This is a genomic window from Chimaeribacter sp. YP20170169, from assembly GCF_056739715.1.
In genome coordinates this window covers 1-56118 of record NZ_CP176825.1, presented here as the reverse complement: position 1 = coordinate 56118, position 56118 = coordinate 1, and the positions used below count along the sequence as shown (strand labels likewise).

Annotated in this window: 53 protein-coding genes and 3 pseudogenes (1 of these 56 only partly in view); 26 read left to right on the top strand and 30 right to left on the bottom strand. The window is 62.7% G+C overall.

Annotated features, from left to right (window positions below; all coding sequences use genetic code 11):
* The 8 genes in view from hpaA to ACK3SD_RS18050 are tightly spaced (at most 27 nt apart) and all read right to left on the bottom strand, a layout consistent with a single transcriptional unit that may run on beyond the window.
* Positions 1-293 carry the 5' end (the start) of a 4-hydroxyphenylacetate catabolism regulatory protein HpaA gene (gene hpaA / locus ACK3SD_RS18085; protein ID WP_137765389.1) on the bottom strand. It extends 586 nt beyond the left edge of the window, so the window shows 293 of its 879 coding nt (coding positions 1-293); the start codon lies at positions 291-293; its stop codon lies off the left edge, out of view.
* Positions 294-302: 9 nt separating this feature from the next.
* Positions 303-1655 (bottom strand): 4-hydroxyphenylacetate permease, encoded by a 1353-nt coding sequence (gene hpaX, locus ACK3SD_RS18080; protein ID WP_481127757.1) that lies wholly within the window; start codon positions 1653-1655, stop codon positions 303-305.
* Positions 1656-1672: 17 nt separating this feature from the next.
* Positions 1673-2473: a 4-hydroxy-2-oxoheptanedioate aldolase gene (hpaI, locus tag ACK3SD_RS18075; RefSeq protein WP_481127756.1), complete on the bottom strand. Its 801-nt coding sequence runs from the start codon at positions 2471-2473 to the stop codon at positions 1673-1675.
* Between the two features lie 9 nt (positions 2474-2482).
* Entirely contained in the window at positions 2483-3286 is an 804-nt protein-coding gene (gene hpaH / locus ACK3SD_RS18070) for a 2-oxo-hept-4-ene-1,7-dioate hydratase (RefSeq protein WP_481127755.1), read from the bottom strand.
* 27 nt (positions 3287-3313) lie between these two features.
* Positions 3314-3694 carry a 5-carboxymethyl-2-hydroxymuconate Delta-isomerase gene (locus tag ACK3SD_RS18065; RefSeq protein ID WP_481127754.1) on the bottom strand — a complete coding sequence of 127 codons (381 nt, stop codon included), beginning with the start codon at positions 3692-3694 and terminating at the stop codon, positions 3314-3316.
* A gap of 13 nt (positions 3695-3707) precedes the next feature.
* Positions 3708-4559: a 3,4-dihydroxyphenylacetate 2,3-dioxygenase gene (hpaD, locus tag ACK3SD_RS18060; protein ID WP_481127753.1), complete on the bottom strand. Its 852-nt coding sequence runs from the start codon at positions 4557-4559 to the stop codon at positions 3708-3710.
* Positions 4560-4568: 9 nt separating this feature from the next.
* Complete coding sequence (gene hpaE, locus ACK3SD_RS18055) at positions 4569-6023, bottom strand: 5-carboxymethyl-2-hydroxymuconate semialdehyde dehydrogenase (protein ID WP_481127752.1); 1455 nt, start codon at positions 6021-6023, stop codon at positions 4569-4571.
* Positions 6010-7302: a fumarylacetoacetate hydrolase family protein gene (locus tag ACK3SD_RS18050; RefSeq protein WP_481127751.1), complete on the bottom strand. Its 1293-nt coding sequence runs from the start codon at positions 7300-7302 to the stop codon at positions 6010-6012. Before ACK3SD_RS18050 ends, hpaE begins: the two co-directional genes overlap by 14 nt.
* A gap of 350 nt (positions 7303-7652) precedes the next feature.
* Between ACK3SD_RS18050 and hpaR the strand changes: the two genes are divergently transcribed.
* Both hpaR and ACK3SD_RS18040 read left to right on the top strand, forming a co-directional pair.
* The gene (gene hpaR, locus ACK3SD_RS18045; RefSeq protein ID WP_481127750.1) at positions 7653-8117 is read left to right on the top strand and encodes a homoprotocatechuate degradation operon regulator HpaR; all 465 of its coding nucleotides are present in this window, start codon (positions 7653-7655) and stop codon (positions 8115-8117) included.
* Positions 8118-8136: 19 nt separating this feature from the next.
* Positions 8137-8799 carry a helix-turn-helix transcriptional regulator gene (locus ACK3SD_RS18040; protein WP_481127749.1) on the top strand — a complete coding sequence of 221 codons (663 nt, stop codon included), beginning with the start codon at positions 8137-8139 and terminating at the stop codon, positions 8797-8799.
* Between the two features lie 23 nt (positions 8800-8822).
* Here ACK3SD_RS18040 and ACK3SD_RS18035 read toward each other — a convergent pair whose 3' ends face one another.
* The 9 genes from ACK3SD_RS18035 to ACK3SD_RS17995 all read right to left on the bottom strand — a co-directional run bounded on the left by ACK3SD_RS18035 (position 8823) and on the right by ACK3SD_RS17995 (position 17766).
* Positions 8823-10307: an aldehyde dehydrogenase family protein gene (locus ACK3SD_RS18035; protein WP_481127748.1), complete on the bottom strand. Its 1485-nt coding sequence runs from the start codon at positions 10305-10307 to the stop codon at positions 8823-8825.
* Positions 10308-10439: 132 nt separating this feature from the next.
* Positions 10440-11516: a two-component system sensor histidine kinase PmrB gene (pmrB, locus tag ACK3SD_RS18030; protein ID WP_481127838.1), complete on the bottom strand. Its 1077-nt coding sequence runs from the start codon at positions 11514-11516 to the stop codon at positions 10440-10442.
* Positions 11516-12193, bottom strand: a complete 678-nt coding sequence (gene pmrA, locus ACK3SD_RS18025) for a two-component system response regulator PmrA (RefSeq protein WP_481127747.1) — start codon at positions 12191-12193, stop codon at positions 11516-11518. The genes pmrB and pmrA overlap by 1 nt, the downstream gene beginning before the upstream one ends.
* On the bottom strand, positions 12190-13824 hold the full coding sequence (gene eptA / locus ACK3SD_RS18020; RefSeq protein ID WP_481127837.1) for a phosphoethanolamine transferase EptA: 1635 nt from the start codon (positions 13822-13824) through the stop codon (positions 12190-12192). Before eptA ends, pmrA begins: the two co-directional genes overlap by 4 nt.
* Before the next feature lie 74 nt (positions 13825-13898).
* Positions 13899-14603, bottom strand: a complete 705-nt coding sequence (locus ACK3SD_RS18015) for an ArsR/SmtB family transcription factor (protein ID WP_481127746.1) — start codon at positions 14601-14603, stop codon at positions 13899-13901.
* 17 nt (positions 14604-14620) lie between these two features.
* Positions 14621-14992 (bottom strand): amino acid-binding protein, encoded by a 372-nt coding sequence (locus ACK3SD_RS18010; protein ID WP_481127745.1) that lies wholly within the window; start codon positions 14990-14992, stop codon positions 14621-14623.
* Positions 14985-15308 carry an antibiotic biosynthesis monooxygenase family protein gene (locus ACK3SD_RS18005; RefSeq protein ID WP_481127744.1) on the bottom strand — a complete coding sequence of 108 codons (324 nt, stop codon included), beginning with the start codon at positions 15306-15308 and terminating at the stop codon, positions 14985-14987. Before ACK3SD_RS18005 ends, ACK3SD_RS18010 begins: the two co-directional genes overlap by 8 nt.
* 88 nt (positions 15309-15396) lie before the next feature.
* Complete coding sequence (locus tag ACK3SD_RS18000) at positions 15397-16098, bottom strand: TetR/AcrR family transcriptional regulator (protein WP_481127743.1); 702 nt, start codon at positions 16096-16098, stop codon at positions 15397-15399.
* 204 nt (positions 16099-16302) lie between these two features.
* The gene (locus tag ACK3SD_RS17995; RefSeq protein WP_481127742.1) at positions 16303-17766 is read right to left on the bottom strand and encodes an MFS transporter; all 1464 of its coding nucleotides are present in this window, start codon (positions 17764-17766) and stop codon (positions 16303-16305) included.
* 90 nt (positions 17767-17856) lie between these two features.
* On the opposite strand from ACK3SD_RS17995, the gene ACK3SD_RS17990 reads away from it, so the two are divergent.
* From ACK3SD_RS17990 to ACK3SD_RS17965, 6 genes and pseudogenes are all read left to right on the top strand, one after another.
* Positions 17857-18660, top strand: coding sequence for a helix-turn-helix transcriptional regulator (locus ACK3SD_RS17990; RefSeq protein WP_481127741.1), 804 nt, complete (start codon positions 17857-17859; stop codon positions 18658-18660).
* A gap of 102 nt (positions 18661-18762) precedes the next feature.
* Positions 18763-18978, top strand: coding sequence for a tautomerase family protein (locus tag ACK3SD_RS17985; RefSeq protein ID WP_481127740.1), 216 nt, complete (start codon positions 18763-18765; stop codon positions 18976-18978).
* Between the two features lie 179 nt (positions 18979-19157).
* A pseudogene (locus tag ACK3SD_RS17980) lies at positions 19158-19292 on the top strand (AraC family ligand binding domain-containing protein); the annotation flags it as partial.
* Between the two features lie 105 nt (positions 19293-19397).
* Positions 19398-19666: pseudogene (locus ACK3SD_RS17975) on the top strand (DJ-1/PfpI family protein); the annotation flags it as partial.
* Positions 19667-19852: 186 nt separating this feature from the next.
* Positions 19853-20056: a hypothetical protein gene (locus tag ACK3SD_RS17970; RefSeq protein ID WP_481127739.1), complete on the top strand. Its 204-nt coding sequence runs from the start codon at positions 19853-19855 to the stop codon at positions 20054-20056.
* A gap of 287 nt (positions 20057-20343) precedes the next feature.
* The gene (locus ACK3SD_RS17965; protein WP_481127738.1) at positions 20344-22284 is read left to right on the top strand and encodes a TonB-dependent receptor domain-containing protein; all 1941 of its coding nucleotides are present in this window, start codon (positions 20344-20346) and stop codon (positions 22282-22284) included.
* Here ACK3SD_RS17965 and ACK3SD_RS17960 read toward each other — a convergent pair.
* Both ACK3SD_RS17960 and ACK3SD_RS17955 read right to left on the bottom strand, forming a co-directional pair.
* The gene (locus tag ACK3SD_RS17960) at positions 22274-23620 is read right to left on the bottom strand and encodes an ATP-binding protein (RefSeq protein ID WP_481127836.1); all 1347 of its coding nucleotides are present in this window, start codon (positions 23618-23620) and stop codon (positions 22274-22276) included. The two genes, ACK3SD_RS17965 and ACK3SD_RS17960, sit on opposite strands and share 11 nt — an antisense overlap.
* 32 nt (positions 23621-23652) lie before the next feature.
* Positions 23653-24387 carry a response regulator transcription factor gene (locus ACK3SD_RS17955; protein ID WP_481127737.1) on the bottom strand — a complete coding sequence of 245 codons (735 nt, stop codon included), beginning with the start codon at positions 24385-24387 and terminating at the stop codon, positions 23653-23655.
* Positions 24388-24577: 190 nt separating this feature from the next.
* Here ACK3SD_RS17955 and ACK3SD_RS17950 point away from each other — a divergent pair, with 190 nt between their 5' ends.
* Positions 24578-24967, top strand: a complete 390-nt coding sequence (locus ACK3SD_RS17950; RefSeq protein WP_481127736.1) for a YebF family protein — start codon at positions 24578-24580, stop codon at positions 24965-24967.
* Here the strand turns inward: ACK3SD_RS17950 and ACK3SD_RS17945 are convergent.
* The 4 genes from ACK3SD_RS17945 to ACK3SD_RS17930 are packed head-to-tail and all read right to left on the bottom strand — an operon-like array spanning position 24964 to position 29287.
* Positions 24964-26208 (bottom strand): NAD(P)/FAD-dependent oxidoreductase, encoded by a 1245-nt coding sequence (locus tag ACK3SD_RS17945; protein WP_481127735.1) that lies wholly within the window; start codon positions 26206-26208, stop codon positions 24964-24966. The genes ACK3SD_RS17950 and ACK3SD_RS17945 overlap by 4 nt on opposite strands.
* A 9-nt stretch (positions 26209-26217) precedes the next feature.
* Positions 26218-26556, bottom strand: coding sequence for a RidA family protein (locus tag ACK3SD_RS17940; protein ID WP_481127734.1), 339 nt, complete (start codon positions 26554-26556; stop codon positions 26218-26220).
* A gap of 10 nt (positions 26557-26566) precedes the next feature.
* Positions 26567-28066, bottom strand: coding sequence for an amidase (locus ACK3SD_RS17935; protein WP_481127733.1), 1500 nt, complete (start codon positions 28064-28066; stop codon positions 26567-26569).
* 9 nt (positions 28067-28075) lie between these two features.
* The gene (locus ACK3SD_RS17930; protein WP_481127732.1) at positions 28076-29287 is read right to left on the bottom strand and encodes an MFS transporter; all 1212 of its coding nucleotides are present in this window, start codon (positions 29285-29287) and stop codon (positions 28076-28078) included.
* A 145-nt stretch (positions 29288-29432) separates the two neighbouring features.
* On the opposite strand from ACK3SD_RS17930, the gene ACK3SD_RS17925 reads away from it, so the two are divergent.
* Together ACK3SD_RS17925 and ACK3SD_RS17920 are read left to right on the top strand one after the other, a co-directional pair.
* Positions 29433-30353, top strand: a complete 921-nt coding sequence (locus tag ACK3SD_RS17925; protein ID WP_137765347.1) for a LysR family transcriptional regulator — start codon at positions 29433-29435, stop codon at positions 30351-30353.
* 132 nt (positions 30354-30485) lie between these two features.
* The gene (locus ACK3SD_RS17920) at positions 30486-31811 is read left to right on the top strand and encodes a D-serine ammonia-lyase (RefSeq protein WP_481127731.1); all 1326 of its coding nucleotides are present in this window, start codon (positions 30486-30488) and stop codon (positions 31809-31811) included.
* Here the strand turns inward: ACK3SD_RS17920 and ACK3SD_RS17915 are convergent.
* A complete protein-coding gene (locus ACK3SD_RS17915) occupies positions 31808-32368 on the bottom strand; it encodes an RBBP9/YdeN family alpha/beta hydrolase (RefSeq protein ID WP_481127730.1) in 561 nt (186 codons plus the stop codon). The two genes, ACK3SD_RS17920 and ACK3SD_RS17915, sit on opposite strands and share 4 nt — an antisense overlap.
* A 179-nt stretch (positions 32369-32547) precedes the next feature.
* Here ACK3SD_RS17915 and ACK3SD_RS17910 point away from each other — a divergent pair, with 179 nt between their 5' ends.
* On the top strand, positions 32548-33591 hold the full coding sequence (locus ACK3SD_RS17910; RefSeq protein WP_481127729.1) for a type II asparaginase: 1044 nt from the start codon (positions 32548-32550) through the stop codon (positions 33589-33591).
* Between the two features lie 112 nt (positions 33592-33703).
* Here ACK3SD_RS17910 and ACK3SD_RS17905 read toward each other — a convergent pair whose 3' ends face one another.
* On the bottom strand, positions 33704-33946 hold the full coding sequence (locus ACK3SD_RS17905; protein ID WP_481127728.1) for a hypothetical protein: 243 nt from the start codon (positions 33944-33946) through the stop codon (positions 33704-33706).
* Between the two features lie 484 nt (positions 33947-34430).
* Here ACK3SD_RS17905 and ACK3SD_RS17900 point away from each other — a divergent pair.
* A pseudogene (locus ACK3SD_RS17900) lies at positions 34431-34712 on the top strand (porin); the annotation flags it as partial.
* Positions 34713-34723: 11 nt separating this feature from the next.
* Here ACK3SD_RS17900 and ACK3SD_RS17895 read toward each other — a convergent pair.
* Positions 34724-35815 (bottom strand): RNA-guided endonuclease InsQ/TnpB family protein, encoded by a 1092-nt coding sequence (locus ACK3SD_RS17895; RefSeq protein WP_481127727.1) that lies wholly within the window; start codon positions 35813-35815, stop codon positions 34724-34726.
* 46 nt (positions 35816-35861) lie between these two features.
* Between ACK3SD_RS17895 and tnpA the strand changes: the two genes are divergently transcribed.
* Positions 35862-36272 carry an IS200/IS605 family transposase gene (gene tnpA / locus ACK3SD_RS17890; RefSeq protein WP_481127726.1) on the top strand — a complete coding sequence of 137 codons (411 nt, stop codon included), beginning with the start codon at positions 35862-35864 and terminating at the stop codon, positions 36270-36272.
* A gap of 455 nt (positions 36273-36727) precedes the next feature.
* On the opposite strand, the gene ACK3SD_RS17885 is transcribed toward tnpA, so the two are convergent.
* Entirely contained in the window at positions 36728-37372 is a 645-nt protein-coding gene (locus tag ACK3SD_RS17885) for a TetR/AcrR family transcriptional regulator (protein WP_481127725.1), read from the bottom strand.
* A 224-nt stretch (positions 37373-37596) separates the two neighbouring features.
* On the opposite strand from ACK3SD_RS17885, the gene ACK3SD_RS17880 reads away from it, so the two are divergent.
* The 9 genes from ACK3SD_RS17880 to ACK3SD_RS17840 all read left to right on the top strand — a co-directional run bounded on the left by ACK3SD_RS17880 (position 37597) and on the right by ACK3SD_RS17840 (position 49347).
* A complete protein-coding gene (locus ACK3SD_RS17880; RefSeq protein WP_481127724.1) occupies positions 37597-38748 on the top strand; it encodes a Gfo/Idh/MocA family protein in 1152 nt (383 codons plus the stop codon).
* A 10-nt stretch (positions 38749-38758) separates the two neighbouring features.
* Complete coding sequence (locus ACK3SD_RS17875; protein WP_481127723.1) at positions 38759-39592, top strand: sugar phosphate isomerase/epimerase family protein; 834 nt, start codon at positions 38759-38761, stop codon at positions 39590-39592.
* Between the two features lie 65 nt (positions 39593-39657).
* Positions 39658-40899 (top strand): MFS transporter, encoded by a 1242-nt coding sequence (locus tag ACK3SD_RS17870; RefSeq protein ID WP_481127722.1) that lies wholly within the window; start codon positions 39658-39660, stop codon positions 40897-40899.
* A gap of 26 nt (positions 40900-40925) precedes the next feature.
* Positions 40926-42095 carry a dihydrodipicolinate synthase family protein gene (locus ACK3SD_RS17865; RefSeq protein ID WP_481127721.1) on the top strand — a complete coding sequence of 390 codons (1170 nt, stop codon included), beginning with the start codon at positions 40926-40928 and terminating at the stop codon, positions 42093-42095.
* A gap of 174 nt (positions 42096-42269) precedes the next feature.
* A complete protein-coding gene (locus ACK3SD_RS17860; RefSeq protein WP_481127720.1) occupies positions 42270-42809 on the top strand; it encodes a sugar dehydrogenase complex small subunit in 540 nt (179 codons plus the stop codon).
* A 22-nt stretch (positions 42810-42831) separates the two neighbouring features.
* On the top strand, positions 42832-44460 hold the full coding sequence (locus ACK3SD_RS17855; protein WP_481127719.1) for a GMC family oxidoreductase: 1629 nt from the start codon (positions 42832-42834) through the stop codon (positions 44458-44460).
* The gene (locus tag ACK3SD_RS17850; RefSeq protein WP_481127718.1) at positions 44457-46412 is read left to right on the top strand and encodes a sugar dehydrogenase complex small subunit; all 1956 of its coding nucleotides are present in this window, start codon (positions 44457-44459) and stop codon (positions 46410-46412) included. Before ACK3SD_RS17855 ends, ACK3SD_RS17850 begins: the two co-directional genes overlap by 4 nt.
* Positions 46413-46430: 18 nt before the next feature.
* Complete coding sequence (locus tag ACK3SD_RS17845; RefSeq protein WP_481127717.1) at positions 46431-48035, top strand: GMC family oxidoreductase; 1605 nt, start codon at positions 46431-46433, stop codon at positions 48033-48035.
* The gene (locus ACK3SD_RS17840; protein ID WP_481127716.1) at positions 48028-49347 is read left to right on the top strand and encodes a cytochrome c; all 1320 of its coding nucleotides are present in this window, start codon (positions 48028-48030) and stop codon (positions 49345-49347) included. Before ACK3SD_RS17845 ends, ACK3SD_RS17840 begins: the two co-directional genes overlap by 8 nt.
* 150 nt (positions 49348-49497) lie before the next feature.
* Here the strand turns inward: ACK3SD_RS17840 and ACK3SD_RS17835 are convergent, their stop codons facing one another.
* Positions 49498-49707, bottom strand: coding sequence for a YegP family protein (locus ACK3SD_RS17835; protein WP_481127715.1), 210 nt, complete (start codon positions 49705-49707; stop codon positions 49498-49500).
* Positions 49708-50029: 322 nt separating this feature from the next.
* On the opposite strand from ACK3SD_RS17835, the gene ACK3SD_RS17830 reads away from it, so the two are divergent.
* Positions 50030-50836 (top strand): MBL fold metallo-hydrolase, encoded by an 807-nt coding sequence (locus ACK3SD_RS17830; protein WP_481127714.1) that lies wholly within the window; start codon positions 50030-50032, stop codon positions 50834-50836.
* A 280-nt stretch (positions 50837-51116) separates the two neighbouring features.
* On the opposite strand, the gene oxlT is transcribed toward ACK3SD_RS17830, so the two are convergent.
* A complete protein-coding gene (oxlT, locus tag ACK3SD_RS17825; RefSeq protein WP_481127713.1) occupies positions 51117-52406 on the bottom strand; it encodes an oxalate/formate MFS antiporter in 1290 nt (429 codons plus the stop codon).
* 299 nt (positions 52407-52705) lie between these two features.
* On the opposite strand from oxlT, the gene ACK3SD_RS17820 reads away from it, so the two are divergent.
* Together ACK3SD_RS17820 and ACK3SD_RS17815 are read left to right on the top strand one after the other, a co-directional pair.
* Positions 52706-54208, top strand: a complete 1503-nt coding sequence (locus ACK3SD_RS17820) for a cation:proton antiporter (protein ID WP_481127712.1) — start codon at positions 52706-52708, stop codon at positions 54206-54208.
* Positions 54209-54280: 72 nt separating this feature from the next.
* Positions 54281-55120 (top strand): PhzF family phenazine biosynthesis protein, encoded by an 840-nt coding sequence (locus tag ACK3SD_RS17815; protein WP_481127711.1) that lies wholly within the window; start codon positions 54281-54283, stop codon positions 55118-55120.
* Here the strand turns inward: ACK3SD_RS17815 and ACK3SD_RS17810 are convergent.
* Positions 55117-56058 carry a LysR family transcriptional regulator gene (locus tag ACK3SD_RS17810; protein WP_481127710.1) on the bottom strand — a complete coding sequence of 314 codons (942 nt, stop codon included), beginning with the start codon at positions 56056-56058 and terminating at the stop codon, positions 55117-55119. The two genes, ACK3SD_RS17815 and ACK3SD_RS17810, sit on opposite strands and share 4 nt — an antisense overlap.
* Positions 56059-56118: the final 60 nt, after the last annotated feature.

Genomic DNA, 56118 nt, shown 5'->3' with positions numbered 1-56118 from the left:
AGCACATGGCCGTCGCTCTCCGGCCCGGTGATGAAGGCGTGTGGCACCGACGGCGGCGTCAGGATGAACAGCGGTGCCTGCACCGAGTAGTAGTGGTCATCCAGATGCAGTGTCACCTTGCCGGTGGCGAGGTAGTGGAGCTGGAAGTAGCGGTCATGCCAGTGTGGGCGCATGTCGCGGCCAAAAAAGGCCGCCAGCCGGGCAAAGGTCTCATAGTGCACGTCGTCATTGGCGTAACGCGCGTCATACTCCTTGCTGATGTCGATATTCTCGAAGGTCGCCGCCTGATCCATGCGCGCCCCCTACTGGCTTTTCTGCTGGAGGGCGCTGGCTGGCGTCGCCGTTCGCCCCTCGCCCGCCATCGGGATGCGCGTCAGCACCAGCGCGCCCAGTACCAGCAACCCCGCGACAAACCACAGCCCCGCGTTGAAGCTGCCGGTGGCGTCGCGCAGGATGCCGATCATCAGCGGGCTGACCGCCGAACCGACGTTGCCGATGGCGTTGATTACCGCCAGCGCCACCGCACGGGCGGTAAAGCTGATCACCTGATCGGGCGTGGTCCAAAAGATCGCCATCGCGGTGAACGCCCCGGCGGAAGCCATCACAATCCCCAGCAGTTGCACCAGCGGGTGGGCGGTGGCGGAGGCCAGCAGCCAGCCGGCGGCGGCAAACAGGTAGGGCAACAGCGTGTGCTGCTTGCGCTCCCGCAAGCGGTCAGAGCGGCGGCTCCACCACACCATCGCCAAAATGGTGCAGAACTGCGGGATGGCGGCCAGCAAGCCAATCATGATGTCGCTGCTACCGGCGTTGAAGCTTTTGAGGATCTGTGGCGTCCAGATGTTGATGGCGCTCAGGGTGTTGGTCAGGCAGAAGTAGGCCAGCGTGTAGAGCAGCACCACCGGCGTCAGCACCTGCCGCCACAGCGGGCGCGTGGTGGCCGCTGGCGGCGCGGCGGCGCGCTCGCGCTCAAGCATTCTCTGCAACGCCCCCTTCTCCTCTGCTGACAGCCAGCGCGCCTGCGCCGGTTTGTCATCGAGGAAGAACCAGGTCATTACGCCGAGGAGCACCGAGGGCAGCCCCTCCAGCAGGAACAGCCACTGCCACCCCTTCAGGTTCAGCAGGCCATCCATCGCCAAAATGTAGCCGGAGAGCAGCGAGCCGACCATCATGGTGACCGGCATGGCGATCATGAACAGCGCGTTGGCGCGGGCGCGGTAGTGGGCCGGGAACCACCAGGTGAGGTAGAGCAGCACGCCGGGCAGGAAACCGGCCTCGGCGATGCCCACCAGCATCCGCAGCGCATAGAGGGTCTGCGGGCTGGTGGCGAACAGGGTACAGGTGGAGGCGATGCCCCACAGCACCATGATGCTGGCGATCCAGCGCCGCGCGCCAACAATCCCCAACATGATGTTGCTGGGGATGCCGCAGATCACATAGGTGACGTAGAACAGCGTTGCCGCCAGCCCAAACATGGTAGAGGTCAGCCCCAGATCCTTGCCCATTGTCAGGCCCGCGAAACCGATATTGATGCGATCGAGGAAGGAGAAAACAAACAGGACGAACAGGAAAGTGATCAACCGCCTAAAAAGCTTTTTGATCACCTGCTGCTCAATTCCGGACAACTTGTTCTCATGGTGTGGCGTTGCCGCTGTCATGGTCTTCTCCCCCGATCTTAATAGACCGATTTGTCTGCGTGGATGGCAGGTGTCGGCAGGGTGGTGAAACGCGCCGCCAATGCCTCGGCCGCCCGCGCCAGCAGGGTGGTATCGACGCCCACCGCCACAAACAGCGCCCCCAACGCCAGGTAGCGCTGCGCCAGCGCTTCATTCGCCATCAGGATGCCGGGTGCCTTGCCCGCCGCCAAAATCTGGCTGATGCAGTGCTCAATCGCCGCCTGCACCGTGGGGTGGGTCGGGTTGCCCGCGAAGCCCATGTCGGCGCTGAGGTCAGCCGGGCCGATAAAGACGCCGTCCACCCCCTCCACCGCCAGAATCGCGTCCAAATTGTCGAGGCCCAGCCGGGTCTCTATCTGCACCAGCACGCAGATCTGCTCATCAGCGCGCAGCAGGTAGTCGGCCACCCGGTTCCAGCGCGAGGCGCGGGCCAGCGCGCTGCCGACGCCGCGGGTGCCATTTGGCGGGTAGCGGCAGGCCTTCACCGCCCGCTCCGCCTCTTCCGCCGTCTGCACCATTGGGATCAGCAGGGTCTGCGCGCCGACATCCAGCAGTTGCTTGATCATCACGCCATCATTCCACGGCGGCCGTACCACCGGGTGGCTGGCGTAGGGGGCGATTGCCTGCAACTGGCCGAGCACCGAGCGCACATCATTAGGCGCGTGCTCGCCATCAATCAGCAGCCACTGGAAGCCCGCGCCCGCCAGCAGTTCGGCGCTGTAGCCGTTCGCCAGCCCCAGCCAGAGGCCAATCTGCGGCTGCCGCTGTTGCAGCGCCTGTTTAAAGGTGTTGATGAACATAGGGTCTCCTTAAATGAACCGGCAACTGATGGCGCCCATTGCGCCGTAGTCAACGTGGAAGGTGTCGCCCTGACGCGCCGCCACCGGGCGGGTGAAGGAGCCGCCGAGAATCACCTGCCCAGCCTCCAGCTGCACGTCGTGGGCCGCCAGTTTGTTCGCCAGCCAGGCAACACCGTTGGCCGGGTGGTTCAGCACCGCCGCCGCCACGCCCGACTCCTCAATCACGCCGTTGCGATACATCAGCGCCGAGATCCAGCGCAGGTCGAGGGCATCCGGCTTAATCGGCCGCCCGCCCAGCACCACGCCAGCGTTGGCGGCGTTGTCGGAGATGGTGTCGAACACCTTGCGTGGCCGTTGGCTCTGCGGGTCGATGCCGTGGCAGCGGGCGTCAATGATCTCCAGCGCCGGGATCACGTAGTCGGTGGCGTTGTAGACATCAAACAGCGTGCAGTGGGGGCCGCGCAGCGGTTTCGCCAGCACAAACGCCAGCTCCACCTCGACGCGCGGCACAATGAAGCGCTCAGTGGGAATGTCGCTGCCGTCGTCGAAAAACATGTCATCCAGCAGCGCGCCGTAGTCGGGTTCGCTGATTTGTGAACTGGCCTGCATCGCCTTGGAGGTGAGGCCAATCTTGTGGCCTTTCAGCACCCGCCCGCCGGCGATCTTCTCCGCCACCCACGCCCGCTGGATGGCGTAGGCATCCTCCAGCGTGATCTCCGGGTGGCGCAGCGACAGCTGGCGGATCTGCTCGCGGCTCTCTTCAGCCTGATGCAGCTCGCGGGCGAGGCGGCCAATGGTCTGGGGGTCCAGCATGGTATTACTCCTTTAGCGAAATGGCGTTCAGCGGAATAGCGCGTGCACGTTGTTCTGTTTGAAGTTGAGCAGCGGGTGCAGCTCCTCCACCGCCAGCGACAGCGCCAGATAGCGCGACGCCATCAGCCCGGCGAAGTGCTCGGTGATGCAGTCAAACAGCGCCGCCATCACCGGTTGCAGCTCCTCCTGCGAGCGGCCGTGGCCAATCTTCAGCGTCATATGCACGAAGGCATAGTCGTGCTGGCCGTCGGCCATCTGCCAGGTCTCCAGCCAGTGGGCGCGGCTACGGATACCGCCCAGCGGGAACAGGCCGCTCTCCGCCAGTCGCGCGTTGACCTGCGCGAACAGCGCTGGCAGGCGCGCCTCTTCACGGATATTCTCGGTACATTCAGCAATGAAATGGGGCATCTCGCCCTCCTTGTCAGGCGTCCAGTGGGAAGATGGCGTTGACCTGCCCGGTGCCGGAACTGGGGAAGAGATCGGTGACAAACTCCACCTTGCCGCGGTAGGTGTCCCAGCCCATCAGCCCCATCAGCATCACCGTGTCGTGCATGTTGCCCTCGCCGTAGCAGTAGTCGGCGTACTCCGGCAACATGCGGCAGAACTCGGCGAACATCCCCTCGCGCCATAGCTTCACCACGCGCTTGTCCATCTGCTCGTCAAACTCGCGTGTCCAGGCGTTCATTCCCTCCTCCGCCCGCTGGTCATCAATGAAGCGGTGGGAGAGCGAGCCGCTGGCGAGCACCGCCACGGTGCCGTCATACTTCTCCACCGCCCGCCGCACCGCCTCGCCCATCCGCCGGCTGTCGGCGAAGTCATGCACCGTGCAGAATGCGGAGATCGAGACCACCTTGAAGTGGCGGTCGCTGTTCATGTAGCGCATCGGCACCAGCGTGCCGTACTCCAGGCTCAGGCTCTCAATGGCGTGCCCACGCGCGCGCACCCCCTGGCTGACCGCCTCCTCGGCGATCAGAAAACCCAGCTCCGGGTTGCCGTCATACTCATAGCTCATGTCGCGGATAAAGTGCGGCAGCTCATGGCTGGTGTAGATGCCCTCAAAGTGGCGGTTGCAGTTGATGTGGTAGGCGCTGTTGACCAGCCAGTGGGTGTCGAACACCACCAGCGTGTCCACCCCCAGCTCACGGCAGCGCCGGCTGATCTCGCGGTGGCCGTCGATGGCCGCCTGACGGCAGCCGTGGTGCTTGCCCGGCAGTTCCGACAGGTACATCGACGGAACGTGGGTGATTTTTGCCGCTAACGCTAACTTGCCCATAGGTGCCCCTTACACGCCCCATTTCGGGATGGTGTGATCGCCAAAGGAGATGCAGACGTTTTTGGTTTCGGCAAACACTTCAAAGCTGTACTCGCCCCCCTCGCGGCCGGTGCCGGAGGCCTTGATGCCGCCGAACGGCTGGCGCAGGTCGCGCACGTTCTGGGTGTTGACGAACACCATGCCCGCCTCGATGCCGCGCGACAGGCGCAGCACCTTGCTGACATCCTGCGTCCAGAGATAGGAGGCGAGGCCATACTCCACGTCATTCGCCAGCCGCAATCCCTCGGCCTCATCCTTGAACGGCAGCAGGCAGGCCACCGGGCCAAAGATCTCCTCCTGAGCGACGCGCATCCGGTTATCGACATCCGCCAGCACCGTGGGGCGCAGGAAGTGGCCGTGGCCCAGCCCCTCGGGCTTGTCCGGCCCGCCGGCCAGCACCTTCGCGCCCTCCTCTATCCCCAGCCGGATGTAGCCGGAAACCTTCTCCCAGTGCTGCTGGCTGATCAGCGCGCCCACCTGGGTATTGGGATCGGTGGGATCGCCCACCCGCAGGCGGTTGGCGCGTTCGGCAAAGCGCTTGACGAACTCTGGGTAGATGCTCTGCTGGATGAAGATGCGTGAGCCAGCGGTGCAGCGCTCGCCGTTGAGGGAGAAGATGGTGAACAGCGCGGCGTCCAAGGCGCGATCGATGTCTGCGTCCTCAAAGATCAGCACCGGCGACTTGCCGCCCAGCTCCATCGAGAACTTCTTCAGCCCGGCGTTCTGCACGATTTTGCGGCCGGTGGCGGTGCCGCCGGTGAAGGAGATGGCGCGCACCTCCGGGTGGCGCACCAGTGCATCGCCCGCCGTCGCGCCGTAGCCCTGCACCACGTTCAACACGCCGCGCGGAATGCCCGCCTCCAGCGCCAGCTCGCCCAGCCGGTCGGCGCTCAGTGGCGACAGCTCGGACATCTTCAGCACCGCCGTGTTGCCCAGCGCCAGGCAGGGCGCGGTTTTCCAGGTGGCGGTCATGAACGGCACGTTCCACGGCGAGACCAGCGCGCAGACGCCAACCGGCTGCAACAGCGTGTAGTTGAGCATCTGGTCATCGACCGGGTAGGTGCGGCCGTTCATCTGCTGGCAGATCTCAGCGAAGAAGTTGAAGTTGTGCGAGGCGCGCGGGATAAGCACGTTTTTGGTCTGGTGGATCGGCAGCCCGGTGTCGGCGGTCTCCAGTTCGGCGATGGCTGGCACGTTCTGGTCAATCAGCTCGCCAAGGCGGCGCATCAGGCGCGCACGCTCCTTCATTGGCGTGTTAGCCCATTTCGGGAAGGCATTTTTCGCCGCCTCCACCGCCTGATTAATCTCCTTCTCACCACCAGCGGCCACCTCGGCCAGCACCTCGCCAGTGGCTGGGTTGTGGGTGGTAAAGTAGTCGGCGCTGGCGACGCGCTTGCCGTCGATCCAGTGGTCAATCTTGCTCATGCAGGCTCTCCTCAAATTGTTGTTCACTGACAATATGGTTGGTCAGGCGGCCAATCCCCTCGATCTCCACCACCACCTCGTCGCCGGGCCGGACATCCGCCAGCCCCTTTGGCGTGCCGGTGGCGATCAGGTCGCCGGGTTGCAGCGTCATGAATTCACTCAGGTACGAGACCAAAAACGGCACGTCGAACACCATGTCGCGGGTGTTGCCCGACTGGCGCAGCTCGCCGTTGACAAAGGTTTTGAGTTGCAGGTTCTGGGCGTCCGGGATGGAGGCGCGCGGCGTTACCTGCGGCAGCAGCGGCGTCAGGGTGTCGCGGCTCTTTACCCGCAGGTTGGGCCGGTAGTAGTTCTCCAGGTAGTCGCGCACCGCGTAGTCGTTGCACACCGTGTAGCCCTGCACATACTCCAGCGCCTGTTCACGGCTGACGTTGCGGGCGGTCTTGCCAATCACCACCACCAGCTCCGCCTCGTAGTGCATGTACTCCAAATTGTCTGGCCGCACGCTGACGGCGTGATCGCCGGTCAGGGTGTTGGGTGCCTTGATGAACACCAGCGGCTCCTCTGGCGCCTTGAAATCCAGCTCAGTGGCGTGGTCGGCGTAGTTCAGCCCCAGCGCGAACAGCGTCGGGTGCCCCTCTTCGGCCGGGTGCGCTGCCTCGGGGCGATCGGTGAAGCGGTTGGTCAGCGACGGCAGACCGGCGGCGCGCAGCGTGACCTCATCGCCCGGCGACAGCGGCACCCGCTGCTGGGGCGTACCGAGCAAAATCACGTCACCGGCTTGCAGGGTGGCGAAATCACTCAGCGCGGCGATCAGCGTCGCCGCGTCACGGTGCAGATCCGCCGTGCTCCAGCGCTGGCGCTCCTTGCCGTTGACTTCGGTGATGATCTCCAGCGCACTGGCGTCGGCCAGCGGAGCCAGCTCGCCCATCGGGCAGAAGCCGTCACGGCATTTGGCCTTGATCGCCGGACGGTAGAAGCTCTCCTCCGCCAGACTCAATTCGTTGGCAAGCGCGTAACCGGCGATGTACTCCCCAGCCTCGGCCGCCGCCACCTTGCGGGCGGTGCGGCCAATCACCACCGCCAGTGTGCCGCCGCTGTAGGTCTGCTCCGCTGGCAGGCTGATAGTATCGCCGTCGCGGCGGTGGGTGTTGCGTGGCTTGATGAACCAGACCGGCGTTTTTGGCGCGGCCTGATAGGGCGGCTGCCCGAAGGCCTCCTGCCAGTGCGCCGTCTGGGCGCGGTGGTTTAACGCAACGGCAAATACGGTCCTTTTCATGCTCTCTCCTCGCTAGGGATGTGGCGCGCACATCAATCATTAACATCTTAATGAAATAGTATTAGATCGGATCATTGCCGCGAATCAAGAGGATGTTATTGAATTGTGACGCAGGCAACAGAGCGAAACATCCAACATTTCTCTTTAAAAACAGTAGATTGATATTTTCACCCTTCAGTAGGTTAAATATTTGTTATCAGAATTGTGAAGCTTATCACTTTATTAACCTATTAATATTCCCAGAATTAATGGGTCTGTTATTCTGCTGTTACTAGGCATCGTCCACGGCGGAAAATATACTGGGATCAGCAATGCACCCTCAGTCACCACCCCACAACACTGGAATGCTTATGCATGAATCCCTGACGATTGCGCTGTTACAGGCGCGTGAAACGGCGATGGGCTTTTTTCGTCCCATCCTGAACCGCCATAACCTGACCGAGCAGCAGTGGCGCATCATCCGCATCCTGGCGGCGCACCGCTCGCTCGATTTCCATGCGCTGGCGCGTGAAGCCTGCGTGCTGCGCCCCAGCCTGACTGGCATCCTGACCCGGCTGGAGCGCGACGGGCTGGTGTTTCGCCTGAAGCCGCTGAATGACCAGCGCAAGCTGTTCGCCTCGCTGACGCCGCAGGGCGTGGCGCTCTACCAGCAGGCGTGCAACGAGGTGGACGCCGGTTACCAGCAGATTGAGCAACAGTTTGGCCAGCAGAAGATGGCGCAATTGAAGCTGTTGCTGGAGGAGTTCAACACCCTGCAAGCGCCGGACGCCCCCGCCACGGTGGAGGCGGAGGGGCGGCGCTCCGGCCACGGTTAACCCAAGAGGAGTGTGCGTGATGGCAACCTTACAGATTCCCGCGGATGCCTTTATCCATAGCTGTCTGGAGAATGTGACCCGGCTGATCCCCGGCTCGCTGGGCGTCTACTACCGGGTGGACGAGCAGCTTGTACCGCAGCACTATGTGCTGGCGGGCATCCCGGCGCAGACGCACCGCGCCTATCTGGAGCACTTCTGCCCGCAAGACCCGTTCCACCCGCGCCGCTATGACCCGCTACCGGTGTCGTTTGCCTTCCCAGACGCCCAGTTGCGCCACACCCCCTACTACCGCCACTTCATGCAGCCGAACAACATGGCGGACATGGCAGAAATTTTCGTGCGCAAGAACCGCCACATCGTGGCGGGCCTGTCGCTGATGCGCGATACCCCCTTCACCCCACAGGAGCGGATGCGGCTGCGCGCCATGCTGCCGCTGGTGGAGTTGGCGACGGAGGAGTTGCTGCCAGTGCCGGGCGACCAGCGCCTGACGCCCAAGGAGCAGGTGATTGTCGATCTGATCCGCGAGGGTGCCTGCAACAAGCGCATCGCCCACCACCTCAACATTTCGCTCTCCACCGTGAAGACCCACCTGCGCAACATCTTTACCAAGGCTGAGGTGAGCAACCGCACCGAGCTGCTGCGCAACGTCGGTGCCAGCTGGTACGCCGGGCCAGCCAGCTAGGGCGGGCACGGCCCGCCCCCCGCTCAATAGCGCACCATCACCGATTTCAGTTCGGTATAGTCATCGATAAAGGCGCTGCCAAACTCCCGGCCAATGCCCGACCCCTTGACGCCGCCAAACGGCACCGCCGGATCGAGGAAGGTGTGCATGTTGATCCAGACGATGCCAGCCTCCAGCCGTTCGCTGATGCGCAGTGCGTGGCTGAGGTTGTGTGACCAGACGCTGGCCGCCAGCCCGTAGGGTGAGTCGTTGATGGTCGCCAGCGCCTGCTCGGCGTCCTGATAGGCGATGAAGCTGCCCACCGGGCCGAAGGTCTCCTCGCGCATCAGGGTGCTGTCCACGGAGGCGACGCGGATGGCGGTGGGCTGGACGAAGAAGCCCTTGCCGCCCCGCGCTTGACCGCCGCAGACAATCTCATCCCCCTCCGCGCGCGCCTGCTCAATCAGGCCCAGCACCTTGTCGAATTGCGCCCGGTTCGCCAGCGGCCCCACCACTGTGGCCTCATCCAGCGGTGAGCCGATCGGCATCGCCGCCAGCCGCTCGCTGAGCAGCGCCAGCACCGCCTCCATCTTCTGCTCCGGTAGCCAGAAACACTCGGCGGCGGCGCAGATCTGCCCTTGGTTGAGGTAACCGGCCTCGAGGATGCCGTTGACCATCTCCTCCGGCGAGAGATCGTCGAGGAACAGTGCGGCGTTCTTGCCGCCCAATTCGAGGGTGACGCGCTTGCCCTGCTCGGTCGCCAGACGGTTGACGGCGTTGCCGGTGGCAACCGAACCGGTGAAGCTGACCTTGGCACAGGCCGGGTGACCAATCAGCAGCGGCCCCAGCAGCGCGCCGCTGCCGTTGACCACGTTGATCACCCCCGGCGGGAAGCCGCAGGCCGTTGCCAGCTCCGCGACCCGCAGCAGGGTCAGCGGCGTGTACTCGCTTGGCTTGAGCACCACCGTGCAGCCACACACTAGCGCCGCCGCCAGCTTCCACACCGCGATCATGATGGAGAAGTTCCACGGCACGATGCCCACCACCGCGCCTACCGGCTGGCGGCGGGTGAAGGCGGTATATTTTTCACCGGTAAAGGAGGGGAGCGACACATCCAGCGTCTCGCCATTGATCTTGCCCGCCCAGCCGGCGAAGTAGCGCAGGAAGGCCACCGACTGGTCAATCTCCAGCATCCGCGCCAACTGAATGGTCTTGCCGGAGCAGAGGCTCTCCAGTTGCGCCAACGCCTCACGCTCCTCTGCCAGCGCGTCGGCCAGCTTCAGCAGCAGCGCGCCACGTTGCAGGGTCGGCAGATCACGCCACGGGGCGAAGGCCGCCTGTGCCGCCTGCATCGCCGCGTGGGCCTGCGCCTCATCCGCGCCCTTCAGGGTCAGCAGGGTGTCGCCGGTGGCGGGGTTGGTCACGCTGAATGCCGCGCCCTGGCCCTCTTGCGCCTCACCGTAGATAAAGTGCCCCTGCCGACGGCCAAGGAAGGCCGTCACCTGGGGAAGTAACGCCACATCGCTCATAGGCACTCCAGATTGTGTGATAGCAAAGCGCGCGCCGGGGCGCGCGCAGGTCATCGCTATCTAACACTGGCTGGCGGGTGGCGGCCATCGGCCAAAAGGATGAGAAAGGGAATTCAGTGAAGGCAGAGCGGCTCAGGGGTGCGCCGCGAATTTGACCCACGCGCGGCAGCCGGGCTGCGGCTGGCGGTTTTCGAGGAAGAACTGACCACGGTGCAGTTGCACGATGCGGGTGACGATGCTCAGCCCCAGCCCGATGCCGCCGTAGCGGCGATCCATGCGCACAAAGGCCTTGCTCAACTCGCCGCTTTTCGCCTCGTCGATGCCCGGCCCCTCATCCTCCACCATCAGCACCGGTTGCGGCGCGCGCTCCACGCGAACGGTGATGGTGGTGCCCTCCGGGCTGTAGCGGTGGGCGTTCTCCACCAGATTGCGCAACAGCACCTTGAGCAGCGTGGCATCACCGCGCGTCTGCGCCTCGGCGGGCAGCACCAGCTGCAACTGCTGGCCGCGCTGCGACAGCATCATCCGTAGCTCATCCTCCATCGGCTGCACTACATCGGCCACCAGCGCCACCTGCTGGTAGTTGCCCGAGGTGAAGGATTGCCCAACGCGCGCCAGTTGCAGCAGCTGCGACACGCTGTTGGTCATCTGATCCAGCCGCTGGAGCAGCGGCCGGACATTGACGCCGTGCGCCTTCTCTATCAACTCCAGATGCAGCCGCAACCCGGCCAGCGGCGTGCGCAGCTCGTGGGCGACATCGGCGGTGAACAGCCGCTCGCGATCCAGGCTGCTTGCCAGCCGCGACACCAGCTGGTTGATGGCCTGCGTCACGGCATCAATTTCCGCCACCGAACTGTGGTAGCCAATCGGCTCCAGATCCTCTTCGCTGCGCTGCTCCAGGTGGGTCTGCAACTCCAACAGTGGCCGGGTGATCCACTTCACCGCCTGGAGGCACAGCCCCAGCGCCAGCGCAATCATGATCAGACTCGGCACCGCCAGACTGGCAATCGCCTCATGGATCTCCTGCCGCACGTGGCGCTGCTGGTTATGGTTGTGCAGCGCGGCGTCCACCAGCAGCTGGATCTGCTCCTTGCTCTCATGCCATAGCCAGATGACGCTGATGATTTGGCAGAACAGCAGAATCACACCAATCACCAGCAGCAGGCGAAAACGCAGCGTGCTGCTGCGTCGGGGGGCGGGACGCGGCATCATGCGGGATCGCCCCCCTCATCTTTCATCAGCGCATAGCCAAAGCCGCGCACCGTGCGGATGGCCGACTTGCCAATCTTGTCGCGCAGGTTATGGATATGTACCTCCAGCGTGTTGGTGGATGGCTCGGTTTCCCAGCTGTAGATGTCGTTGTAGAGCACCTCGCGGTGCACCGGGTGCCCAGCCTTGAGCATCAGCCGTGAGAGGATGGCGTACTCCTTGGGGGTCAGATCCAGCAGCACGCCAGCCAGCTGGATCTGGCGGTGGGTCATGTCCAGCGTCAGGCGGCCAACGGTCAGCGTGCTGTCGCCTTGGTTGACGTGGCGGCGGATCAGCGCCCGGATGCGCGCCAGCAGTTCATCCAGCGCGAACGGCTTGACCAGATAGTCATCCGCGCCCGCATCCAGCCCGGCGATGCGCTCGCTGACCGTGTCACGCGCAGTGAGGATCAGTACCGGCTGCATCACCTTTTTACGCCGCAGCCGCGCCAACAGGCGCAGCCCATCCTCATCCGGCAGGCCGAGATCGAGCACCAGCAGGCTGTACAGCCCAGAGGCGAGGCTCGCCTCGGCGTCGCGCACCGTGGTGACACCGTCACAGACGTAGCCCGCGCCGGTCAGCGCCAGTTGCAGGCCCTGCAACAGCAGGGCGTCATCCTCAATGATTAAGATTTTCATCCATTATTGCTCCGGCATGTCGCCAGCAGGTCATCCGCTGGCACATATTCATGCGTCAGAGTGCCCGTCATTCCCAGCAGGGTGGAGAAGAAATTGTCCTGCGAGGCATCTTGCGTCGCCCGCTGGTTTAGGCACTTCATGTCAACAGCATAGCGCGTCTGGTAGTCCGGGGATAACCACAGCAGCATCGGCACATGTTTCTGCACCTCCGGCGCAATGGCGTAGGGCATCCCGTGCAGGTAGGTGCTGGCTTCGCCCAATGACTCGCCGTGGTCAGAGAGGTAGACCAGACTGGTGGTGAAGCGATCCTGATGCGCCTTCAGCAGGGTGATCGCCTTATCGACGATATAGTCCACATAGAGCAGCGTATTGTCATAGGTGTTGACCAGCTGCTCACGCGTGCAGGTCTGGATCTCATTGGTGTCACAGGTCGGCGTGAAGCGCTGGAACTGCGGCGGGTAGCGGTGGGAGTAGGTCGGCCCGTGGCTGCCGATGGTGTGCAGCACGATCACACCGTTGCCCTGCAACCGGTCAATCTCCTGCTCCAGCCCGTGGAACAGCACCTCGTCATAGCACTCGCCCTTGATGCACATGCCCGGCAGGTCAAGGCTGGTCACATCCTGATGCGGCACCCGGTCACAGACCCCTTTGCAGCCGCCATCATTCTCCCGCCAGCTGACCTGGATACCGGCACGCTGGAGGATGTCCAGCAGCCCCTCCTGGTGGGCGGCCAGCGTCTCGTCATAGTGGGCGCGCGGCATGTTGGAGAACATGCAGGGCACCGAGACGGCGGTAGAGGTGCCGCACGAGACGGTATGCGGGAAGTAAGTCACCCCATCCTGCGCCAGCTGCGGGTTGGTGAGGCGCGGGTAGCCCGACAGTGAGAAGTCATCAGCGCGCGAGGTTTCGCCCAGCACGATGATGGTCAGGTTCTTTTTCGGCCCGGCCAGCTGCGCCGGGTTTTGGCGCGCGTCCAGCCCGATGCGCACCAGCGGCAGGTTGTCCAGCCGATGGTGACTGTAATAAGACCAGAGGGCGGCGATGCTGTTGGAGGGACTGAGGGATTTCACCAGCTCCTTGTTGTTGCGGAACAGCGAGGCGTAATCCTTATAGAACAGCAGCGCCACCAGCACAATCAGCGCGCCGGAGCCAAGGATGCTGGCGACGCGCGCCATCGCGCCACGCCAGAGTGGCCGGGGCCGACGAATGCGCAGCCAGCAGGCCAGCAGCGCCACCGCCACGCCGGACAGCCCCACCGACAGCACCATGTGCGGCGTCAGCAGCGCCCAGCTCTCAGAGGCGGTGGTGTCCACGATATTCAGGATCATCGACCGGTCAAGGATGATGCCATAGTGGATGATGAAGTATTGCGCGGTGGCGGAGACCAGCACGAACAGCGCGACCGCCAGCTTCTCCAGCCAGAGGAAGGAGCAGAGCGTCACCACGATGTTGATTACGCTAAAGGCCACCAGCGGCATGGAGAGGAACATCGCCCAGTCATGCAGGGAGTGGAGCGGCAAAATGCCCAGCACCTGGCGGTAGTACGCCAGGTTAAGGCCAAAGGCAATATAGGCGGAGAACAACAGCAAAAAGGGGAGCCGCCCCAGCGTGGGCCTTCTTAATTTCAACAGCGACATAGTAGCGTCCTGATAACTAACAAAGGGCTACAGGGTGGCAGATGAAAATTAGGAAAACCTTAAGCGGCTTAAGGTAGGGCCAGCGTGAGGCCAAACAGCCGACGCAGGGCGGCCCGCCCGGTGCCGGTCACGGTCACTTCGCGGTAGCCGGGCGTCCGGGTCAGCCACCCTTTTGCCTCCAGCAGCACCAGCAGCGCGGCACCCGCCTCGCCGCCCAGATGGTGGCGGCGTTCGCTCCAGTCCAGACAGGGGCAGCAGGCTTTGCGCTTGGGTTTGGCGCTCAGCACCGCCCCCATGCTCTCCAGCTGTTCGCGGCCAAGCGGGGTCAGCGCCAACCCATCAGGGGCCAGCCAGCCCTTGTGCTGCATGGCGGCGTAGAGACTGACCGCCACTTCCCCGGCCAGATGGTCATAGCAGGTGCGCGCATGGCGCAGCTGCGGCGGGGTACGCGGCGTCACACTGTGCTGAGGGCGCATGGAGAGCCCCATCAGGTTCTCCAGCAGCCTGGCCACCTCATGGCCCGCCAAACTGTAGTAGCGGTGGCGGCCCTGCGTCAGGCACTGGATCAGCCCATTGCTGAGCAGCCGCATCAGGTGGCCGCTGGTGGTCGAGGCTGCCACCCCGGCCACCGCGCTCAGTTCGGTGGCCGTCCATGCCCGGCCATCCATCAATGCGCAGAGGATGGCGGCACGCGAGGGATCAGCGATGGCAGCCGCAAGGGCGGAGACCGCGCCCTCAAGTGAGGGCGCAGGCTCCCTACGTGGAAGACTCATTCAGGTGCGGTGTCCCATTATCTGGTGGCTTCACCGGCGCGGAGATCATCGTCCGTCAGCAGGATCAGCCGATTGCGGTGATCGCTGTACTGTACCTGAATTGTCACGCGGCTGCGGGCAATCGCCTCCGCTATTTCGCCCAGCTCGCCAGGGCGTAGCTGCGGCAGCTTGCGGATCAGCGGCCGGCGCACGCCCTGCACGTTGAAACCGGCGGCCAGCAGTACCTCGCGCGCCCGCTCCCCCTCCTCGACCAGAAAATGGGCGTGTCCGCCCTCTGGCGTGGCGAAGAGACCGCCGCCCTCCAGCCCGATCCCACTCTTCCCCAACAACGTGCCTAATGCCGCCAGCGCGCCCGGTGCCGTGCTGAGCACCACATGGATGTCATACATGTTGTTCCCTCCCTTGTTCAGAGCTGTACTCCCGCACCACCTCGGCCACGCGTATCCTGTAGAAGGCGAAGATCGACTCCCGCCCCTCCTGCTGCGCTACCCGGTGCAGCTGTTGCTGCTTCCACTGCCTGACGGACGCCTCATCCTCCCACCATGAGAGTGACAGAATTTTCCCCGGCGTATTCAGGCTCTGGAAGCGCTCCAGCGCGATAAAGCCCGGCGTCCCGGCTAACAGGGGGGCCAATTCGGCGGCAAGCTGAAGGTAACGCTGCTGGGCAGCGGGCAGGGCATCGGCTTCAAAAAGTACGGCAATCATCGGTGTGCTCCCTCAAGAATCTGGCGTCCAGCATAGATCAGCCAAAAACCGATGCTTCGGCCCGCGCCGAACAATGGGTGGCGGGCCGCTACCCGCGAGCGGGTGGCGCGAGGGCCGCGACACGCTCCGCCGCATAGAGCACCGGCAATATGAGCGACAGGGTGGTGAACTCCTCCTGACAGTGCTGGAGCAGGCCGAGGGCAAGCGCCTCCGGCAGGGGTTGCCCGCCGCTTGCTCTGGCCGCCTGCACCTTCTCTGCTGAAAAGAGATGTTCGGGCGAGCTAAAGCGGATTTTGGCTGCCACCGGCGGCACGCTACCCAGCGCCTCTACCGCCTGAATGGTCGCGCCAAGGCAGCAGAAGCCAAAGAGCATCTTGAGCATCAGCGCCGTGTCGGTATCCGGGGGAAGTTCGCCCTGTGCAATCGCAGTGGCAAGAATTTCCTGTGGCAGTACCAGCCTTCGGTTCAAGATTGCTTCGCGCAGCAGGGCCATGTTCTCTTTATCATGCTGCGACTCGGCGATAAAACTACGGAATGCCACGCCGCAAAGGGTGGTGTGCCACAACGTCCACAGGGCGTTGAGGAGCATCTCCATCCTCTCCCGCACCGGGTAGTGCTCCGGGATGGCAATGTGCGTGGCCTCCACCTCATAGATCTCCGCAATCAACTGCGCCTTGTTCGGCCACCAGCGATAGAGCGTGGGTTTGCTGGCACCGGCCAGCCGGGCCACCGCCTCAAACGAGAAGCCCGCATACCCTTTTTCTGCCAGTACCTGGCGCGCCGCGGCCACAATTGCCTGATGCGATGCCTCACTGCGGGTTGCCCCGGCCGAACGGCGTGGGGAGGAGGAGTGACCGTTTTCTATGCAAAGCCCTTTCACTTTTTATCGATACGATACGGTTCATTTCATTAAACATAACCGGAGATGTTTGTCCGAAGGCATTTTGAGGATAAAACGCAGGCGACGAAAGATGGCCTCGCCACCCGCGACCCTTTAACGCCCGGCGGGCCGGTAGCGTGCCAGCCAGAAAATCAGCAGCGCGGCGAGGAGAACAGCCGTGACGTTGTAACGCATCGCATGGCTGAAGGCGTCAGCATAGCGCTCAGCCAGCGGGATGCCGCTGTTGGCGGCCTGTAGGGTGTTGACGAAAAAGAGCCCGGCAATCGCCACCCCAAAGGCCCCGCCCACTTGCTGCATGGTGGAGATGAACCCGGCGGCCATGCCCGCGTGGCGCTCCTGCACATAGCCGAGCACCAGATTGAGCAGCGGCGTCATGGACAGTCCCTGACCAAAGCCGAATAACAGCAGCGCTGGCATCAGGGCGAAGGGGGCCGATGGCAGGCATTGGCTGCCTGCCGCTGCCATCAGCCAGCCAATGCCTGCCGCGTAGAGCAGCGCGCCAACGCCCATCGTCATGCTGCCAACGCGCGCCACCACGTTGGGGGCCAGCATGGAGGCAACGATAAAGCCCACGCTCGCCGGGGCAAACAGGGTGCCAGCCGCAAACGGCGTCAGGCCAAGGCCGGTTTGCACCAACAGGGCGAAACAGAGGAACAGCGAACTGGCGGTCGAGTAGATCAGCAGCACCACCAGCGACCCCAAGGAGAACCCGAGATTGCGGAACAGGCGGGTATCAATGGCCGGATCGTCGCTCCGCCCTGCCAGACGCCCCTCCCAGCGCAGGAAGGCCAGCAGCATCAACAGTGACAGCGCCATGCTAAGCCCTGTCCAGCGCGGCCAGCCAGCGTGAGGGCCTTCCAATAGCGGCAATAGCAACAGCAGCAGCCCGGTGGATGCCAGCCCGATGCCGCGCCAGTCCACCCGCTGGGCCTGTGCCAGAGATGACTCCGGGAGGGTGCGCGTCGCCAGCAGCGCGGCCGCGCCAACCGGCAGGTTAATGAGAAAGATGATCCGCCAGCCCAAGCCAAACAGGTCACCCTCTACCAGCAGGCCGCCCAATACCTGCCCGGCAATGGCCGCCAGTCCCAACGTCATCCCTAACAGGCCAAATGCCCGGCGACGGCCAGCGTCATCATACATGACGCGCAACAGGGCATAGATTTGTGGAAACAGCATGGCGGCGGCCATGCCTTGCAGGAAGCGGGCAACGATCAGGCTGTGGGCATCCGGGGCCAGACCGCACAGGCAGGAGGCAACCACAAATCCCCACAGGCCCAGCCGGAACAGGCGTCGCCGGCCATAGCGATCGCCCAGCCTGCCGCCAGCAATCAGCAGGATGCCAAAGGCCAGCTCATAGCCCGCAATGACCCAGCCAATCTCGGCGAAGCCAGCCGCCAGCGTGGCCTGCATCGAGGGGATAGCGACGTTGACGACGAACAGGTCAAATACCGTGATAAAACCGCCCAGCAACAGCGTGGCGAGCGCCAACGGCGACCGGTGAAATCGGGTATTTGAGGGTGACGCGTGGGTGGCGCACGGTGGGTAATCAGCAGCCATGAATAACTCCCTTTTCAAGTGTGTGCCGGGAGTGTGGCAAATAATTTAACCTGTTACTATGGAACCACTTATGCTGTTACTGGAAGTAATATGACCACGACTCGACTGGCACGTACTCGGCTTGAACTGGCAGATTTTCTGCGGCGGCGGCGTGAGGATCTCTCCCCGCTGGACGTGGGGCTGCCCGCTGGCAAGCGACGGCGTACTCCCGGCCTGCGCCGTGAAGAGGTGGCGGCGCTGGCCGGGGTCGGCATCACCTGGTACACCTGGCTGGAGCAGGGGCGAGACATCAGTGTCTCCACGGCTTTTCTGGACAGCATCTCGCGCGTGCTAAAGCTGGATGAGATCGCGCGTCGGCACCTGTTCCTGCTGGCCCACCAGCGGCCGCCCGCGCTCGCCGGGCAGACGTGGTGTGAGCTTCCCCCCTTGGTGCGCCTGCTGCTGGATGACCTGACGACGCGCCCGGCCTACGTGCTGAACCTGCGCTGGGATGTGATTGGCTGGAACGCCGCGGCGGAGCGCCTGTTTGGCTTTGGGCAGCGTGAGGCCGCTGAGCGCAATATGCTCTGGATGCTGTTTGCGGATGAGCGGCTCAACAGCCGGATCGTCGAGTGGGCGGCCCAAGCCCCACAGATACTGGCCAGTTTCCGCCGGGACTTCGCGCAAGCGCCAGAGGATGAGGGCATGATCGCGTTGGTAGAGATGCTTTGCCACCTCTCCGCCCCCTTTGAGCAGCTGTGGCACCAGCATGATGTCCACGGCCGCTGCGAGGGCCGTCGCAGTTTCCTGATTGAGGGCCAGGGGGCAGTGGCGTTTAACCACGCCTCTTTCATCGTCGATCAGGACAAGCACCTGCGGCTGGTGTTCTATGCCGCGGTGGATGAGGGCAGCTAATGTTGCAAAGAATTCATTATTCACCGGCGGTTAAATCCTCTACTTTCCCCCTACCTGCCGCCCACCATGCGGGGCGTGCCCATGCCAACAAGGAGAATCCCCATGCCCTACGTAAACATCAAAGTGACAGGCGGCACTGAAGCCCCGACCCCGGAGCAAAAAGCGGAACTGATCGCTGGCGTGACCGACCTGCTGGCCACGGTGTTGGGGAAAAACCCGGCCACCACCGTGGTGGTGATTGATGAGGTGCCCATGGACAACTGGGGCATCGGTGGCGAGAGCGTGACCGTCCGCCGGCAACAGCAGTCGGGCAAATAGTGGCTTCAGCACGTTATGTAGCCGTTGCCGGGAAACTATCCAATAATCCCGCCTGAAGTCACGATGCTTCACCACTGCCAGGATAACAGCACGCTTTACCCGGACTTCGAAAACCACTCCGGCCCGCAGTTGCTTGTTGTCTGCCAGACCGAAGGCGAGGAGTCCGCGATTCTAGGGTGATGCATAAACATGATGACCGGCTGGAGATGAGGTTCATTGCGCGCGGTAGCGGCCAATACCCGATTGGCGGGTGGCAATATTTGGCGCAGGAGGGGAACATTCTGGTGTTCAATCAGGGCGTGGTGCATGACGAGCGCCCCCACCTCAGTGCGGACTCCCTGATCTATAGTTGTGGCATCCACCATTTGCACCTTGCCGGATTGCCCGAAAACCACCTGATTGGTCGCGAGGAGCGCGCCGTACCGATTATTGCCATGTGCAGCGCCTCGTTCGTGCTGGGCAAGGCGGGGCTGCTACGCAAACGCCGCTGCGCGGTGCACTTCACCATTGCCGACGAATTCCGCAAGCGCTTTCCCGAGTCACAGGCGGTGATCGACAAGAGCTACATTGATGACCACGGCATCATCACCTGTCCCGGCGGCACGGCGATCTGGCCGCCAACTTAATCAGGAAGCATTGCGGTGAGATCCGCGCGCACAAGGGGCTGGTGTACCTGTTGGTGGAGGAGCGCGTCGCCGGTGAAGAGGAGTGAGCCAAGGTTAATGCATCAATAGAAATAGCGTTATTCCAGAATTTCACAGAAAAGCTGAACATTGATCCATCTTCAATAGAAAACAGAGGTGGGTGTTTTGGCTATTTCGCCAGTCTCCGCTGTTTTGCTTCACAAACCGCTTCGGATAATCATGCGGCAGACGTGGCACGTCATGATGGTCTGGCATTGTCTGAGGCACAATATTTATCTTCCTACCTTGATGATGGGGTAAAGAATGTTAAGGCAAAATACACCTATTATAATAAGCGTGGGCAAAAGGATGTGTTTATTGAATCTGGATTGATTAATGCCAACGAATGTTCAGTGCGATTCAATGGCTACCTGAGGTTGATGCGCGAGTTTTGAATGGAAGATGCCTGTAAATAATCTCTTCATTTAAAAATTGCCCATGTTTTATATTTCCATTCAACGGGTGTGCTTGGTCATTACTCTCCATAAATTCAGGTAGTTGCACACCTGTTAAATTGATCATCTTAGAATCCCGTGTGTATGGCGGTGCCTGCCCACTTTTTCACCCTCTGTGTGCCCTTCCACCTCCCGTTTGCCGGTTTTGTCTCACTTTGTCCAATTTTCAGAAGTGCGGATGCGTATGATTCGCGTTTTTATTTTCACCTCTGGGAAAGAGACGCACCATGACTGTTACCTTCACACGCCGCGCACTGGCGGAACTGATTACCCTCGCCCTGTTTGTACCCGGCGCCGCGTTTGCTGCGGACACCGCCGAAGAGACCATGGTGGTGACCGCCGCTGGCTTTGAGCAGCGGCTGGAAGATGCACCCGCCTCGATTACCGTGATCCCCGGTGAGGCGCTGCGCAAGCGCTCAGTGCAGAACCTCGGCGATGCCCTGCGTGAGGTGGAGGGGGTAGTGGTCAACGGCAGCGCCAACGAAACGGACATCTCCATCCGTGGGATGCCAGCGGACTACACGCTGCTGCTGGTGGATGGCAAACGTCAGGGTGGCCGCGACTCGCGGGTAAACGGCAATGCCGGTTATGAGCAGAGTTTTATTCCGCCCGCGGCGGCAATTGAGCGCATCGAGGTGATCCGCGGGCCGATGTCTTCCCTCTACGGTTCGGACGCTATTGGCGGGGTGATCAACATCATCACGCGCAAAAACAGCCAAAAGTGGGGCGGCACCCTCTCCTATGACTACTCCGCCCGCCAGCACCGCAGCCAGGGCAACGCCAGCAACACCCAGCTCTACCTCAATGGCCCGCTGGTGCCAGACGTGCTGGCGCTGCAACTCTGGGGCCGCTACCTGGATCGTCAGGCGGATGACAATGTGCAGGAGACCAACGGCTTCACCAAAGCGCACCACAAAGATCTCACCGCCCGGCTGGCCTTCACGCCGACCGAGAATCAGGAGTTCCTGCTGGAGGGCGGCCAGACCCGGCTGAAGAATGGCGATGGCGTCAGCGCCAACTGGGCCACTCGCGAGCAGAAGAATGATCGCGACCACTGGTCGCTCTCCCACGAGGGGCGCTGGTCATGGGCCACCTCGACGCTCTCCTTCTCACAGGAGAAGACCAGCCGCGAGGGGCTGGCTAGCCCGACCCAGACCGACGTGCTGGGGCGCAAGCCGACCATTAAAAACAGCGTGCTGGACGCCAAGCTGGTCATTCCCACTACTTACCACACCACCACCACCGGCGTGCAGTGGCAGGAGAACCAGCTTAAAGACTGGAACCAAGGCGACGGCACCCGTCAGGATCACAAGTACAAGGTGGTGCAGAAGGCGCTATTCCTTGAGGATGAGTGGCGCATGGCGGAGGCATTCGCCCTGACCGGCGGCCTGCGTCTGGACAACCACGAGCAGTACGGCAACCACTACAGCCCGCGCCTGTACGGCGTCTGGTATGTGACCGATGACTGGACAGTGAAAGGCGGGGTGGCGCGAGGCTTTAAAGCGCCGGAGATCCGCGCGGTGATCGATGGCTACGCCGTGCTGCGCCGCAACACCTACGTGATGCTGGGCAACCCAGACCTGAAGCCGGAGACCAGCACCAACTATGAGCTATCGGCGATGTGGTCAAACCGTGATGACCTCTCGGCCAGCGCCACGCTGTTCTACAACGACTTCAAGGACAAGCTCTCCACCGTCACCACCAGCGAGCGCTGGAACGGCTACATCGTGATGGATCGCGTCAACATCGACAAGGCGATCATCAAGGGGGTGGAACTGACCGGAAGCTGGCAGATTGTGCCGAACTGGTCACTGAAGGGGAACTACACCTTCACCGACTCTGAGCAGAAAAGCGGCAGCAACACCGGCGCGCCGCTGGCGCTGACGCCGAAGCACAAGGCGACGCTGCGCACCGAGTGGGAGATGACGGCAGATACCCAGTTCTGGGCCGCCGCCACCTACTACGGCAAGGAGTATGGCAACACCGTCAGCAGCGAGCCAGCACCGGGCTACACCACCGCTGACGTTGGCGTCTCCCACCAGCTGACCCGCAGCGTGACGCTGAATGGCGCGATCTACAACGTCGGCGACAAGCGTCTGGATGACGAGACCTACGGCACAGTCAACTATGGCCGCACCTTCTGGGGCGGCGTCAGCATCAATTTCTGATCCCGAGCGGCAGCAGGATCACCGCGCACAGCCCGGCGGGCGGACGGTTTTGCAGCGTCAGCTCGCCACCGTGGGCATGGATGCAGGCGCGGGCGATGGACAGCCCCAGCCCCAAGCCGCCGCCGGCCTGTGGCTGTATGGGCGGCGGGGCATCATGCAGCCGAACAAACGGCTCCAGCACCCGCGTCAGGTTCTCTGGCGCGATGCCGGGGCCGTGATCCAGAATCTCAATGCACACCCCCTCCGTAACCCGGCGCAGGCTGAGCGTGGCATTGCCGCCATAGGCCAGCGCATTGTCGATCAGGTTGCCCAGCGCGCGCCGCAGCGCCACCGGCCGACAGGCGATCGCTACCCCCTCCCCGCCCGGCCATGCCACCGCCTTGCCCTGCAACTGGTAGCGCCGCGCCAGTTCGCCCAGCAGCGCGCCAATGTCACAGTGCTGTGACTGCTCCTGGCTCGCCTCCCCACGGATAAAGTTGAGCGTCTCGCTGACCATCAGCCGCAGATCGTTCAGGCTCTCCAGCATGTCATCCCGCTCCGGCCCCGGCTCCAGCAGTTCAAGTTGGAGGCGCAGCCCGGTCAGCGGCGTATTGAGATCGTGGCTCATCGCCGCCAGCATCTGGGTGCGCCCCTCAATGTGGCGCGCCAGCCGCTCCTGCATCAGGTTGAACGCCTGCGTCAGCTCGCGCGCCTCCTGTGGGCCAGCCAGCGGCAGCGGGGCCATCCACTCGCCCCGGCTGATCTGGTCGGTGGCGCGCGCCAGCGTGCGCACCGGCCGTACCACCCGCAACAGGAAGAACAGACTGATCAGCAGCAGCGGCACGCTCGCCACCGGCAGGGAGTAAGAGAGCAGACGCCACCACTCGTAAGCCTGAATCATCGGCTGCACGCCATTCAGGCTGCGCCCATCCGCCAGCAGCAGGCTGGTGCGCAGCCGCAGCGGCTGCCAGCGGGCAGGGCTGAACAGCACGCCGCGCGCCCGGCCGCCGTCGGCACGCTCCAGTTGCATGGTTACGCCGCTGGCGGCCGGTAGTCCCAGCCGTTCGGCCAGCTCCGCCGCCAACCGCCGCTCCTCGCGCCGCATCGGGAAGCGCGGCACTTCCGGCTGGCTGTCCACCCAGAAGCGCGCGCCACCATCACGCATCGACGCCAGCAGTGGCGCGGCGTCCGGCGGCTGGAGATGCTGTGTCGCCTGAAAAGCGATCGCCAGCCGCTCCAGCGCCAGCGAGCGGGACATCGGGTGCACCAGCGAGCCAGCATATTGGATGCCGACAATCGCCATCAGGTTCGCCAGCAGCAGCGAGAGCGCCAGCAGCCACAACAGTTGGCTGACCATCCGCCGCGGCCAGAGGGCGCGCCAACCACGCCTCACGCCAGCTCCCGCACGTCGGCCGCCAGCCGGTAGCCCTCGCCCCAGACCGTCACCAGCAGCGGCGGTTCTGGCAGCATCTGCATCAGCCGGGTGCGCAGCCGACTCACCTGCCGGTCAATCGCCCGGTCAAACACCTCATTGCCCGGCGAGACGCACTGGTCAATCAGCTGTTCGCGGCTCAATACCGCATGGGGGTGCTGCAAAAAGGCGCACAGCAAGCGCCCTTCCATCGTGCTCAGGCGTACCTGCTCGCCGCTGGCGTGGCTCAGGGTGCGGCTGGCCGGCTGGTAGCAAAGATCGGAGAAGGCGTAGCCACGCGCCGTCTCAGGCGCGGCGGGCGGCGGTGGGGCCAGTTGGCTACGGCGCAGCACGCTGTGGATGCGCGCCACCAGCTCACGCGGCTCGAAGGGCTTGGTCACATAGTCATCCGCGCCCAGATCCAGCCCCATGATGCGATCAGAGGGGGTATCACGCGCCGTCAGCAGGATCACCGGTGTTTTGCTGCGGCGCTGGATCTGCTGGCAGAGCACCATGCCGTCGCCATCTGGCAGCATCACGTCCAGCACCACCAGATCGAAGGCTTTCTGGCGCAGCATCAGCCACATCGCCTCGGCGCTCTCGGCGGTAAACACATCAAAGTCATGGCGGCGCAGGTAGACCGCCAGCGGTTCACGGATTTTACGGTGGTCATCCACCACCAGAATACGATAAGGCGTGGCCCTGTCGGTCATGGGTACAACTTCCTTTAAGGCATGGCGCGGGGTCGGGCCGGTTTCATTCTTAAAGAGAATCTATCTCACTTGAGAATGAATTTCATCTTTGCTATTAATGAGGCTAAGCCTATGAAGTGCATGGGCATTCAGGAGAGGGAGAGATCAGGGATGTATCAACCATTAGACGCCGGGGAGGCGTGCCGCCCCCATGCGTAAATTTAGCAAGCTGTTCCCCTACCTGCTGGTGCTGTTGCTGGGCGGCGTGTTGGCGGTGGCGATTGCGGCCAGTTTGTTGCTCTACTCGCGGGTGGCCCCAGCGGATGCGGCCTACCAGCGAGTGTGCCAGCACTACCCAGTGGAGGAGGTGAAAGGACGGCTGATCCGCGCCTGGCTGCGTTCTTCTGCCGGGGATGATCAGGATGCCCTCGGCTGGGATCGGCTGGCCTTTATCCTCACCCCGCACTTTGATGCCAGCCAGCGCCTCTGGTCAGGCGAGTTGACAGTGACCGGCAGCGCCAGCACCGGCCACTATATGGTGACGCTGGACTGCCATAAGGGCCAGTATGAGCAGTCGATACTGGAGGAGCCGGGCCGCTAGAAGGCCCGATCCGCACGGAAGGGGGAAGTGTCGGTGGCGGGCTTCTCGCCGGTCATCAGTTGGGCGAGCAGCAGGCCAGTGGCCGGGCCGAGGGTAAAGCCCTGATGGCCGTGGCCGAAGGCGCACCACATCCCCTCCACGCCGGGCGCGGCACCGATCACCGGTTTCATGTCCGGCATACAGGGGCGCGCGCCCTTCCAGACCGTCTCCTGCACCGCCTCGCCCATCGGCACCAGATCGCGGGCAAAGCGCTCCACCATCTGCAACTGGCGCGGCGTGGCGGGCGCATCCAGCCCGGCCAGCTCCGCGCCGGTGGTGATGCGCAGCCCGCGTGCCATCGGGGCGACCAGATAGCCGCGCTCCTCATCCATGATCCAGTGGTTCAGCGTTTTCCCGTCCAGCGGCCGATAGTGCTGGTGGTAGCCGCGCTTCACAAACAGCGGCGGCCGGTAGCCGTAGCCTTGGGTCAGCTGGGTGCTCCAGGGGCCGAGCGCCACCACAACCTCACGCGCGTGGATCACGCGTTGTTGCGAGTCCACCACCTGCCAGCGCCCCTTGTTGCGCGTCAGGGTGGTGGCATCGCCCAACGTGAGCGTGCCGCCCCGCTGGGTAAAGAGTGCGGCGTAGACTTGCACCAACGCGCCGGGGTCACGCACGGTCAGCGGATCCTGCCACCAGACCGCGCCCGCCATCTTCTCCTGCAAGGCTGGCTCCAGCGCCGCCAATGCCGCCGTATCCAGCTTGCGGTGCTGTACGCCCCACTCCTGCGCCAGATCGGCCTCGGCGAAGGCCTCGTCGCGCCCAGCCTCGCTGCGTAGCAGCATCAGCCAGCCGCGCGGCCCGAGCAGGGCATGTGCCTGCGCCTCATCCATCAGCTGCTGGTGGGTGTCCACGCTCATGGCGATCAGGGAGGCGTAGTCGCGGCTGATGCGCTGCCAGCGCGGGGTGGCGGAGTGGTGATAGTAGCGCCACAGCGGCGCGGCCAGCGGCAACAGAGCGCGCGCATGGTAGCGCACGTCGCTGCGCCGGTTGCCAAGCACCGAGAGGATTCGGCTGGCCGCACGCGGGAAGCGGTAGGGTTTGATCGCTTCGCGCTGCACAATACCCGCGTTGCCGAATGAGGTCTCCTCGCCCGGCCCACGCCGGTCGAGCACCACCACCTGCCGGCCACGAGCCTGAAGGTGGAGCGCACAACTGATGCCCACCATGCCCGCGCCCAGTACCAGAACATCTGCCTCCATACGCCCTCCTTACCCTTTGGCCGCCACCACGCTGATCTCTACCTTCGCACCGGGCAGCATCAGCCCGGCCTGCACCGTGGCGCGCACCGGCAGTGGCGCGCTGAACCAGCGGGCATAGGCTTGGTTGAAGGCAGCAAAATCGGCGCTATCCGTCAGGTAGACGGTACAGGCGAAGACATCGCCCAGCCCGTAGCCCGCCCCCTCCAGTGTGGCGCTGATCTTCTCCATCATCCGGTCGGTCTGGCGGGCGATCCCCGGCGCAAAGCTGCCATCCTCCTCCATGCCCAGCTCACCGGAGAGCCACAACTGATCGCCAATCTGGCGCGTCTTTGAAAACGGTAGTGTCATGCTGCGATCCTTACTGTCCAACGGGAAGGTAGAAGTTATCCATCGTGGCGATGGGCCGTGCCTTTTGCAACTGTAGAAGGTTTGGCGTCGGGCGCGCGGTCAGCGGGTTGCCAGCCAGTGCCTGCTCGAGCGCGTGGGCCATGCGCAGCAATTGGGCGTCACTGCCACGGCGGCCAATGATTTGCAGGCCGAACGGCATCCCCTGGCTGTCCAGCCCCACCGGCAGGGAGACCGAGGGCACGCCCGCCAGCGAGGTGACGTAGGCCAGCGCCAGCCAGTGGTAGTAGGTGCGTGTCGCCTGCCCGTTAATCTCTTTCGGGTAAAGCTCCGTCCACAGGCGGGGCGAGATGGTGACCGAGGGCGAAAGGATAAAGTCATACTCCTGGAAGAAGGCGGCCCAGCGGCGGTGGATCTGGGTCTGGAGATCCAGCCCACGTGCAATGTCAGTCGCCGAGTAGCGCAGCCCCTCCTCCACGTTCAGCCGCACGTTCTCACCCACCTGCCCCGGCTGCTGCTGATACAGCTCGCGGGTGCCAGTCAGGAACATCAGTGAGCGCAGCGCCTCAAAGGACTCATTCGCGCCCCGGCAGTCTGGGGTCGCCTGCTCCACCGCGCCAAACAGGTGGCGGAAGCGGCCCAGCTGCTGCTGGAAGGTCTCCGCCACGCCCAGCTCGGTCGGCGCGAAGCCAAAGTCCGGGGTGGCGGCGATGCGTAACCCAGCCAGATCGCACGGCCCCAGCGGGAAGAACTCCTCTGGCTGGCGCATCTGCCGCCCCGGCACCACGTGGGAGAGCGGATCGCGCGCATCTTCGCCCATCATCACGCTTAACATCAGCGCCGCGTCCTCCACGCTGCGCGCCATCGGCCCGAGGGTGGAGATTTGCAGCCAGGCGCAGCCGCGCTTCTCCGCCGGGATCAGGCCAGCGGTCGGGCGGAAGCCCACCACGCCATTGAAGGCCGCCGGGTTGCGCAGCGAACCGCCGGTGTCTGAGCCGGTTGCCAGCGGCACCATGCCACAGGCCAGCGCGGCAGCCGATCCGCCCGAAGAGCCAGCGGCGGAGCGGGTGTTGTCAAACGGGTTGCCGGTGGTGCCGTAGACCGCGTTGCGGGAGTTGCCGCCCGCCCCCCACTCCGGCACGTTGGTCTTGCCAAGCACATTGGCACCCGCGGCGCGCAGCACCGCCACCAGCCGCTCATCCTGCTGCGGGACGTTATCCCGCTTTGACAGGCTGCCAAAGGTGGTGGGCAGGCCAGCGGCGTCAATCATGTCCTTCACGCCGAGCGGCAGGCCATGCAGCGGCCCAAGCGCCTCGCCACGGCTGACGGCCTTCTCTTGCTCACGTGCCACCTGCCGGGCGGTGTCGAAGTTACAGGCCACCATCGCATTGACCGCCGGGTTCACCTGTTCAATGCGGCGGATGCAGCTTTCGGTCAGTTCGCGGGGGGAAATGGCCTTGCGGCCAATCAGCCGGCGCGCTTCCGTCGCGCTCAAATCACACAGTTCAGTCATGGGCTCTCCTTACTTGACGTAATCGGTTTTCAGTTCCAATGCAGGCTGTTTGGTATGGATGGTCAGGCTCACCAGTGCCGAGCAACTCGCCGCCGCCATCAGGAACAGGAAGGCGGAAGGGAAGCTGATGTACTGCACCATCAGGCCAATCACCAGCGGTGCGACAAAGCCCGCCGCCTGGCCGCCGGTGTTGATCAGCCCAATCCCGCAGCCGACCATGCGGCCATGCAGCAGCTTGGTCGGCAGTGCCACGGCCACGGCAAAGACAAAGGATTTGAAGAAGTAGGTGAAGGCTTGCGCCACAATCACCGAGGTCAGGCTGTCAGCGGTGTACATAAAGATCAGGGAGATGGCGGTCAGCAGGGAGCTACCGAACAGCAGCCGCTTCTCGCGCCCATCGAAGTAGTTCACCATCAGCCAGCCGCCGATGGCGGTGGCGACCGCCGCCATCACATAGGGAATCGGCAGCAAAATGCCCACGGTTTTGATGTCCAAGTGGCGCTCGGTCATCAGGTAGATCGGCATCCAGGAGTCGAGGCCCTTGTTGATCAGGCTGATGCCAAACCACGCGACCGCCAGCTTCCACAGCACCGGGTGGCGGATCACCTCACGCAGATCCTGCTTGCTGATGCGCTGGCGCACGCCGCCTGAGGCCTGGCTATTGCGCACCGTTAGGCCATATACCAGCATGAAGACCAGCCCCAGCACGCCAATGATCATGAAGGTGTGCCGCCAGTCGAAGGCCAGCAGCAGTGGCGCGATCATCAGCGGCGCAATCATGCTGCCGACATAGTTGGAGGAGACCAGCAGCGAGGTGATGGCGGGCTTTTTATTGTCCGGGTAGTTTTCGGCGGCATTTTTGATCGCCGCGGAGGGAAACGCCCCCTCACCCAGCCCGAATAGCAGGCGAATCGCCAGCAGCGAGGCCAGTGACCACGCCAGCCCGGTGAACAGGGTGAACAGCGACCAGAAGCCGACCGCCACCAGCACAATGATTTTTGCGCCGAAGCGATCGGCCAGCCAGCCGCCCGGTAATTGCATTAGCCAAAAGCCAAAATAGAACATGCTGAGCACCATGCCTATTTCACTGGCGGACAAATTCAAATCAGCGGCAATATGTGTGGCGCTCAGGCTTAATACCACTCGGTCAATAAACGCGATGCACCAGGCGATATATAACAACAGGACGACCCAATGTTTATAAAACGCAGATGTGCCCATATCGTTTCCTTATCATAAGAGTAAAAGGTGACTGCGGCGACGCGCTATTTCGGCGGGTTCAATTGCATACTACCCAGCAAGAAGGGATACTGCTATTTCAACTTTTTCACCTTTTTCTTGCCGAAATGGCAAACCTGGAGGTTGAGTGAGCGCGCGATATTTACAGGATACGGCGGTGCGGTATTTTCTGGAGGTGGTGCGTTGCGGCTCTATCAGCGACGCGGCGCTGCGGCTCAACGTGGCGGGTTCCGCCATCAGCCGACAGATTGCCGGGCTGGAGGGCAAGCTGAACGTCACGCTGTTTGAGCGGCGTAAGCATGGCATGATCCCCAGCGCCGCTGGCGAGTTGCTGGCCGCCTGGGCGTTCCGCAACCAGCTGGAGACCGAGCGCGTCAGCCAGGAGATCACCGAGTTGCAGGGGCTGCGGCGCGGCGATGTGCATATCGCCAGCACCGCTGGCTTCGTGGTGGATCTGCTGCCGCAGACGATTGTCGCCTTCCGCCGCCTCTATCCCGGCATCCGTTTCCATCTGGAGATTGGCAATGCGCGTGAGGTGAGCCGGCGGCTGAGCGAGGGGGAGAGTGACATCGGGCTGACCTTTAGCCAAAGCCCGGAAAACAATATGCATGTGGCGTACCGGCAGAAAGCGCCGCTGATTGCCATCATGCCGCCGGATCACCCGCTGGCGAAGAAGCAAAAAATCCTGCTGTCCCAGCTCTCTGGCTACCCGGTTGGTATGCCCTCGCGCCCAGTGCTGATGCGCAACCTATTTGACGCCTGTTGCAGCCGCCAGGGGCTGACGATTGAGCCGGTGATCAATGCCACCTCGGTAGCCGCCATCTTGCGCTTTGCCCAGCTTGGAGGCGGCATTGTCATTTCAACGCCGTTGATGGTCTCCCACTATCTGGCAGATCACCAATTAGTCTCCGTGCCGCTGGCCGGTTACGATCTCGATACCCTGAATATTGAGGTGAATACGCTGGCAGGCCGGACACTGCCCCGCGCTGCCTCCACCTTTATGCAATTTTTGATTGAGGCGCTCAAGGCGGAGGAAAATAGTGCGTGAGCCATACTTTTTACTTATGGCGGACTCAGCCTCGCGCTTTTTTATTTCACCGCCGGAAAGAATCTGTTATATCGGAGATCTTCCTGCACGCTGGAAATAAGCTGCCGTTTACTTTTCTCTTGGAATACTATTATGCCGGACATTGATGCCTTAATTAAACAGACACCGCTGGTCAGGGAACTGATCCGTTTAAATGAGGTTAATTGGTTTAATCCCGACACGCTCCCCGCCAAGGAGGGGTTGCCGCTCGTCGGCCTGACGCGGCACGAGGTGGAGGAGGCGGCGGCGCGCCTGCAACGCTTTGCCCCCTGTCTGGCGCTGGCCTTCCCGGCGACCGCCCCGGCCGGTGGCATCATTGAGTCGCCGGTGGTGCCGATCCCGGCGATGCAGCGGGCGCTCAGCCGTCAGGCACCGCTTGGCGGCGCGCTCTGGCTGAAGAAGGATAGCCACCTGCCGGTCTCCGGCTCCATCAAGGCGCGCGGTGGCCTCTACGAGGTGCTGGTTCATGCCGAAAAGCTGGCGCTTGAGGCGGGCTTACTGAACCTGAATGATGACTACGCCTGCCTGCTGTCGCCAGCATTCCGGGATTTCTTCGGCCAGTACCGCATTGCGGTCGGCTCCACCGGCAATCTGGGGCTGTCCATCGGCATCATGGGCGCGCGGCTGGGCTTCCACGTCACGGTGCATATGTCCGCCGATGCCCGCCAATGGAAGAAGGACAAACTGCGCGCCCACGGCGTGGAGGTGAAGGAGTACGCGCAGGATTATGGTGTGGCCGTGGCGCATGGCCGTCAGGCGGCGGAGGGCGATCCGCGCTGCTTCTTCATTGATGATGAGAACTCGCGCACGCTGTTCCTCGGCTATGCGGTGGCCGGGCTGCGCCTGCGCCAGCAGTTTGCAGGGCTGGGGGTGCACGTGGATGCCGACCACCCGCTGTTTGTTTACCTGCCGTGCGGCGTGGGCGGCGGGCCGGGGGGCGTGGCCTTCGGGTTGAAACTGGCGTTTGGCGACCATGTGCACTGCTTCTTTGCCGAACCGACCCACTCGCCCTGCATGTTGCTGGGGATGAGCACCGGCCTGCATGATGCCCTTTCGGTGCAGGAGATTGGCATCGACAACAAAACCGCCGCCGATGGGCTGGCGGTGGGCCGCGCCTCCGGCTTTGTTGGCCGGGCGATGGTAGGGCTGACGGATGGCTGCTACACCCTCAGTGACCAGACGATGTATGACCTGCTGCGGCTGTTGAGCGACAGCGAAAATATCCAGCTCGAACCCTCCGCACTGGCCGGGATGGCTGGCCCGCAGCGCATCTGCGCCGCCGGGGAGTACCAGCAACAGCACCAACTGGGAGCCACCCAGATGGCGAATGCCACCCATCTGGTCTGGGCCACCGGTGGCGGCATGGTGCCGGAGGCCGAGATGCGTGCCTATCTGGCACAGGGTGCGCGCCCGGCCTAAGCGGCCTGCCACTCACGCAACAGGGTTGCCAGCAGCGGCAGTTCACGGAAGCCCTGGCGATCGAGAAAGTGCCCTCCCGCTGGCAGGCCATAGAGCGGTGCCTCGAGCCGCTGGCTCAAACGCAACGAGGCCGCTGGCGGGACAATCTCATCATCCAGCGACAGCACCACCGCCCGGTGCGGCACCTTTGCAATGAGCCGGGCGCAATCCAGCGGGCGTTCGGTGAAGGCATCCAGTTTCGGCAGCGTCGCCAGCGGTTCACTGAACCCGGACACCATCAATACCCCTGCCGCATCGTGCCCGGCAGGCTGGTCGTTGAGGTAGCGCAGCACCGTCACGCACCCCAGACTGTGGCCGACAAACCAGGTATCCGCATCCACCTGCCCTACGCACTCTGCCAGCGCGCTTAGCCAGGCCTGCTCCTGCGGCGCCTGCGTTTCCGGCATCGCGGGTACGCAGACCTGCATCCCCAACGCCTCCGCCTGCTGTTTCAACCAGCCAAACCAGTGGCTCTCCGGGCCTGCGGTGTACCCATGCACGATAAATAGTCTTGCCATTGTGTGATTCCTCGCCAAAACAAAAAACCATAGTTATGGCTTTTGCGCGGAAGGTCAATCTTTCTGCCGCCCGCCAGCGCCCATAATGAAATTTCCAGTGAATAACTGGAATATCAAAGACCTGGCCTGATTTTTGCTGGGCTTATTGACCATAACTGGAGTTTTTAAGAGGGAACACAATGAAATTCACATCACTTCTTGCCGCCGCCCTGCTGGCGCTCACCTCCTGTGCGTTTGCTGCCACCCAGCAACCCCATATCGTGATTCTAGCGACCGGCGGCACCATCGCTGGCTCGGCGGCCAGCAACACCCAGACCATCGGCTACAAGGCCGGGGCGATCGGGGTGCAGGCGCTGATTGACGCGGTGCCGGAGGTCAAGTCGATTGCCAGAGTCGATGGCGAGCAGATCGCCAATATCGGCAGCAATGACATGACCAGCGACATCATCCTGGCCCTGTCCAAACGGGTGAATGCCCTGTTGGCGCGCGACGACGTGGATGGCGTGGTGATCACCCACGGCACCGATACGCTGGATGAGACGCCCTACTTCCTTAACCTGACGGTCAAAAGCGACAAACCGGTGGTGATCACTGGCGCGATGCGGCCAGCGACGGCGATCAGCGCCGATGGGCCGATGAACCTGCTGGAGGCGGTCACGGTGGCCGCCGATCCCAACGCCAGGGGGCGCGGCGTGATGCTGGTGATGAATGACCGCATCGGCGCGGCGCGCTTCATCACCAAGACCAACACCACCACGCTCGACACCTTTAAGGCACCGGAGCAGGGCTATCTGGGGGTGATTGTCGGCGGCAAGCCACACTTTGAGACGCGGGTGGAGAAGATCCATACCCTGCGCTCGGTGTTTGATGTGCGCGATGTGAACCGCCTGCCGAAGGTGGTGATCATCTATGGTTATCAGGATGACCCGGAATATATGTATGACGCCGCGATCGCGCACCATGCAGACGGCATCATCTATGTCGGCACCGGCGGCGGTTCCACCTCGGTACGCAGCGAAGCAGGCATCAAGAAAGCTGAACAGGCGGGCATTGTGGTGGTACGCGCCTCACGCACCGGCAGCGGCGTAGTGGCCCCAGACGACAATATGCCGGGACTGGTGGCGGACTCCCTGAATCCGGCCAAGGCGCGCATCCTGCTGATGACCGCCCTGACCCAGACCCACGACCGCGCCCTGATTCAGGACTATTTCCAGAATTATTAATAGGCGGCCGCCCTGCCCATTCGCGGCGCATCAGGCAAAAGCCTGCACCGCGCCGGTGCGACAGAAGGATAAAAAAACGGTGCCAGTGGGCGAAAACGCCCACTGGCCGGGATCAGTGGTAGGTCACGTCCTGAATGTCATCCCTGGAGTAGCCCTCACGCTCCAGATGGATCTTCGCCTCCTGCAACATCTCCTCATCAGAGTAGTTCTTGGGCAGGGTGTTCTGCATCAGGCACTCGCCCTCCAGACGCTTCTCACCCTGCTCTTCGGTCGGCGTGGTGAAGATCTTATAGGTGCGGCCGGTATGCTCATCGACTGAATAGATCTCAATGCGGATATAGGTAGACTCTGGCATTTAACTCCCCCATCAATAGGTTAGGTATGAGTAAACCGTAGTCGTGATTGGCGGGTAAATCAATGTCATGGTCTTCTCAGGCAGCGAGCATCCATCCGCGTGTCGCCTTCTGGCCTGCTTTTGCCAACCGGGCACCAAGGGGTTAACCAGACGCCCTATACTGAATCTGCCAAACCCCACTTTTAGGCTTTCCGATGTTGATGCTCTAGAGAGAGGGCAAAAGCAATGACTTAAAAAAACATCGGGTCAAATTTTGCTTAAGTTCATTTTCTGACTTAAGAAAAATTAGCCTTTTTTATTCTATACTTAACTAAAATAAGCCAAAAAATCGCCAGAGTTGTTAATTCCCGAAACAAAGGAAACATTTCTTTAATCTTTCTACCACAACAAACGCCAAATAGGGCCTCTTCAAACGATTTTCTGTCATGATTCTCACGCTATTATCCGCCCGCGATACACAAAGCAATTTACACAGGGCTACTTAATGTTAACAACAAAGCAAAAAAATCTGTCCCTGGCCATTGGCCTGGGTCTGATGATCGGCAGCGCATCTTTTGTGACGAACGCTGAAGTCACCTTGATTAAACAAGATCCGCAGGCAGGCAACCCGCTGAGCCGCCTGAACTTCACTGTCGGCGGCAGTATCCGCCCGCAGTTCGACAACATGACCGGTGATGGCGATAAAGGCTCCTATAAGCGCAACGGCTTTGACGGCGGCACCCGCTTCCGTTTCCTGGCGGACTACTACCTGTTTGATGACTTGACATCCTCCCCTCCCTAAAGGGCGGGGATTCCTACAGCTAGACGGCAATGCCCTGCCGCGAGTATATTCTTTGACGCGTTTACATCGCGATCATGTAGCGTTCCGCACTCGCGACAAGTCCATACTCTTATTCGCAGACCTGCTCTACCTTTCGGACTGTTGGGGGATAGCGCCCCACAACACGAACAAGCCTGGGTGGAATAGGATTCGTTGACTACTTGAAACACGGCTGATCGCGCAATCGCCTTATATTCCAGCTGTGTTTTGAGCATCGCCCAGCCCGCGTCTAAAACGCGCTTAGCCATCTTTGTTTTGATTAGCTTGCTGGCGCTCACGTCGCCTACGAATATTGCCGCATTCGCTTTCACCATTGCCGTACTGAATTTGTGCAAAGCGTCTTTGCGGCGGTTTTTAATTTTGGCGTGGATAGCCTTTACGCGGCGCTTTTTGTTCGCCCGTTGTGCCTTGCCTAATGCTGGCTCCAGATCACGATAGAACCGCCCTCCCTCCAGCTTTTCACCGTCTGACGTGGTGGCAATATCCTTTAAGCCTAAGTCGATACCAACGGCGCTAACGCCTTCGGTTGGCTGCTCCTCATAGTCTACGGCTACGTTGAAATACCAACGCCCCCGGCTATCTTCTGAAAAGCTACCCGCGCGGAATTTGTAGCCGCTCAAACCGTAGCTATCCCAGACATTAAACAGCTTGCCAGCGAATGTAACGCTGCCGTTATGCCACTTCGCAAAGCCCACTTTAAACGGGATCCAGCCCAGCGAACGGCGAGTGCCGCCACTGACACGCCAGCGAAGTTTTGACCGCTTAAACTGCTTGCGGGCTTTGCCGTGTACGGCGATCACTTCCTGAATGCTGGCGCTGTCGATCAGATAGCCCTTTTCCTTGCGGAGTCCGGCAGTCTGCTTTTGAACATCATACGCCGATAGCCATTTGGGGATCTGCGCACCAAACTCGCCAGCGTTGCTATATGCCGCGCTGGTTATCTCGTTTGCCAGATTAAAGACCTGATTGACTTCAAAAGCCATCTGCCGCAAAACGGCGGCGTGTTTGTCTTTAACTCTGACTGAGAGTGTTTTGGTATGAATGCTCATAGTGCGCTAAACTACAGGCTTTATAGCACATTTTCAAGGTTGGTCTATGGAGTTAACTTATCGAACGGGGCGGCATTGCGTCTTTGTGCTGCATTGCCATTTAATCTTTATCACTAAGTACAGGGGCAAGGTGTTTAACGCCGTCCATCTGGAAACGTTGGAGAAGATAATCCGCAACGTATGCGAGCAGTTCGAATGCGAGGTTGTAGAATTTAACGGGGAGTCGGATCACATCCATATCCTGCTTAACTTTCCGCCGAAGGTGGCGATCAGCAAACTGGTTAACAGCCTGAAAGGGGTGAGCAGTCGCAAGATGAAATTGCTTCATCCTGATTTGCATAAACCCGCGTGGAAGTCAGACGCGCTTTGGTCGCCGTCTTATTTTGCTGGCAGTGTGGGCGGTGCGCCCCTCGAAGTGATTAAGAAATATATTGAGGATCAGAACCGCCCTCATTAGCGCCCTGTCGGGCGCTTTGCTCTGCATACCCTACCTAAAAGGAAGGGGTTTTCCGCGAAAAGCCTGGTAAGTCCTTACCTGCGGGTTAAGTCGAAGAAATTGTATATATGTTAAACGCACTCCTCTGCCCAACGGGGCTGCCCGTGGCGCTCAGCGAATAATGACAACGAGAGAAAGGAGGGTTATATGAATCGCTTTGAAAAAATGCCCGAGTGATTGCTGAACGCATCAACGCTGGCCTCGCCAATGTGTCAGGGCTGACGCCCGAAGAGATCCGCACCAGTTTCTCCGTGGCTAATCATCAAAACGATGATTAATTATGATGTGATGTTTGGCCGACGGGGCATGGCTAAATCAGTCATGCACTATCTGGAAAACTTGCGAAAGGCGCTTGCCAGCCGGATTGACAGGGCGCGCGACGCAGACCGGAAATCGCGCCTCTGAAGTTGCGTGGCTTATGTCACCGGCCTGATCCACGCGGCGATGCACTCTTTCATCACCGTCAGCCGTTCCGCCAGTACCGCCGGTTCGCCCAGATCGCGCTGGTAGACAATGGAGAGCGTCGAGAGGTTGATCAGGTAGAAGAAGCCCAGCGCCGAGATGTTGATATTGAGCTGCATGGCGTTGATGTCCGGCCGGACGTTGCCCTCCTGGCGCCCCCGGTCGAGCAGTCCCTGGGTGATGCTGATCCAGCTACGGTTGATGTCCACCACCGCGGCGTCCGAGGTTTTCAGGTGGCGCGCCTTGAGCTGGTTCTCGCTGTTGAGCAGGCGGATGAAGGCCGGATTATTCAGGTAGTAGTTCCAGGTAAACTCCACCAGTTGCAAAATCGCCTCGTTGGCCGGCAGTGCGTCCAGCCCCAGTGCCGCCTCCTGCTGGCGGATGTCCCGGTACGCCTCCTCCAGCACCCGCGTAAAAAGCACGTCTTTATTGGTGAAGTAGTAGTAAATCAGCTGTTTGTTCGCGCGTGCGCGCTCCGCGATGCTGTCAACGCGCGCACCGTCAAAGCCTTTCTCGGCAAACTCCGCCCGCGCGGCATCCAGTATCCGGCTCTGGCGGTCAGCCGCTTCGCCCTTGTCCTTCGCAACCCTGCTCGCCACGCTGCCTCCTTGTTTTTCCGATGAAAGTGCTAAGCATTATAGTGCCTAAACCCGCTAACTCAACGCGCCTGAAAAAATTCAACTAACTGGTTGGTTATGTGAAAGGGATCAATCACGCGATGAATTATTTGGTCTAGGATGACGTTATCAACCAGATGGTTGATAACCGGCTGGATGATGAAAACCAGCCTGCTCCCCTTCACTACGTAGCCCGAGGTCACTACATGGCGCAAATCCCTGTCGGAATCATTATGCATGGCGTCACCGGACGCATGGGAAAAAACCAGCACCTGATTCGTTCGATTGTCAAAATCCGTGAGCAAGGCGGCGTTGCGCTGGCAAACGGCGATCGCTTAATGCCAGATCCGATCCTGATTGGCCGCAACGCGGAGAAAATTGAGGCGCTGGCTAAGGCCCACGGCATTACCCGCTGGGGCACCGATGTGGATCAGGCGTTGGAGAACCCAAACGACACCATCTTCTTTGATGCCGCCACCACCCAGGCGCGCCCGACGCTGCTGAAAAAGGCCATCAGCAAAGGCAAGCATGTCTACAGCGAGAAACCGGTGGCGCTAGGGCTGGATGAGGCGCTCGATCTCTACCACTATGCCCGTGAAAAGGGCGTCTGCCACGGCGTGGTACAGGACAAACTCTGGCTGCCCGGTTTGCAGAAGCTGCGCCTGCTCAATGAGTCCGGCTTCTTTGGCGATCTGCTGTCGGTGCGCGGCGAGTTCGGCTACTGGGTGTTTGAGGGCGATCTCCAGCCAGCGCAGCGTCCCTCCTGGAACTACCGCAAAGAGGATGGCGGCGGCATCATCCTCGATATGATCTGCCACTGGCGCTACGTGATCGACAACCTGTTCGGTGAGATCAAGAGCCTGAGCTGCATCGGCGCCACCCACCTGCCGCAGCGCTGGGACGAGCAGGGCCAGCCCTACCCCGCCACCGCCGACGACGCGGTCTATGCCACCTTCGAACTGCACAACGGGGCCATCGTCCAGATCAATAGCTCCTGGTGTGTGCGGGTGCGCCGTGACGATCTGGTCACCTTCCAGGTGGATGGCGTGAAAGGCTCGGCAGTGGCTGGCCTGACCGACTGCTTCACCCAAGCGGGTGTCAACACGCCTAAGGCGGTGTGGAACCCGGACATCCGCCAGACCCACGACTTCTTCGCCGACTGGGCAGCGGTGCCGGACAACCAGCCCTATGACAACGCCTTTAAGGTGCAGTGGGAGCTGTTCCTGCGCCACGTCTGGGGTGAGGGCGACTATCGCTGGAACCTGCTGGAGGGCGCGAAGGGACTGCAACTGGTCGATCTGGCGCTCAAGAGCTGGAAAGAGCGCCGCTGGGTCGATGTCCCGTCACTGGAACGCTAAGGAGCCGATCATGGATCAGCCGGATGCCAACAAACTCTCCATCAACACCGCCACGCTGCGCACGCAGTGGACGCTGGACCAAATTATCGATGGCTGCGCGCGCCACGCCATCCGTGGCATCTCCCCCTGGCGGGATCAGGTGCAGGCGCTCGGCTTGCAGGAGACCGCCCGCCGCCTGCGCAGCCACGATCTGACCGTCACGGGCTACTGCCGGGGCGGGATGTTCCCCGGCGCAACGCCGCAGGAGCGGCAGGAGAGAGCGGCAGATAACCGGCGGGCGGTGGATGAGGCGCTGGAACTGAACGCCGCCTGTCTGGTGCTGGTGGTCGGCGGGCTGCCGGCTGGCTCGAAGGATCTGGCCGGGGCGCGCCAGCAGGTGCGGGATGGCCTGAGCGCCCTGCTGGAGTACGCCCGGCCGCTGGGAATGCCGCTGGCGATTGAGCCACTGCACCCGATGTATGCCGCGGATCGCGCCTGCGTCAACACCCTGGCACAGGCCAATACGCTGTGTGATGAGCTGGGCGACGACGGGCTGGGCATCGCAGTGGATCTCTACCACACCTGGTGGGACCCGCAGTTCCTGCCAGAGGTGGCGCGTGCCGGTCGCCAGCGCATCCTGGCATTCCACATCTGCGACTGGCTGGTGCCCACCCGCGACCTGCTGATGGATCGCGGCATGATGGGTGATGGCGTTATCGACATTCGCGGTTGCCGTCAGGCGGTGGAGGCGCAGGGCTATCGCGGTTTCCATGAGGTGGAAATTTTCTCTGAACACAATTGGTGGAAACGGGACCCGGACGAGGTGCTGCTGACCTGCAAGGCCCGCCATCTCGAGCACGGCTAAGCCTTCACTTACCCGACAGAGCCGTCACGGCTGTTTTCGTCGCGATCCACAATGTCGAGGACACTATGACTACAGAGACCCGCAAAATGATCCTGGTCACCGTGCTGTGCGGGCTGGGATACATGATGTACTCCGTTGACCGGATGACCGTCTCATCGGCGGTAGGGCTGATTACCGCAGACTTCGGCCTTGGCCGGGGCGAAGCCGGTATCCTGCTCTCCTCCTTTTTCTTTGGCTTTATCCTGTTCCTGTTCGTCTCCGGCATCATTGCCGACAAGCTGAGCGGCAAACCAGTGCTGATCCTCGGGCTGGTGATGTTCTCCCTTGCCACGGTGTTCACCGGTCTGGCGGGCAGCCTGACCTCCCTGATCTTCTACCGGGTGCTGACCGGCATTGGCGAGGGGATCTTCTGGCCAGCGGCGTCGCTGGAGGTCGCCAACGTCACCACCGAGAAGCAGCGCACCACCGTGATGTCGCTCTACTGGATGGGCTACCCGATTGGCGGTTTCCTCGGCACTTGGATGGGTGCGATGTTGGGGCCGGTATTTGGCTGGCGCGTGGTGTTCTATGTGGCGGGGGCGATGGGGCTGGTGGTCGCCCTGCTCTATGCGCTGCTGGTGAAAAATGAGCGCAAGCCTGCGGATCTGCGCCAAACGCCCACTGAGAAGATCCCGGTCTCCTCGCTGTTCCGCCGCTGGCCAGTGATGCTGATGGCGCTCTACTACTTCGTGCTGCTGGCCGGATGGTGGATCGTGCTGCTGTGGGCACCCAGCTATCTGATGCAGGTGAAAAACCTGTCGATGGGCGTGGCTGGCACCATCGCCAGTTTGCTGGGGTTGACCGGCGCGCTCGGCGGCTTCCTGCTGGGGCGCTACTGCGACAAAGGGAATTTCGCCCGGCGGCGCGCCATCCTGATGGGCATTACGCTGGTCAGCGGCGCGGTGATGGCGGCGATGACCCTGCCGCTCTCCACCCCGCTGATCATTGTGCTGGTGCTGATCCTCGGCTTCCTCGGCTACCCGATTACCCCACTGGTGCTCTCCTTCACGGCGGAGCTGGTGCCGCCAGCGTTGCGCGGCTCGGCAATTGGGCTGGTGATGAACATGGGCATGGCGGCGGGTGGCATCTCGCCGATTGTCGCTGGCTATTTCGCCCAGCACTACACCCTGCACCCGGTGTGGCTGGTGGCGGCGGCAGTGATTCTACTGAGCAGCCTGATCCTGCTGGGGGTGAAAAAAGCCCCCGCGCCGCAGGCCGACCCTGCCGGGCAGCCACTGCCGCCCGCCGGGCAGATGCTTAAACCTTAATTGACCCCTTCACAAGGAGAACCAGGATGACGGCAACCCACCAGGTGCGTTTGCTTGACGACAACGGCCAGTCCAGCCTCTACACCCTGCGCGGCGAGCGCCAGTGGCAGGCACCGGCCACCCCGGCCTTCAACCGGCGCGCCTTTGCCGCCGCCCATGTGGTCACTGATCCCCGGCAGGTGCGCGATCCGCGCACCGACATCGCCCTCGACTGGGAGGCGACGCTGCGCTACCGCCGCCACCTAATGTCCTTGGGCTTTAGCGTGGCGGAGGCGATGGACACCGCGCAGCGCGGCATGGGGCTGGACTGGCCCACCAGCCTGGCGCTGATCACCCGCAGCGTCGAGCAGGCGCGCGATTTCCTCGGCGTGACGGTCGCGGGCGGCGCGGGTACCGATCACCTGACCGATTTCCGTGGGCTGCGTCTGGAGGATGTGATCAACGCCTACGAGGAGCAGGCGTCAGCGATTGAGGCGTGTGGCGGGCGTCTGATCCTGATGGCGAGCCGGGCGCTGGCCGCCGTGGCGCGTGGGCCGGAGGATTACCTGCGTGTCTACGATGCGGTGCTGCGGCAGGTGCGCGAGCCGGTGATCCTGCACTGGCTGGGCGAGATGTTTGACCCGGCGCTGAGCGGGTACTGGGGCAGTAGCCAGACCAGCGAGGCGATGGCGGCCTGCCTGTCGGTGATTCGTGACCATGCGGCGAAAGTGGATGGCATCAAAATCTCCCTGCTGGACAAGGAGAAAGAGATCGAGATGCGCCGCCAGTTGCCAGAGGGGGTGAAGATGTACACCGGGGATGATTTCAACTACCCGGAGCTGATCGCGGGCGACAGCGAAGGCTACTCCCACGCGCTGCTTGGCATTCTTGACGCCATCGCCCCGGCGGCCTCGGCGGCACTGAATGCGCTGGCACAGGGCGACCGCGCGCAGTATGAACGCATCCTTGCCCCGACGCTGCCGCTGGCACGCCACATTTTTGCCGCGCCCACCCAGTACTACAAAGCTGGCATCGTGTTCCTCGCCTGGCTGAACGGCCACCAGCACCACTTCTCCCTACTAGCGGGTATGGAGAGCGCCCGCAGCCTCCGCCACTACTGCCAGTTGTTCCGGCTGGCCGATGAGGCGGGCCTGTTGGAGCGGCCGGAACTGGCCGCTGAGCGCATGGCCCGCTTCGGCAGCGTCTACGGTCTGTAAACCCCAACGCCTTCCGTAACAGGAAGGCGTCTTTTTTCAACTAGCTCCTGTTTTTGTTTAACCTAGGTTTAACTTTTCTTTGATAGCTTGCTAAGAGTTTTATCCAAAAATAAACAAATTCGAAACATTCGATTCTCCTTTTTGTGCGCGATCGTCAACCAATGTGGTTATCCCATGAATAGAAAAGATGCCTTATCGGGCCTTAACGTGACGTTGTCACGGCGGCAGGTACTGTTTGCTGGCCTGGTGATGGCGGCTGGCACCGCGCTTACCTCGGCCCTGCCCGCCTTTGCGCTGCCTGCCAGCAACGGGTCGTTTGCCAACTTCATGGCGCTCTCGCGCCTGTTGGTCAACCACCAGCTCGATGAGGGCGTTGGCCTGCGGATGATGGCCCAACTGGAGCAGGAGCAGCCCGCACTGGCAAGCGCGGTCAGCCAGATCCTCGCCATCGCCACGGCGCGCAATGCCACCATTGTCGAAGAGTTCTTTCCGGCCATCCCGGAGGGCAAGCTGAAGGCGTTGGCCCACACCATTATTTTCGGTTGGTATACCGGTTGCCTAAGTTCCAAGCGCGGTGTCAAAGCCTTTGCCTTTGAGCAGGCGCTGACCTACCACACCACGCTGGATGTGATCACCATTCCCTCCTATGGGATTAGTGGCCCCAATAATTGGAGCCGGCCCAATGCGCCGGTCGCCGCCATGCCCCGTTTTTGATCCCTTTTGAGAAAAGTTCATTATGGCAATCCCTTCTGAATCAACCGTGGTGATCGTCGGCACCGGCGTGGTGGGCGTGGTGATCGCGGAACAGCTTCTGGACGCCGGTATTTCGGTGCTGATGCTGGAAGCTGGCCCGCGTGTGCCGCGCGCCGAGATCGTCGAAAACTACCGCAACCTGCCGCTGGCCGCCAAAGGCAACCCCATTGAGTGCTACCCGTCGCGTGACTGGGCACCGCACCCGGAACCGGCCGGGGCTGGCAAGGGCTATCTCCAGCTCTCCGGGGCGGACTCCTACGCCCAGAGCTACGTGCGTTACGCCGGTGGCTCCACCTGGCACTGGGCTGGCACCTGCTGGCGATTGACGCCAGCGGATATGCAGCTCCATTCGCGCTATGGCGTTGGCCGTGACTGGCCGTTTGAGTACGCCACGTTGGAGCCTTACTACGCGCGGGCCGAGCACAAGCTTGGCGTCTGCGGGCCGGACGACCCGGCCCTCCAGTGGCCGCCGCTGCGCTCCCGCCCCTACCCGATGCCCGCGCTGCCCTTTGGGCCGGGCGAGGCGCGCTTCACCGAGGTGGTGAAGGAACTGGGCTACCACAACATCCCGTGCGCGCAAGCGCGCAACAGCGGTATGCCCTATGATGACCGCCCGGCCTGCTGCGCCAACAATAACTGTGTGCCAGTCTGCCCGGTCGGCGCGAAGTATGACGCCGCCACCGCGCTCAGTCGGCTGGAGGCAAAAGGCGCGGTGATTGTGGAGAACGCCGTGGTGTGGCGGGTGGAGACCAACGCCCGCAACCAGATTGAGTCAGTGCACTACTACGATCCGCAGAAGCAGAGCCACCGCGTGACCGGCAAACTGTTCGTGCTGGCCTGCAACGGCCTGGAGAACCCCAAGCTGCTGCTGATGTCCGCCGACGCGCGCAACCCGAACGGGCTGGCCAATAGCTCCGACCAAGTGGGGCGCAACATGATGGACCACCCGCAGATCACCATGACGGTGACGCTGGAGGAGCCGTACTGGGCTGGCGTTGGCCCGGTGGTCAACAGCGGCATCATGGAGACTTCGCAGGGCGACTTCCGTTCGGAGCACGCCGGAGCCTACTTCCGCTTCAACAACTTTGCCCGTAACCGCTTCGTCACCTTCGACGCGCTGAAAAAGGGGCTAGTGGGCAAGGCGCTGGATGAGGAGATCCGCCGCATGACCGCCTGTACCGCCGACATCGTGGCGGCCCATGAGATCCTGCCGGACGCCAACAACCGCCTGACGCTCTCCAGCCAAAAAGATTGGCTCGGCCTACCGAAACCGGCCATCCACTACGATGTGGGCGACTACGTGCGCCGCTCGGCGCGTGACTACTCGCTGCCGATTGCCCGCAATATCGCCGCCGCGATGGGCGCGACGGACATTGCCTTCTCCAAGCAATTCAACCAGAGCAAGCACATCATGGGCGGGACTATCATGGGGCTGGACCCGGCCACCTCGGTCGTGGACGCCGACTGCCGCGCCCATGACCACCGCAACCTGTTCCTGCCGGGCGGCGGCGCGATGCCGAGCACCGCCTGCGGCAACAGCACCCTGACGATGGTGGCACTGGCCTTCAAGGCCGCCGACGCGTTGGTGGCGCAAGCCAAGGAGGCCGTATGACACGTCGCCTTCCCCGCCTGTTGCCTGCGGCCCTGCTGTTTAGCGGACTGGCCGCGCTGATGCCGGCGCAGGCCGCGCCGGATGCCCAATTATTGCAACAGGGCGAGTATCTGGCGGTGGCCTCAGACTGCACCGCCTGCCATACCGCCAGCGCCGACACACCCTTTGCCGGCGGCAAGGTGATCGCCTCGCCGGTGGGCGAGATTATCTCCACCAACATAACCCCCTCCCGCCATGATGGCATTGGCGGCTACAGTGAGCAGCAGTTCTCGGATGCGCTGCGCAAGGGCATCCGCGCCGATGGTGCCCGGCTCTACCCGGCGATGCCCTACACCGCCTACGCCACGCTGAGGGATGAGGATATCCACGCGCTCTACACCTACTTTATGCAGGGAGTGAAGCCAGTGGATGCGCCCGTACCCGAGACGCGGTTGCCCTTCCCGCTCAACCTGCGGCTCTCAATGGCGGTGTGGAACGCGCTGTTCCTCAAGGCACCGGGCTACCAGCCCGATCCGGCCCACTCGGCCAGTTGGAACCGTGGCCGCTACCTGGCCGAGGGCGCGGCACACTGCGCCACCTGCCACACCCCGCGTGGTTTCCTGATGCAGGAGAAGGAGAGTGAGGCGTTGACCGGCGCGCAGGTCGGGCCGTGGTACGCGCCGAACATCACTGCCGATCCGGTCAGCGGCATCGGCCAGTGGTCGCGGCAGGAGCTGGTCACCTACCTGCACACCGGGCGTGTGGTAGGCAAGGCGCAGGCCGCTGGCAGCATGGCGGAGGCGATCACCCACAGCTTCCACTACCTGACCGATTCGGACCGCGCTGCCATCGCCGAGTATATCCTCAGCGTGCCGGACACCACTGCCACGGCGGGTGCGTCGCGCTTTGGGCAGGGAGAGCCGGGCAACCCGCTCGCCGCCTACCGTGGGCAGCCCTTCAATGCTGCCACCGACGAGGAGGGCGCGCGCCTCTTCTCCGGCAACTGCGCCTCCTGCCACGGCAGCCACGGACAGGGCACGCCAGATGGCTACTACCCCAGCCTCTATCACAATGCCGCCACCGCCGACGTCAATCCCTCCAACCTGATTGCCGCCATCCTGTATGGCGTGGAGCGCGAGACGCAGGAGGGCAAGGTGCTGATGCCGCCGTTTGGCGACCAGCCGAACGCCCTCAATCACCTGAGCGACCAGCAGGTGGCGACCCTCTCCACCTGGCTGCTGAAACAGTATGGCCACGGTGACCACTCGGTCAGCGCGGCGCAGGTGGCGGAGATCCGCGCCGGGGGCCGGCCTCGCCGCTGGTGTGGCTGGCACAACTGGGCGTCGGGGTGGGCGCGCTGGCAGTGGCGGCGGCGGCCTTTCTGCTGTGGCGTCGCCGCAAGCGCCGGGCGCTCTGAACCTTTTTCGCCGCTGGCCTTCGTCGGCGGCTTTTTTGTGAGAATGTTTGTAATGACTGACTACACACGCAGGCGCGTGATCAAGATGGCTGGCGTTTTGGCACTGACCACCCTGGCGGGCGAAGTGCTGTGCCTGCCAAGCCTCCAGGCTGCCATGCCAGCGCGCACCGCCGCCGGGCTGGCGGACTTTACCCAGCTCTCCCAACAACTGACGATGAAAACGTCGCTGGATGATGCGGTGGCGCAGGCGCTGTTCACGGCGCTGGCGCTCAACCGGCCACGGCTGGCGGATGAGCTGGCGGCGCTGGCCACCCTGCTAACGGCACAGCCGACCCTGCTGGAGCAGCCGCTGCTGGCCTTCCCGGCCGGGCATGAGGCCGAGGCAGCGACGGCCAAGGCCATCCTCACCGGCTGGTATACCGGGGTGGTTGGCAAGGGCAATCAGGCCATCTATGTCACCTACGTCAATACCCTCGCCAATCAGGCGGTCAGCGACACGCTGGTGCCGCCGAGTTTCTCCTACGGCCCGTGCGGCAGCTGGGCAAAACAACCTTAAAATAAGAGCAATTGTCACATGAGTAACAACCTTTCTGCCGACGTGGTCGTGATTGGCGCGGGCGTCTGCGGCTCGCTACTGGCCACCCGACTGGCCAATTCCGGCAAACGCGTGCTGATGCTGGAGTCCGGCCCACGGGTGGGCCGCGCGGAGCTGGTGGAGCGTTTCCGCGCCTCCGCCTTCAAGTCTGACTTTATGTCGCCTTATCCCTTTTCGCCGCAGGCACCGCACCCACGCTATACGCCGGAGCCGAACGGCTACCTGCACCAGGCCGGGCCGCACCCCTTTAACGCGCAGTACATCCGGATGCTGGGCGGCACCAGCTGGCACTGGGCGGCGCAGCTGTGGCGCTTCGTGCCTAATGATTTCCGCCAGCAGACGCAGTATGGCGTCGGCAAGGATTGGCCGATCGGCTATGACGAGCTGGAGCCGTACTACTATCAGGCCGAAGTGCTCGCCGGTGTCGGTGGCTCGCCAGAGAATGGATCGCCGCGCGCCAAACCCTTCCCGATGGAGCGCGTGCCCGCTTCCTGGCTGCAACAGCGCGTCACCGAGCGCCTCGCGCCCGATTTCCAGGTGCTGGATGACAGCACCGGGCGCAACAGCCGTAGCTATGATGGCCGTCCGGCCTGCTGCGGCAACAACAACTGTATGCCAGTCTGCCCGATTGACGCCCAGTACCACGGCGGCATTGCCGCGGCCCACGCCGAACAGGCCGGGGTGGAGGTGGTGACGCAGGCGGTGGTCTACAAGCTGGAGCATGACAGCCAGGGTCGCATCACGGCGGCGCACTACTACGACTGGGAGAAGGTGAGCCACCGGGTCACCGGCCAGACCTTCGTGCTGGCGGCCAACGCCATCGAGACGCCGAAACTGCTGCTGATGTCCACCAGCGACCGCTTCCCGCAGGGCATCGCCAACGCCCGCGACAACGTTGGCCGCAACCTCACCGACCACCCGGCCATCGGCATCACCTTTGATGTGGATGAGCCGATCTGGCCCGGCCGTGGCCCGGTCAGCCCCTGCTCCATCGGCCAGTTCCGCGACGGTGCCTTCCGTGCCGAACATGCGCCGTTCCGCATCGACATCTCAAACGCCTCACAGGTCGCCTCCGTGACCAAGGAGCTGTTGCAGGAGGGTTACTACGGCAAGAAATTGGAGGAGGAGATCCAATTCCGCGCCGCTCGCCGCCTCAGCATCAAGAACGCGCTGGAGCAGCTTCCCGATCCCAACAACCGCGTGACGCTCAGCGACCAGCGCGACGCGCTCGGCCTGCCAACGCCCAGCCTGCACTGGGACGTGGATGACTATGTCAAAAAAGGCACCGAAGTAGTGCATCAGTGCTACGACCAGATCGCCGCGAAGTTGGGCGGCAGCCACATCAAACACAGCAAGGCGGGCGCGTTCTCCAACCGCCAGCACATCACCGGCACCCTGTCGATGGGCCATGACCCGGCCACCAGCGTCACGGACAGCTGGGGGCGAGCCCATGACCATGAGAACCTCTACATGGCGGGCACCGGCGTGATGCCGACGGTAGGCACCTGTAACGTGACCCTGACGGCGATGGCGCTGGCACTGCGCACCGCCGACCACATTCTGGAGGTGACGCGTCATGGCTAACTCCTGGATCTCTGCCCTGCCGCTCAGCGCCCTCTGCCTTGGCATGGGCACGGCGCAGGCCGCTGATACCCCTTCGCCGGAGCTGATCGCGCGTGGCGAATATCTGGCGATTGCCGGTGACTGTGGCGCCTGCCATACCGAGGCCAACCGCCCCGCCTTTAGCGGCGGCCACCCGATTGCCAGCCCACTGGGCACCCTCTACAGCACCAACATCACCCCGTCACTGCAGGCCGGCATCGGCGGCTATAGCCAGACCCAATTCTCGGACGCGGTGCGCCTTGGCATTCGCGCCGATGGCAGTCACCTCTACCCGGCGATGCCCTACACCGCCTATGCCAAGCTGACGGACGAGGACATGGCCGCGCTCTACGCCTACTTTATGCATGGCGTCGCGCCGGTGGAGAGCCAGCCCGAGAAGACCGCGCTGCCCTTCCCGTTCAACCTGCGCTTCTCAATGGCGGCCTGGAACCTGTTGTTCCTCGACACCACGCCCTTCGCGCCCGATCCGCAGCAATCCGCGGCCTGGAACCGTGGGGCCTATCTGGTGCAGGGGCTGACGCACTGTAGTACCTGCCACACCCCACGCAATGTGCTGATGGCCGAGAAGGGATCGCAGGCGCTGGCTGGCGCCTCCCTCGGCACTTGGTACGCACCGGACATCACCGCCGCTGGCCTACATGATTGGAACCGCGACATGCTGGTCACCTACCTGAAGACTGGCCACGCCAGCAATGGCGCGACAGCGGGCGGCCCGATGCTGGAGGCGATCGACAAGAGCTTCACGCGCCTGACACCCGAAGATCGTCAGGCCATCGCCACCTACCTGCTGCCGGAGCGCGCGGCCGCGGTGCCTACTACGCCAGTCAATCACCATATTCACGGCGATGACACACCGGCCGCCCTTGCGGTGTTGGGCGCTGGCGGGCGCATCTACCGCGATAACTGCGCCGCCTGTCATGGCCTGCATGGCGAAGGGCTACGCGGCCTGCCGGCGCTGGCCGGTCATCCAGTGCTGGACAAGCCCACTACCGACAATGTCGCGATGGCGGTGCTGGAGGGGGTCTGGCCAGAGGGGGGCCAGGGGATGCCGGGCTTCGCCCATGAGCTGACGGACAGCCAGGTGGCGGAGGTCACCAACTATGTGGCGGGCACCTTTGGCCACAGTGGCGTGACGCTCAGTGCGGATCGGGTCGGGGAGTTGCGTCAGGGTGGCGCGGCCTCGCCGCTGATGCTGCTGGCGCGCGGCGGGATGGCGCTGGCGGGGGTGATAGCCGCTGTCGTGCTATTCCGGCTCTGGCGTCGCCGACGTTAACCTGTGGCTGGGGCATCGCAAGGTGCCCTGAGGGTATCCGTTACCCGTGGTGGGGCGTCGGGGCGGGGTTCGCTCCGTTCCAGGCGTCCTGACGGTCAGCCTGGCAGCCCTGTTCGGCAAGGGGGTAACGGATAATTTTGTACTGCCGATCTACAGATTTAGCGGGCTATAGTGGGTATCACCGATGGTGACCGCCCCCGTTGTTTCAGTCATCAACATGTGAACGTTGCTTTCACACTTCGCCAACTCTTTGTATCCCTTCGGGCTGACCGCAATCAAACCGCCATCACTTGCCATAAAACGCCAACGCCACTCACCGTTTTTGCATAGATAGATATAGAAATAGGGAATGGAATGCATCACGACCTCCTTATATCTTCACCTTGCCTAAACTGCGCAAGTAAAACGGTCTTTTTAGCATATGTGCTCCCCCTCCATTTTCCCCATCACATTGCCGACAAATGAGGACAGTGGGAAATCATGAGGAACCCCTGCCCGCGACACCACTTCCCACTGAGGAGAGATGAGAAAACATGAGGCGGGGCAGCGGCGTGGTGCAATCGCGCTACATTGGCTGATTCATCAACTATTCTTATGCAGGTGGCGTTGGTTTCGATGCGAAGGGACAAACCGGCGCCAATCTTGCGGCAGCCGCCGCACCGTTGACCTGAGGGAGCGATGCATGAACCATTATGTATGTTCAACCTGTGGTACTTCCTACCCCGCCGTGCACACTGCCCCGGCGCATTGCCCGATTTGTGAGGATGAGCGCCAGTGGGTGCCACCGGGTGGGCAGACGTGGAGCACCTCGGAGCAGATCGACCAGAGCCACGCCCACGCCTGGGCGCTGCACGAGCCGGGACTGTTCAGCCTGCACCCCACCCCAGAGCTGGGCATCGGCCAGCGCGCCTTCCTGCTACGCACCCCGGCTGGCAACGTGCTGTGGGACTGCACCGCCCTGCTGGACGATGCCACCAAGGCGCTGGTGGAGAGCCTCGGCGGGCTGGCGCACATCGCCATCTCCCACCCGCACTACTACACCCGGATGCAGGACTGGAGCGCCGCCTTTGGCGATGTGCCGATCCACCTGCACGCTGCCGACCGCGCATGGGTGGTACGCCCCAGCCCGGCTATCCGTTTCTGGAAGGGCGAAACGTTGGAGCTGCTGCCGGGCGTGCAACTGGTCTGCCTCGGCGGCCACTTCCCCGGTGCGACGGTTCTGCACTGGACCGACAGCCATGACCGCAACGGCGTACTGCTGTGCGGCGACACCCTGCAAATCACCCCCGACGGCGAGCGCATCTCCTTTATGTGGAGCTACCCCAACCTGCTACCGCTCGGCGTCACCGATGTCAGCCACATCGGCACCCGGCTTGAGGCGATCTCCTTCAGCCGTATCTATGGCGCTTTCCCCGGCCAACAGGTCAAGGCCGACGGCAAGAAGATCGTACAGCGGGCAGTGAAGCGTTATATCGAACTGCTTAAGTAGCAGGGCATTGCCCGGCCTGAAAGAGTATCAGCCGGGCTGCACACTCATGTGCGGCTGATAGTATTCCGACTGACGTTGGCACGTACTGCCGCCTCTGCCTGCGGCATATTGCGTGCAATCCGGCTCTACGCCAGTGAACTGCCTAAACGATGAAGTTGTTGGACGGTATCTGAAGAGATGAGATCGTGTTGTGAGCGCTTCATAATGCACCTTAAAACGTGCACTACGCCGTTAATGACCGTTTTAAGGTGCAACGGGCCAGCGAGCTGGCCCGGAGATATTAACGGGAGACGGGGGCGGGTTGAGGCATCGCGATGCCCTGACCGCCGAGGAAGCGGGCGCGCCAGGGTTTCAGCACCCACATCGCCAGGGCGGCGGTGATGAAGTCGAGGGAGATGGCGCAGCCAAAGACAATGTCCCAGCCGCCGCTGCGTTGGTAGATCAACGCCGCCAGCGGCCCGCCGAAGATGGAGCCGACGCCCTGCGCCATATAGAGCCAGCCGTAGTTGCTGGTGGCGTGGCGGGTGCCGAAGGTGTCCGTCAGGGTTGAGGGGAAAAGCGAGAAGATCTCGCCCCAGCCGAAGAACACCAGCCCGGAGAGCAGCACGAACAGCACCGGATCGTGGCGGCACATCAGCCAGAGCGTCATCGCCACGCCCTCCAGCGCGAAGGCCCAGAACATCATCTTCTCCCGGCCAATGCGATCGGAGATGTAGCCGCACAGCGGGCGGGTCAGGCCATTGGTGAAGCGGTCAATGGTCATCGCCAGCGGCAGCGCCGCCAGCCCGAACACTGTCACGCCGGTCATGCCGAAGTCCTGGGCAAAGATCGCCATCTGCGAGGTGACCATCAGGCCGGAGGTGGACATCATGGTCATCATCAAGAACATCAGCCAGAACAGCGGCTGGCGCAGCATCTCACGCGGGGCGAACTGCCGTTGCTGCGCCCCCCCCTCCAGACCACTGCCCTGCTCCGCCTCGGCTGGCGGCAGGCGCAGGCCCTGACTGGCGAGGAACCCCACCGCCGCGAAGGCCAGCCCGAACAGCCAGAGGGTCTGCGTCAGGCCGTGGGCGGCCAGCGACTGGGAGATCGGGAAGGTGGTGATAATGGCACCCATGCCGTAACCGGCCGCTACCATCCCGGCCGCAAAGCCGCGCCGCTGCGGGAACCAGCGCACCATCAGCCCCACCACGCCGACATAAACAATGCCGGTGCCCAGCCCACCCAACCCACCGTAGACCAGATAGAGCATCGGCAGGCTGGCGACCTGTGCGGTCAGCACCCAGCTCAGCCCGGCCAGCAGCGTCCCGATGGAGATGAGCAGCCGCGGCCCAAAGCGATCAATCAGCCGTCCCTGAAAGGGGGAGAAGAAGGTCTGGAGGATAATCAGCAGCGAAAAAGTGACCTGCAACTCCGCCAGCGGCACGTTGAGCTGCGCGGCCAACGGCTTGGTGAGCAGCGTCCAGACATACTGCGGGCTGGAGATGGCGGCCATGCAGACCAACCCAAGGAGCAGTTGCAGCCATTTGGTGCGCGGGGCGACCTGAATGGGTAGTGAAAGTGCAGTCATGCTTATCGGTTCCTTATAAACAGCGGCCCGTCACAGGTCGCAAAGGGGAGATAAGCGAGTAATGCAGAAAGCGTGCCAGTCGATGGCTCACTCTGGCGCGCCCACGACAGACGCTGTTTCAGCACGTTGCAAGAGGGGGCTGGCCTCTGGGGTAAGTATCGGCTCCGTACACTTGTGCACGCCGCTTTTTTCCTCATCGCCTTAGCTAACTTGCCGCGCCTGCTACACTTTTAAGGATTTCACCACAGAGTGCCGCTTACAGGCACCCGGTTTACCCCTGGACGATGAGGATAGAGGTTATGGATTTTTTAGGCTGGACAGCGGCGACAGGCGGGTTGCTGTTGCTGATGTCATTGGCATCAGGGTGGATTAACCGCAGCCCGGTCAGCACGTTCGGGTTGTATCTGGCGGCGGGCATCGCCTGTGGCCCCTGGGTATTCAACCTGTTGCGCATCGACGTGGTCGATCACTCGGTGCTGGTGGGGCGCGTAACGGAGATTGCGATGGCCGCCTCGCTGTTTATCACCGGCCTGAAGCTACGGCTGCCGTTCAAGACGCGCAGCTGGCGGATGGGCGCGCGGTTGGCCTTCCCAGCGATGGTGCTGACGGTGGGCGGCGTGACGCTGGCGGCGCACGCCATGCTCGGCTTTAGCTGGCCGCTGTCGCTGGCCTTTGGCGCGATTGTCGCGCCGACCGACCCGGTGCTGGCCAGCTTGATCTCGGTGAATGACGCCAGCGACAACGATGACCTGCGTGTGGCGCTCTCCAGCGAGGCAGGCATGAATGATGGATCGGCGCTGCCGTTCCTGATGCTGGCATTGATGCTGATGGCCTCCGGCGGTGAACTGACCACGGCGGAGTGGGGCCACTGGGCGCTGGTGGATGTGCTGTGGGCGGTGGCGGGTGGTCTGGGCATCGGTTTTGGCATGGGCCGACTGATTGGCCTGCTGGCGACCCTGCTACGCAGCAAGCAGCGTGACGTGGCCCCGAATGATTTTCTGGCGCTGGCGCTGATTGCCCTGAGCTACGCCGCCGCGCAGGGTCTGGGCGCGTCCGGCTTTCTGGCGGCCTTTGCCGCTGGCGTCGGCCTGCGGCGGGCCGAGGTGGTGGTGATCAACCGCTATCCGCCGGAGGAGATCAATGACCGTGACGCCTACCCGCCTGCCGAGGAGTTGGTAAACCCCAACCGGCGGCACATGATCAGTGACGGCGGCCCGGCCAAGTCAGTAGGGCTGGTGGTGGGCGACGCGCTGGCCTTCGGCGATATCATGGAGCGCATCTTTGCCGCTGGCATCGTAATTGTGCTGGGTATCACGCTAGCGCAGCACTGGCACTTCCAGGGGCTGCTGATGGCGGCGGTGCTGTTCATTGTCATCCGCCCGCTGTCGGTCTACCTCGTCAGCATCGGCTCGGAGATGCCGGCGCTGCGGCGCTGGCTGATTGGCTGGCTAGGCATCCGCGGCATCGGCAGCATCAACTACATCGCCTACGCCTATACCCACGGGCTGGGCAACAGCCCGGACGCCACCCGTATGGTGGACATCGCCTTTACGGTGATCGCCGCCAGCGTGATTGTGCATGGCGTCACCGTCACGCCGTTGCTGAACCTGCGGCAGGCGCGGCGCGCGGCGGCGGAGGAGCGCGCCCGGCAGATTGATGAGGAGCGTGAACGGGAGGAGCAGGCACGGCAGGAAGCCTGTGAGACCCGGCAGCACGAGGAGATGGAGAGCGAAAGCGAGGCGCAAGCGCGGCAGGAAGCACAGCAGGATGCCTGTGAGACCCGGCAAAAGGATGAAAAATAGCCCAGCCCCGCGCCTTTTCTTGCGTTCCACGTTACTCTGATCCTCTCTTACCCAGTACTGAGGCGTGAAACCATGGAACATCAAACTATAAAACGTATCGCGGCTTTTTCAGATGGCGGACAGGGCGGCAACCCGGCGGGTGTACTGATCGCGGAAACCCTGCCCGGTGAGGCGGAGATGCAGCGCATTGCCGCCGAGGTGGGCTACTCGGAGACCGCATTCCTTGCGCCCCATGAGGATGGCTGGCGGGTACGCTACTTCGCGCCAGAGATTGAGGTGCCCTTCTGCGGCCACGCCACCATTGCCGCCGGTGCGGCGCTGGCGGAGCAATTTGGCGGCGGCCTTTATCGCCTCTACCTCAACAATGGCGATATCAGCGTGGAGGGTGAGATACAGCAGAGTCTGGCCGCCGCCAGCCTGCAATCGCCGCCAACCCGCAGCGAGCCGGTGCCGGAGGCGCTGTTGGCGGAGGCGCTGGCGCTGTTTGGCTGGCATGAGAGCGATCTGGATACCCGCCTGCCGCCAGCGATGGCCTATGGCGGCGCGAGCCACCTGATCCTGCCGGTGCGCCACCGCGCGACGCTGAAGGCGATGCAGTACGATCAGGCGCAGGGCAAGGCGCTAATGGAGGCGCACGGCATCACCACCTTCTGTCTGGTACATGCCGAAAGCCCGACCCGCTTCCATGCGCGCAACCCGTTTGCCATCGGCGGGGTGTATGAAGATCCGGCCACCGGCGCGGCGGCGGCAGCGCTCGGCGGCTACCTGCGTGATCGCCAGTGGCCGCACCACGGCGAGGTGGAGATTATCCAGGGCGAGGATATGGGCGCGCGCTCCCTGCTGCGCATCCAGATCAGCGACCAGCCGGGCGGCAGTATCCGCGTCTCTGGCACCGCCCGCACCATCAGCTAACCCGGCTCGCGGCGCGCCTCTGGGCCAAAGGCCTCGCGCAGGAAGGCGGTGAACGCCGCCACCGCGCGCGGCACCTGGGCGCTCCAGGGGCGCAGGATGTAGAGGCTGTCGGCAAAGGCCCCCACCGGCCGCCACGCTGGCAGCAACGGCACCAGCGCCCCGCTCTCCAGCGCGGCGTGGGCGCTGAAGTCCGGCAGCAGCGCGATGCCCATGCCGGCCACCGCCGCATCCCGGATCGACTCACTGTTGTTGGTGGCGAAATTGCCGCTAATGGGCACCGTCACCCGCTCACCCCGCTCTCCCTGCGGCATAAATCCCCACTCCGGCAACTCCACGCCCCGCGGATAGTAGAGGCAGCGGTGCGCCGCCAGCGCCTGTGGCGTCTCGGGTGTGCCGTGGCGGTGCAGATATTCGGGCGCGGCCACCACCAGCGTGTGGGTGGCGCACAGCCGGTGGGCGACGTGGGTCTCCGGTAGGCTGTCGCTGTGGCGGATCGCCAGGTCATACCCCTCCGCCGCCAGCGACACCAGCCGGTCGCTCACCTCCAGCTGGACGCGTACCTGCGGGTAGCGCGCCATAAACTCAATGATATGCGGCACCAGCTGCTGGCGGGAGAAGGCCACCGGCGCGGTGACGCGCACTAGCCCACGCAGCGGCCCCTGCGCGTCACGCACGCTGATAAAGCTCTGCACAATCTGTGAGAGCGGTGCCTTCAGCTCCTCCACCAGCTTCTGGCCGGCGCTGGTCAACTGCATGGTGCGCGTGGTGCGCCGCACCAGCGGCACGCCAGCCAGGTGCTCCAGCTCCTTGATCTTCTGGCTGACGGCCGCCTTACTTACCTCCAGCCGCTCCGCCGCGCGGGTAAAACTGCCCTGCTCCGCCAGCACTGACAGCCAGTGTAGGTGCGTCCAGAGGGCGTCGGGTTTCAGCTCTTTCATCGTTATTGTTCAAAATAGTGAATAATCATTTCAAGCATAGCGCTTTTTCCCGTAGCCGTA

Bases quoted from the DNA above. Each gene is read 5' to 3' on its own strand.
- hpaX (WP_481127757.1), bottom strand. From the start codon at position 1,655: ATGACAGCGGCAACGCCACACCATGAGAACAAGTTGTCCGGAATTGAG.
- hpaI (WP_481127756.1), bottom strand. From the start codon at position 2,473: ATGTTCATCAACACCTTTAAACAGGCGCTGCAACAGCGGCAGCCGCAG.
- hpaH (WP_481127755.1), bottom strand. From the start codon at position 3,286: ATGCTGGACCCCCAGACCATTGGCCGCCTCGCCCGCGAGCTGCATCAG.
- ACK3SD_RS18065 (WP_481127754.1), bottom strand. From the start codon at position 3,694: ATGCCCCATTTCATTGCTGAATGTACCGAGAATATCCGTGAAGAGGCG.
- hpaD (WP_481127753.1), bottom strand. From the start codon at position 4,559: ATGGGCAAGTTAGCGTTAGCGGCAAAAATCACCCACGTTCCGTCGATG.
- hpaE (WP_481127752.1), bottom strand. From the start codon at position 6,023: ATGAGCAAGATTGACCACTGGATCGACGGCAAGCGCGTCGCCAGCGCC.
- ACK3SD_RS18050 (WP_481127751.1), bottom strand. From the start codon at position 7,302: ATGAAAAGGACCGTATTTGCCGTTGCGTTAAACCACCGCGCCCAGACG.
- hpaR (WP_481127750.1), top strand. From the start codon at position 7,653: ATGCATGAATCCCTGACGATTGCGCTGTTACAGGCGCGTGAAACGGCG.
- ACK3SD_RS18040 (WP_481127749.1), top strand. From the start codon at position 8,137: ATGGCAACCTTACAGATTCCCGCGGATGCCTTTATCCATAGCTGTCTG.
- ACK3SD_RS18035 (WP_481127748.1), bottom strand. From the start codon at position 10,307: ATGAGCGATGTGGCGTTACTTCCCCAGGTGACGGCCTTCCTTGGCCGT.
- pmrB (WP_481127838.1), bottom strand. From the start codon at position 11,516: ATGCCGCGTCCCGCCCCCCGACGCAGCAGCACGCTGCGTTTTCGCCTG.
- pmrA (WP_481127747.1), bottom strand. From the start codon at position 12,193: ATGAAAATCTTAATCATTGAGGATGACGCCCTGCTGTTGCAGGGCCTG.
- ACK3SD_RS18015 (WP_481127746.1), bottom strand. From the start codon at position 14,603: ATGAGTCTTCCACGTAGGGAGCCTGCGCCCTCACTTGAGGGCGCGGTC.
- ACK3SD_RS18010 (WP_481127745.1), bottom strand. From the start codon at position 14,992: ATGTATGACATCCATGTGGTGCTCAGCACGGCACCGGGCGCGCTGGCG.
- ACK3SD_RS18005 (WP_481127744.1), bottom strand. From the start codon at position 15,308: ATGATTGCCGTACTTTTTGAAGCCGATGCCCTGCCCGCTGCCCAGCAG.
- ACK3SD_RS17995 (WP_481127742.1), bottom strand. From the start codon at position 17,766: ATGGCTGCTGATTACCCACCGTGCGCCACCCACGCGTCACCCTCAAAT.
- ACK3SD_RS17990 (WP_481127741.1), top strand. From the start codon at position 17,857: ATGACCACGACTCGACTGGCACGTACTCGGCTTGAACTGGCAGATTTT.
- ACK3SD_RS17985 (WP_481127740.1), top strand. From the start codon at position 18,763: ATGCCCTACGTAAACATCAAAGTGACAGGCGGCACTGAAGCCCCGACC.
- ACK3SD_RS17965 (WP_481127738.1), top strand. From the start codon at position 20,344: ATGACTGTTACCTTCACACGCCGCGCACTGGCGGAACTGATTACCCTC.
- ACK3SD_RS17960 (WP_481127836.1), bottom strand. From the start codon at position 23,620: ATGGTCAGCCAACTGTTGTGGCTGCTGGCGCTCTCGCTGCTGCTGGCG.
- ACK3SD_RS17955 (WP_481127737.1), bottom strand. From the start codon at position 24,387: ATGACCGACAGGGCCACGCCTTATCGTATTCTGGTGGTGGATGACCAC.
- ACK3SD_RS17950 (WP_481127736.1), top strand. From the start codon at position 24,578: ATGCGTAAATTTAGCAAGCTGTTCCCCTACCTGCTGGTGCTGTTGCTG.
- ACK3SD_RS17945 (WP_481127735.1), bottom strand. From the start codon at position 26,208: ATGGAGGCAGATGTTCTGGTACTGGGCGCGGGCATGGTGGGCATCAGT.
- ACK3SD_RS17940 (WP_481127734.1), bottom strand. From the start codon at position 26,556: ATGACACTACCGTTTTCAAAGACGCGCCAGATTGGCGATCAGTTGTGG.
- ACK3SD_RS17935 (WP_481127733.1), bottom strand. From the start codon at position 28,066: ATGACTGAACTGTGTGATTTGAGCGCGACGGAAGCGCGCCGGCTGATT.
- ACK3SD_RS17930 (WP_481127732.1), bottom strand. From the start codon at position 29,287: ATGGGCACATCTGCGTTTTATAAACATTGGGTCGTCCTGTTGTTATAT.
- ACK3SD_RS17920 (WP_481127731.1), top strand. From the start codon at position 30,486: ATGCCGGACATTGATGCCTTAATTAAACAGACACCGCTGGTCAGGGAA.
- ACK3SD_RS17915 (WP_481127730.1), bottom strand. From the start codon at position 32,368: ATGGCAAGACTATTTATCGTGCATGGGTACACCGCAGGCCCGGAGAGC.
- ACK3SD_RS17910 (WP_481127729.1), top strand. From the start codon at position 32,548: ATGAAATTCACATCACTTCTTGCCGCCGCCCTGCTGGCGCTCACCTCC.
- ACK3SD_RS17905 (WP_481127728.1), bottom strand. From the start codon at position 33,946: ATGCCAGAGTCTACCTATATCCGCATTGAGATCTATTCAGTCGATGAG.
- ACK3SD_RS17895 (WP_481127727.1), bottom strand. From the start codon at position 35,815: ATGAGCATTCATACCAAAACACTCTCAGTCAGAGTTAAAGACAAACAC.
- tnpA (WP_481127726.1), top strand. From the start codon at position 35,862: ATGGAGTTAACTTATCGAACGGGGCGGCATTGCGTCTTTGTGCTGCAT.
- ACK3SD_RS17880 (WP_481127724.1), top strand. From the start codon at position 37,597: ATGGCGCAAATCCCTGTCGGAATCATTATGCATGGCGTCACCGGACGC.
- ACK3SD_RS17875 (WP_481127723.1), top strand. From the start codon at position 38,759: ATGGATCAGCCGGATGCCAACAAACTCTCCATCAACACCGCCACGCTG.
- ACK3SD_RS17870 (WP_481127722.1), top strand. From the start codon at position 39,658: ATGACTACAGAGACCCGCAAAATGATCCTGGTCACCGTGCTGTGCGGG.
- ACK3SD_RS17865 (WP_481127721.1), top strand. From the start codon at position 40,926: ATGACGGCAACCCACCAGGTGCGTTTGCTTGACGACAACGGCCAGTCC.
- ACK3SD_RS17860 (WP_481127720.1), top strand. From the start codon at position 42,270: ATGAATAGAAAAGATGCCTTATCGGGCCTTAACGTGACGTTGTCACGG.
- ACK3SD_RS17855 (WP_481127719.1), top strand. From the start codon at position 42,832: ATGGCAATCCCTTCTGAATCAACCGTGGTGATCGTCGGCACCGGCGTG.
- ACK3SD_RS17850 (WP_481127718.1), top strand. From the start codon at position 44,457: ATGACACGTCGCCTTCCCCGCCTGTTGCCTGCGGCCCTGCTGTTTAGC.
- ACK3SD_RS17845 (WP_481127717.1), top strand. From the start codon at position 46,431: ATGAGTAACAACCTTTCTGCCGACGTGGTCGTGATTGGCGCGGGCGTC.
- ACK3SD_RS17840 (WP_481127716.1), top strand. From the start codon at position 48,028: ATGGCTAACTCCTGGATCTCTGCCCTGCCGCTCAGCGCCCTCTGCCTT.
- ACK3SD_RS17835 (WP_481127715.1), bottom strand. From the start codon at position 49,707: ATGCATTCCATTCCCTATTTCTATATCTATCTATGCAAAAACGGTGAG.
- ACK3SD_RS17830 (WP_481127714.1), top strand. From the start codon at position 50,030: ATGAACCATTATGTATGTTCAACCTGTGGTACTTCCTACCCCGCCGTG.
- oxlT (WP_481127713.1), bottom strand. From the start codon at position 52,406: ATGACTGCACTTTCACTACCCATTCAGGTCGCCCCGCGCACCAAATGG.
- ACK3SD_RS17820 (WP_481127712.1), top strand. From the start codon at position 52,706: ATGGATTTTTTAGGCTGGACAGCGGCGACAGGCGGGTTGCTGTTGCTG.
- ACK3SD_RS17815 (WP_481127711.1), top strand. From the start codon at position 54,281: ATGGAACATCAAACTATAAAACGTATCGCGGCTTTTTCAGATGGCGGA.
- ACK3SD_RS17810 (WP_481127710.1), bottom strand. From the start codon at position 56,058: ATGAAAGAGCTGAAACCCGACGCCCTCTGGACGCACCTACACTGGCTG.